General features: G+C 60.3%; 46 protein-coding genes and 6 pseudogenes (1 of these 52 cut by a window edge). 20 read left to right on the top strand and 32 right to left on the bottom strand.

The genetic code is table 11. The features are described 5' to 3' along the window. From gspD to gspM, 10 genes and pseudogenes are all read left to right on the top strand, one after another. A pseudogene (gene gspD, locus ACZZ0D_RS22070) lies at positions 1-1,191 on the top strand (type II secretion system secretin GspD) (it extends 698 nt beyond the left edge of the window). After that, positions 1,188-2,654, top strand: coding sequence for a type II secretion system ATPase GspE (gspE, locus tag ACZZ0D_RS22065; RefSeq protein WP_463554295.1), 1,467 nt, complete (start codon positions 1,188-1,190; stop codon positions 2,652-2,654). The pseudogene gspD and the gene gspE overlap by 4 nt, the downstream one beginning before the upstream one ends. A gap of 3 nt (positions 2,655-2,657) precedes the next feature. After that, the gene (gene gspF / locus ACZZ0D_RS22060) at positions 2,658-3,857 is read left to right on the top strand and encodes a type II secretion system inner membrane protein GspF (RefSeq protein ID WP_463554294.1); all 1,200 of its coding nucleotides are present in this window, start codon (positions 2,658-2,660) and stop codon (positions 3,855-3,857) included. Positions 3,858-3,860: 3 nt separating this feature from the next. After that, positions 3,861-4,319 carry a type II secretion system major pseudopilin GspG gene (gene gspG, locus ACZZ0D_RS22055; protein WP_463554293.1) on the top strand — a complete coding sequence of 153 codons (459 nt, stop codon included), beginning with the start codon at positions 3,861-3,863 and terminating at the stop codon, positions 4,317-4,319. After that, positions 4,319-4,786 carry a type II secretion system minor pseudopilin GspH gene (gspH, locus tag ACZZ0D_RS22050; RefSeq protein ID WP_463554292.1) on the top strand — a complete coding sequence of 156 codons (468 nt, stop codon included), beginning with the start codon at positions 4,319-4,321 and terminating at the stop codon, positions 4,784-4,786. The genes gspG and gspH overlap by 1 nt, the downstream gene beginning before the upstream one ends. Beyond that, positions 4,779-5,162: a type II secretion system minor pseudopilin GspI gene (gspI, locus tag ACZZ0D_RS22045; protein WP_463554291.1), complete on the top strand. Its 384-nt coding sequence runs from the start codon at positions 4,779-4,781 to the stop codon at positions 5,160-5,162. The genes gspH and gspI overlap by 8 nt, the downstream gene beginning before the upstream one ends. Beyond that, entirely contained in the window at positions 5,155-5,646 is a 492-nt protein-coding gene (locus tag ACZZ0D_RS22040) for a prepilin-type N-terminal cleavage/methylation domain-containing protein (protein ID WP_463554290.1), read from the top strand. Before gspI ends, ACZZ0D_RS22040 begins: the two co-directional genes overlap by 8 nt. Next, complete coding sequence (locus tag ACZZ0D_RS22035; protein ID WP_463554289.1) at positions 5,643-6,491, top strand: type II secretion system minor pseudopilin; 849 nt, start codon at positions 5,643-5,645, stop codon at positions 6,489-6,491. Before ACZZ0D_RS22040 ends, ACZZ0D_RS22035 begins: the two co-directional genes overlap by 4 nt. After that, positions 6,488-7,582 (top strand): type II secretion system protein GspL, encoded by a 1,095-nt coding sequence (gene gspL, locus ACZZ0D_RS22030; RefSeq protein ID WP_463554288.1) that lies wholly within the window; start codon positions 6,488-6,490, stop codon positions 7,580-7,582. The genes ACZZ0D_RS22035 and gspL overlap by 4 nt, the downstream gene beginning before the upstream one ends. Then, positions 7,579-8,025, top strand: coding sequence for a type II secretion system protein GspM (gspM, locus tag ACZZ0D_RS22025; protein ID WP_463554287.1), 447 nt, complete (start codon positions 7,579-7,581; stop codon positions 8,023-8,025). Before gspL ends, gspM begins: the two co-directional genes overlap by 4 nt. Here the strand turns inward: gspM and ACZZ0D_RS22020 are convergent. Continuing rightward, positions 8,018-9,292 (bottom strand): MFS transporter, encoded by a 1,275-nt coding sequence (locus tag ACZZ0D_RS22020; protein ID WP_463554286.1) that lies wholly within the window; start codon positions 9,290-9,292, stop codon positions 8,018-8,020. The two genes, gspM and ACZZ0D_RS22020, sit on opposite strands and share 8 nt — an antisense overlap. 118 nt (positions 9,293-9,410) lie before the next feature. Between ACZZ0D_RS22020 and ACZZ0D_RS22015 the strand changes: the two genes are divergently transcribed. After that, complete coding sequence (locus tag ACZZ0D_RS22015; RefSeq protein WP_463554285.1) at positions 9,411-10,313, top strand: LysR family transcriptional regulator; 903 nt, start codon at positions 9,411-9,413, stop codon at positions 10,311-10,313. A gap of 143 nt (positions 10,314-10,456) precedes the next feature. Here the strand turns inward: ACZZ0D_RS22015 and ACZZ0D_RS22010 are convergent, their stop codons facing one another. Next, positions 10,457-10,894, bottom strand: a complete 438-nt coding sequence (locus ACZZ0D_RS22010) for an excinuclease (RefSeq protein ID WP_463554284.1) — start codon at positions 10,892-10,894, stop codon at positions 10,457-10,459. A 219-nt stretch (positions 10,895-11,113) separates the two neighbouring features. On the opposite strand from ACZZ0D_RS22010, the gene ACZZ0D_RS22005 reads away from it, so the two are divergent. After that, a complete protein-coding gene (locus ACZZ0D_RS22005) occupies positions 11,114-11,497 on the top strand; it encodes a type II toxin-antitoxin system PemK/MazF family toxin (RefSeq protein WP_463554283.1) in 384 nt (127 codons plus the stop codon). A 687-nt stretch (positions 11,498-12,184) separates the two neighbouring features. Here the strand turns inward: ACZZ0D_RS22005 and ACZZ0D_RS22000 are convergent. From ACZZ0D_RS22000 to ACZZ0D_RS21900, 21 genes are all read right to left on the bottom strand, one after another. Continuing rightward, positions 12,185-12,988, bottom strand: a complete 804-nt coding sequence (locus ACZZ0D_RS22000; RefSeq protein WP_463554282.1) for a hypothetical protein — start codon at positions 12,986-12,988, stop codon at positions 12,185-12,187. A gap of 25 nt (positions 12,989-13,013) precedes the next feature. Next, positions 13,014-14,240, bottom strand: coding sequence for a beta-ketoacyl-ACP synthase (locus ACZZ0D_RS21995; protein ID WP_400650354.1), 1,227 nt, complete (start codon positions 14,238-14,240; stop codon positions 13,014-13,016). Then, entirely contained in the window at positions 14,240-14,968 is a 729-nt protein-coding gene (fabG, locus tag ACZZ0D_RS21990) for a 3-oxoacyl-ACP reductase FabG (protein ID WP_463554281.1), read from the bottom strand. Before fabG ends, ACZZ0D_RS21995 begins: the two co-directional genes overlap by 1 nt. Continuing rightward, positions 14,961-15,425, bottom strand: a complete 465-nt coding sequence (locus ACZZ0D_RS21985) for a hotdog family protein (RefSeq protein WP_463554280.1) — start codon at positions 15,423-15,425, stop codon at positions 14,961-14,963. The genes fabG and ACZZ0D_RS21985 overlap by 8 nt, the downstream gene beginning before the upstream one ends. Beyond that, positions 15,422-16,618: a beta-ketoacyl-[acyl-carrier-protein] synthase family protein gene (locus ACZZ0D_RS21980; protein WP_463554279.1), complete on the bottom strand. Its 1,197-nt coding sequence runs from the start codon at positions 16,616-16,618 to the stop codon at positions 15,422-15,424. The genes ACZZ0D_RS21985 and ACZZ0D_RS21980 overlap by 4 nt, the downstream gene beginning before the upstream one ends. Next, positions 16,615-17,211, bottom strand: coding sequence for a hypothetical protein (locus tag ACZZ0D_RS21975; RefSeq protein WP_463554278.1), 597 nt, complete (start codon positions 17,209-17,211; stop codon positions 16,615-16,617). Before ACZZ0D_RS21975 ends, ACZZ0D_RS21980 begins: the two co-directional genes overlap by 4 nt. Beyond that, positions 17,211-17,936, bottom strand: a complete 726-nt coding sequence (locus ACZZ0D_RS21970) for a class I SAM-dependent methyltransferase (protein ID WP_463554277.1) — start codon at positions 17,934-17,936, stop codon at positions 17,211-17,213. The genes ACZZ0D_RS21975 and ACZZ0D_RS21970 overlap by 1 nt, the downstream gene beginning before the upstream one ends. Beyond that, positions 17,933-19,180: an NAD(P)/FAD-dependent oxidoreductase gene (locus ACZZ0D_RS21965; protein WP_463554276.1), complete on the bottom strand. Its 1,248-nt coding sequence runs from the start codon at positions 19,178-19,180 to the stop codon at positions 17,933-17,935. The genes ACZZ0D_RS21970 and ACZZ0D_RS21965 overlap by 4 nt, the downstream gene beginning before the upstream one ends. After that, the gene (locus ACZZ0D_RS21960) at positions 19,167-20,330 is read right to left on the bottom strand and encodes a cation:proton antiporter (protein ID WP_463554275.1); all 1,164 of its coding nucleotides are present in this window, start codon (positions 20,328-20,330) and stop codon (positions 19,167-19,169) included. The genes ACZZ0D_RS21965 and ACZZ0D_RS21960 overlap by 14 nt, the downstream gene beginning before the upstream one ends. Then, positions 20,327-22,666, bottom strand: coding sequence for an MMPL family transporter (locus ACZZ0D_RS21955; RefSeq protein WP_463554274.1), 2,340 nt, complete (start codon positions 22,664-22,666; stop codon positions 20,327-20,329). The genes ACZZ0D_RS21960 and ACZZ0D_RS21955 overlap by 4 nt, the downstream gene beginning before the upstream one ends. After that, a complete protein-coding gene (locus tag ACZZ0D_RS21950; RefSeq protein ID WP_463554273.1) occupies positions 22,650-23,252 on the bottom strand; it encodes an outer membrane lipoprotein carrier protein LolA in 603 nt (200 codons plus the stop codon). The genes ACZZ0D_RS21955 and ACZZ0D_RS21950 overlap by 17 nt, the downstream gene beginning before the upstream one ends. Continuing rightward, complete coding sequence (locus tag ACZZ0D_RS21945) at positions 23,249-23,674, bottom strand: acyl-CoA thioesterase (protein ID WP_016983876.1); 426 nt, start codon at positions 23,672-23,674, stop codon at positions 23,249-23,251. Before ACZZ0D_RS21945 ends, ACZZ0D_RS21950 begins: the two co-directional genes overlap by 4 nt. After that, positions 23,667-25,211, bottom strand: a complete 1,545-nt coding sequence (locus tag ACZZ0D_RS21940; RefSeq protein WP_400650333.1) for an HAL/PAL/TAL family ammonia-lyase — start codon at positions 25,209-25,211, stop codon at positions 23,667-23,669. Before ACZZ0D_RS21940 ends, ACZZ0D_RS21945 begins: the two co-directional genes overlap by 8 nt. Beyond that, positions 25,192-26,139: an LpxL/LpxP family acyltransferase gene (locus ACZZ0D_RS21935; protein ID WP_282358393.1), complete on the bottom strand. Its 948-nt coding sequence runs from the start codon at positions 26,137-26,139 to the stop codon at positions 25,192-25,194. The genes ACZZ0D_RS21940 and ACZZ0D_RS21935 overlap by 20 nt, the downstream gene beginning before the upstream one ends. Next, positions 26,136-26,870, bottom strand: coding sequence for a glycosyltransferase family 2 protein (locus ACZZ0D_RS21930; protein WP_463554272.1), 735 nt, complete (start codon positions 26,868-26,870; stop codon positions 26,136-26,138). The genes ACZZ0D_RS21935 and ACZZ0D_RS21930 overlap by 4 nt, the downstream gene beginning before the upstream one ends. A 119-nt stretch (positions 26,871-26,989) precedes the next feature. After that, a complete protein-coding gene (locus ACZZ0D_RS21925; protein ID WP_463554271.1) occupies positions 26,990-28,669 on the bottom strand; it encodes an AMP-binding protein in 1,680 nt (559 codons plus the stop codon). Beyond that, a complete protein-coding gene (locus ACZZ0D_RS21920) occupies positions 28,666-29,211 on the bottom strand; it encodes a COG4648 family protein (protein ID WP_159811654.1) in 546 nt (181 codons plus the stop codon). Before ACZZ0D_RS21920 ends, ACZZ0D_RS21925 begins: the two co-directional genes overlap by 4 nt. After that, positions 29,208-29,462, bottom strand: a complete 255-nt coding sequence (locus tag ACZZ0D_RS21915) for an acyl carrier protein (RefSeq protein WP_053116686.1) — start codon at positions 29,460-29,462, stop codon at positions 29,208-29,210. Before ACZZ0D_RS21915 ends, ACZZ0D_RS21920 begins: the two co-directional genes overlap by 4 nt. 10 nt (positions 29,463-29,472) lie before the next feature. Further along, the gene (locus ACZZ0D_RS21910; protein ID WP_053116687.1) at positions 29,473-29,748 is read right to left on the bottom strand and encodes a phosphopantetheine-binding protein; all 276 of its coding nucleotides are present in this window, start codon (positions 29,746-29,748) and stop codon (positions 29,473-29,475) included. Then, the gene (locus ACZZ0D_RS21905) at positions 29,726-30,538 is read right to left on the bottom strand and encodes a lysophospholipid acyltransferase family protein (RefSeq protein WP_400752121.1); all 813 of its coding nucleotides are present in this window, start codon (positions 30,536-30,538) and stop codon (positions 29,726-29,728) included. The genes ACZZ0D_RS21910 and ACZZ0D_RS21905 overlap by 23 nt, the downstream gene beginning before the upstream one ends. Then, positions 30,514-31,239 carry a beta-ketoacyl synthase chain length factor gene (locus ACZZ0D_RS21900; protein ID WP_053116689.1) on the bottom strand — a complete coding sequence of 242 codons (726 nt, stop codon included), beginning with the start codon at positions 31,237-31,239 and terminating at the stop codon, positions 30,514-30,516. The genes ACZZ0D_RS21905 and ACZZ0D_RS21900 overlap by 25 nt, the downstream gene beginning before the upstream one ends. 356 nt (positions 31,240-31,595) lie before the next feature. Between ACZZ0D_RS21900 and ACZZ0D_RS21895 the strand changes: the two genes are divergently transcribed. Then, positions 31,596-32,366, top strand: a complete 771-nt coding sequence (locus ACZZ0D_RS21895; RefSeq protein ID WP_463554270.1) for a ParA family protein — start codon at positions 31,596-31,598, stop codon at positions 32,364-32,366. A gap of 129 nt (positions 32,367-32,495) precedes the next feature. Here ACZZ0D_RS21895 and trxC read toward each other — a convergent pair whose 3' ends face one another. Beyond that, positions 32,496-32,930 carry a thioredoxin TrxC gene (gene trxC, locus ACZZ0D_RS21890; RefSeq protein WP_053116691.1) on the bottom strand — a complete coding sequence of 145 codons (435 nt, stop codon included), beginning with the start codon at positions 32,928-32,930 and terminating at the stop codon, positions 32,496-32,498. 194 nt (positions 32,931-33,124) lie between these two features. Between trxC and ACZZ0D_RS21885 the strand changes: the two are divergent. Together ACZZ0D_RS21885 and ACZZ0D_RS21880 are read left to right on the top strand one after the other, a co-directional pair. Then, positions 33,125-33,422 (top strand): annotated as a pseudogene (locus tag ACZZ0D_RS21885) (type II toxin-antitoxin system HigB family toxin). Beyond that, a complete protein-coding gene (locus tag ACZZ0D_RS21880) occupies positions 33,419-33,820 on the top strand; it encodes a helix-turn-helix domain-containing protein (RefSeq protein ID WP_053116693.1) in 402 nt (133 codons plus the stop codon). Before ACZZ0D_RS21885 ends, ACZZ0D_RS21880 begins: the two are co-directional and overlap by 4 nt. 6 nt (positions 33,821-33,826) lie before the next feature. Here ACZZ0D_RS21880 and selO read toward each other — a convergent pair whose 3' ends face one another. The 5 genes and pseudogenes from selO to ACZZ0D_RS21855 form a co-directional block, all read right to left on the bottom strand. Beyond that, complete coding sequence (selO, locus tag ACZZ0D_RS21875) at positions 33,827-35,290, bottom strand: protein adenylyltransferase SelO (RefSeq protein WP_463554269.1); 1,464 nt, start codon at positions 35,288-35,290, stop codon at positions 33,827-33,829. A gap of 48 nt (positions 35,291-35,338) precedes the next feature. After that, a complete protein-coding gene (mscK, locus tag ACZZ0D_RS21870) occupies positions 35,339-38,692 on the bottom strand; it encodes a mechanosensitive channel MscK (protein WP_463554268.1) in 3,354 nt (1,117 codons plus the stop codon). 34 nt (positions 38,693-38,726) lie between these two features. Then, positions 38,727-40,469 carry a potassium/proton antiporter gene (locus tag ACZZ0D_RS21865; RefSeq protein WP_053116696.1) on the bottom strand — a complete coding sequence of 581 codons (1,743 nt, stop codon included), beginning with the start codon at positions 40,467-40,469 and terminating at the stop codon, positions 38,727-38,729. 275 nt (positions 40,470-40,744) lie between these two features. Next, a pseudogene (locus ACZZ0D_RS21860) lies at positions 40,745-41,344 on the bottom strand (methyl-accepting chemotaxis protein); the annotation flags it as partial. A 303-nt stretch (positions 41,345-41,647) separates the two neighbouring features. Beyond that, positions 41,648-42,304: pseudogene (locus ACZZ0D_RS21855) on the bottom strand (MCP four helix bundle domain-containing protein); the annotation flags it as partial. Positions 42,305-42,645: 341 nt separating this feature from the next. Here ACZZ0D_RS21855 and ACZZ0D_RS21850 point away from each other — a divergent pair. From ACZZ0D_RS21850 to ACZZ0D_RS21840, 3 genes are all read left to right on the top strand, one after another. Next, the gene (locus ACZZ0D_RS21850) at positions 42,646-42,876 is read left to right on the top strand and encodes a hypothetical protein (RefSeq protein ID WP_159811663.1); all 231 of its coding nucleotides are present in this window, start codon (positions 42,646-42,648) and stop codon (positions 42,874-42,876) included. Further along, positions 42,873-43,175, top strand: a complete 303-nt coding sequence (locus ACZZ0D_RS21845; protein WP_053116699.1) for a cell division protein ZapA — start codon at positions 42,873-42,875, stop codon at positions 43,173-43,175. Before ACZZ0D_RS21850 ends, ACZZ0D_RS21845 begins: the two co-directional genes overlap by 4 nt. A gap of 99 nt (positions 43,176-43,274) precedes the next feature. Then, a complete protein-coding gene (locus ACZZ0D_RS21840) occupies positions 43,275-45,212 on the top strand; it encodes a methyl-accepting chemotaxis protein (RefSeq protein WP_463554267.1) in 1,938 nt (645 codons plus the stop codon). Between the two features lie 65 nt (positions 45,213-45,277). Here ACZZ0D_RS21840 and ACZZ0D_RS21835 read toward each other — a convergent pair whose 3' ends face one another. The 3 genes from ACZZ0D_RS21835 to putA all read right to left on the bottom strand — a co-directional run bounded on the left by ACZZ0D_RS21835 (position 45,278) and on the right by putA (position 52,447). Then, positions 45,278-45,862 (bottom strand): hypothetical protein, encoded by a 585-nt coding sequence (locus tag ACZZ0D_RS21835; protein ID WP_463554266.1) that lies wholly within the window; start codon positions 45,860-45,862, stop codon positions 45,278-45,280. Between the two features lie 526 nt (positions 45,863-46,388). After that, positions 46,389-48,191, bottom strand: coding sequence for an acyl-CoA dehydrogenase (locus ACZZ0D_RS21830; protein ID WP_463554265.1), 1,803 nt, complete (start codon positions 48,189-48,191; stop codon positions 46,389-46,391). Positions 48,192-48,493: 302 nt separating this feature from the next. Continuing rightward, on the bottom strand, positions 48,494-52,447 hold the full coding sequence (gene putA, locus ACZZ0D_RS21825) for a trifunctional transcriptional regulator/proline dehydrogenase/L-glutamate gamma-semialdehyde dehydrogenase (RefSeq protein ID WP_463554264.1): 3,954 nt from the start codon (positions 52,445-52,447) through the stop codon (positions 48,494-48,496). Between the two features lie 460 nt (positions 52,448-52,907). Between putA and putP the strand changes: the two are divergent. After that, positions 52,908-54,391 (top strand): annotated as a pseudogene (gene putP, locus ACZZ0D_RS21820) (sodium/proline symporter PutP). 354 nt (positions 54,392-54,745) lie between these two features. Further along, a pseudogene (locus ACZZ0D_RS21815) lies at positions 54,746-56,752 on the top strand (type VI secretion system Vgr family protein); the annotation flags it as partial. Positions 56,753-56,778 lie beyond the last annotated feature (26 nt).

Below are 56,778 nucleotides of genomic sequence, written 5' to 3'. Positions count from 1 at the left end.
TCGCTTGATCGTCATCGGCCCGCTCGCCGTGCGCCAGCGTTTGACCGAGCTGATTCGCCAACTCGACGTGCCGGCCACCGCCAGTCTCGACACCGCGCGGGTCATCCGTTTGCGCCACAGCGATGCCAAGCAACTCGCGCAGGTGCTGGAAAGCATGGGACAGAATCGCAAACAACCCACAGCTGGCAGCGGCAAAGAAGCGTCCGCCGCGACGCCGTTCATGCTCAAGGCCGACGAAAGCCAGAATGCGCTGGTGCTGATCGCCGAACCGGCTCAGGTCAGAACCATCGAGAACATCGTCCGCGAGCTCGATCAGCCGCGTGCGCAAGTGCTGATCCACGCCGCCATTGTCGAAATCTCCGGCGACATCGCCGATGCCGTGGGCGTGCAGTGGGGCTTGAGTACGGGCGACGCGAAGGGCTTTATCAACTTCCCCGGCACCGACATTCCCATCGTCGGTGGCTTGAAGTTCGATGAGAAAAATCGGCGCCCGACGGCGCGATTCTGCAGTTGGGCGGCGACCGTTTCGGCGCGTTGATTTCGGCGCTGGCGAGCAATACGCGGAGCAATCTGCTGTCCACGCCGAGCCTGCTGACCCTGGACAATCAGCAAGCGGAAATCATCGTCGGGCAGAACGTGCCGTTCAAGACCGGCTCCTACTCGACCAACAGCAGCGGGGCGGATAACCCGTTCACCACGGTCGAACGCAAAGACGTCGGCATCAGCCTGAAGATCAAACCCTACATCAATGAAGGCTCGACCCTGCGTCTGGAAGTCGAGCAGGAAGTCTCGGACATCGCGCCTTCGGTGTCGGGCATCGATTCCTCGGATCTGATCACCAACAAGCGCGCGCTGAAAAGCACGATTCTCGCCGACGACGGCGAAATCATCGTGATTGGCGGGCTGATCCGCGACAGCGTGCGCACGCAGAAAAGCGGTGTGCCGTTGCTGCGCGACATTCCCTATCTCGGCGCGCTGTTTCGCTGGAGTCGCGACACCCAGACCAAAAGCAATCTGATGGTGTTTCTGCGCCCGACCATCGTGCGCAGCCGCGAAGATCTCTCCGGGATCAGTCAGCAGCGCTACAACACCTTGCGTGACCTCAGTCAGCCCAAGGCCGGGGAGAGCAACTCGCTGTTGCTGCCGGCCGAGGCGCGGCATTTGTTTGAGCCCGCGACGGTGGCGCCATGAGTGCTCCGCTGGAAATCCTGCCGTTCGGTTTCGCCCGGCGGTTTGGCGTGCTGCTGGACGCTGCGGGTTCCCGTCTGCTCATTCGTGCCGACACGTCGCTGACCGCGCTGGCCGAAGTGCGTCGCTTATGTGCTCGCGAACTGTCAATCGCGGTGCTTGAGCCAGAACCTTTTGCCGCGCGTCTGGCGGCCACTTATCGCGAAGGTCAGAGCGCCGCGCAACAGGTCGCGCAAGGGCTGGACGATGAACTGGATCTGCTCAGCCTCGCCGAGCAGGTGCCGCAAACCGCCGACCTGCTCGAGCAACAGGGCGATGCGCCGGTGATCCGCCTGATCAACGCACTGCTCAGCGAAGCGGTGCGCGCGCAGGCTTCGGACGTCCATCTGGAAACCTTCGAGCAATACCTGTCGGTGCGCATGCGCGTCGACGGCCAGTTGCGTGAGATGCTCAGGCCCAGACGCGAACTGGCGACGTTGCTGGTGTCGCGGATCAAAGTCATGGCGCGGCTCGACATCGCCGAAAAACGTGTGCCGCAGGACGGCCGGATTGCCTTGCGTCTGGCCGGGCACGAAGTCGATGTGCGCGTCTCGACACTGCCGTCGGCGCATGGCGAACGGGTGGTGCTGCGCTTGCTCGACAAGCAGGCCGGACGCCTCGAACTGCAACGTCTAGGCATGCCGGACGACACCCTCGCCAGCCTGCAAAACCTGCTCGCCAGACCTCACGGGATTTTACTGGTGACCGGGCCGACCGGTTCCGGCAAAACCACCAGTCTGTATGCGGCGTTGAGCAGCCTGAACGATCCGTCACGCAACATTCTCACGGTCGAGGATCCGATCGAATATCACCTGCCGGGGATCGGCCAGATGCCGGTCAATGCGAAAGTCGAGATGACCTTCGCGCGGGGCTTGCGCGCCATTCTGCGGCAGGATCCGGACGTGGTGATGGTCGGTGAAATCCGTGATCGCGAGACCGCGCAAATTGCTGTGCAGGCTTCGTTGACCGGGCATCTAGTGCTGTCGACGTTGCACACCAACAGCGCGGTCGGCGCGGTGACGCGGCTGGTCGACATGGGCGTGGACGCTTACTTGCTGGCCTCGTCGCTGGTCGGCGTGCTCGCGCAGCGTTTGTTGCGCACGTTGTGTGTGCATTGCAAGACGCCGTACTTCGCTGACGCCGAGACTCGCCTGCGTCTGAATTTGCAACCCACGCAGACCGTGGCGTTGTTTCGGCCGCAGGGCTGTGAGCATTGCCAACACGGTTATCGCGGACGCATCGGCATCTATGAATTGATCAGCATCAGCGAACCGGTGGCAGCGCTGATTCATCGAGGTGCCAGCGAGCGCGAACTGATCGACGCCACGCGCAAGGATTCGCGCAGTCTGTTTGAGGCGGGTCGGCAACGCGTGCTCGACGGCGTCACCAGCGTCGATGAGTGGCTGCGCGTGACGCAGGAGGACTGAGCGATGCCGACTTTCGATTACCGCGCTGACAACGCGCAAGGCCATCGCTGCCGAGGCCGGCTCGAAGCCGAAAATCCAAGGCACGCGCGGCAGCTGTTGCGAGAGCGAGGACTGTGGCCGTTTCAACTCAAGGAACTGCGCGGTGAACAGGGTGCGAGGCGTGCCGGTTGCTTGAGCGCTGCCGATCTGGCGTTGCTGACGTTGCAGCTGTCGACGCTGGTGCAGGCCGGTTTGCCGCTGGAAGAAGCGCTGGAAGTGGTCGCCCGACAAACCAGCAAACGGCGCGTTGCCGGATTGTTGTGGGCGGTGCGTGGCCGAGTCATGGAAGGCCATGCGCTGGCCGTCGCGTTAAGCCAGTTTCCTGCGGCATTTCCCGAATTGTTCCGCGCCACGGTGGCGGCGGGTGAGCGCTCGGGCCATCTCGGTCATGTGCTGGAGCAACTGGCCGCTTACACCCAGGCGCGGCAGGCGTCGCGACAAAAGATTCAGATGGCGCTGATCTATCCGTCGATTCTGATGTTCGCCAGCGTGGCCATCGTCGGTTTTCTGCTCGGCTACGTGGTGCCGGACGTGGTGAACATTTTCGTCGACAGCGGCCAGCCGTTGCCGTTACTGACCCGCGCATTGATCAGCCTCAGCGACGGTGTACGTCAGTTCGGTCTGGTGTTTCTTGGCGGCGCGCTGGCGCTGTTTAGTGGCTGGCGCTGGAGTTTGCGTCAACCGCTCTGGCGACTGCGCTGGCATGCGCTGGCATTGAATATTCCGCTGATCGGCACGCTTCTGCGCGCCATGGAGGCAGCGCGATTCGCCAGCACTCTGGCGATCCTCGGCAAGAGCGCCGTGCCCTTGGTCGATGCACTGGAAATCGCCGCCGCCGTCATCGGCAATCAGACCATCCGCGCACGCATGAGTGAGGTCGCCCGCTCGGTGCGCGAAGGCTCGACGCTGACCCGCAGCCTGGAACGCAGTGGCGATATCCCGCCGATGATGCTGCACATGATCGCCAGCGGTGAACGTGCCGGCGAGCTCGACGCCATGCTCGCCCGCGCCGCCGAACAACAGGAAGCCAGCCTCGCTGCGCGCATCGCCTTGATGGTGAGTTTGTTCGAGCCGGCGATGCTGCTGGTGATGGGCGCGGTGGTGTTGCTGATCGTCCTCGCCATCCTCCTTCCGATCCTCAGTCTCAACCAATTGGTGAATTGATCCATGGCTCTTTTGCACAGAAAAACAGTGACCGCGCAGCGCGGTTTCACCCTGATCGAAATCATGGTCGTGGTGGTGATCATCGGCATCCTCGGCGCGATTGTTGTGCCGCAATTCATGAGCCGGCCGGATCAGGCGAAAACCACCGCGGCGAAGATCGACATCCAGGCGATCGCCACGGCGCTGGAGATGTATCGCCTCGACAACGCGCGGTATCCGACCACGCAGCAGGGGCTGGAAGCGTTGGTGAAACGCCCGAGCGGCACCCCGGCGGCGCGCAACTGGAATCCTGCGGGATATCTGAAAAGTCTGGCGCGCGATCCGTGGGGCACGCCGTATCAATACCTCAACCCCGGCACCCGTGCGGTGGGCGGCGGTTACGACTTGTATTCGCTGGGCTCCGATGGCATCAGCGGCGGTGACGGCCACGCAGCGGATATCGGCAACTGGGCCATCGATTGATGCGCCAGCGCTGCCGGGGTTTCACCTTGCTGGAATTGATGGTGGTCATGGTGCTGATCGGCGTGCTGCTGGGTTTGGTCAGCCTGGTGGGCGGCAGCAATCCGGCGCAAGTGGCGCGGCAGGAGGCGAGCCGGATTGCACGGGTGATCGAGCAATTTCGCGAACGGGCGGTGCTGGAAGGACGAGAGTTTGGTGTGGGTTTTAGCCTGGAGGGCTATTGCATTCTGCAGCTTGGCGAGCGGGGTTGGTCGCCTTTAATGGCTTTGCAAACATGGCCGCCGGAGCTGCAGCCGCGACTTGCCGTGGAGGGCCTGCCGGTGCGTTTGGCGAGCAGCGCAGATAGGCCGCAATTGTTGATTCTGAGCAGCGATGAAATCAGTGCGTTTACTTTGTTTTTAGTCACTCACGAGCGGGTTTGGGCGGGTCTGTCTTCGGACGGTTTGAGTGAGGTCTCGCTTGATGAGTGACCGACTGCTGATCAAGCGCATGCGAGGTTTCACGCTGCTGGAAGTCATGGTTGCGCTGACGGTTTTCGCCGTACTCGCAGCAGCGATTCTTTCGGCAAGCCGTTACGTGGTGCAGCAGAGTGGTGCGGCTGAGCAACGGTTGTTTGCCGCGTGGCTGGCGGATAACCATTTGAACGAATTGCGCCTGCAAAACACGTGGGTCGCCGGACAACAGCAACAGATCGTGCACATGGATCGCCGCGAATGGCGGTTACGTCAGCATCTGCGCGAGGTCGATGTATCGGGGCTGTTCACGGTGGAACTGGAAATCAGTCTCGCCGACAGCGATCAACCGTTGTATCGCACGACTGCACGGTTGCAGGGCCGCCATGAATAGCCAGCGCGGATTCACCTTGCTGGAACTGGTGATCGCGATGGCGATTTTCGCCGTACTCGGTCTCGCCAGTTGGCGCCTGTTCGATAGCGTGGTGCGCGTGCAACAGGCGACGGCGAGTCATGAGCGCGCTTTCAGAAGTCTGCAACGCGCGGTGGCGGTGATCGAGCGCGATCTGCTGCACATCACCGAGCAGCCACTGGTCTTGAACGCCGGGCAACTGAGCGTGCAGCGCAGCAACTGGCGCAATCCACTGGATCAACCGCGCAGCGAACGTCAGGAGCTGACGTATCGCTTGCTCGGCGACGTGTTGTGGCGCGAGAGCCGTGCCGAGGGCTCGCTGACCGTGCAGCGGCAGAAGTTGCTGGAGGAAGTCGTCGATCTGCGCTGGCGGCTGCTTGATGATTCTGCGATGGAGTTTCAGCTCTCGACCCGACGCTATGAAGGCATTCGCCGGGTGCTGCTGTTGCCGGGAGCCTTGCCATGAAACACCGGCAACAGGGACTGGCGTTGATCAGTGTGATGCTGGTGTTGAGCCTCGCTTTGCTGATCACCAGCGGCCTATTGCGCAGTCATCGACTGGCCTTGCAGAGCAGCGCGCAACAGCTGCAAACCTTGCATTTGCGTCAGTGGGCGATGGAAGGGGAAATCTGGGCGCTACGGCGTTTGCACAAGGCTTTTGTGGAGCAGCAGAACCACGCCGAGATGCTCCGCGACTGGCCGCAAATCACTCCTGAACTGGGCAGCGAAGACGCGCAAGTCGAGGTGCAGATAGAAGACCTGTCGGCGCGTTTCAATCTCAATGCATTGCTGCATCAGGGGCAGATTGATGTGGTGACGCTTGAGCGCTGGGCGCGGTTGCTCGAATTGCTGGAGTTGCCCGCGTTGCGACCTGATCAGGTCGGGTATTTATCAGAGTTGAGCCAATTAAGACTGCTGCCGGGTTTCGATGCGGCAACGTTACTGCGTCTGGAACAGTGGGTAGCGCTGCTGCCCACGGATGCGACGCTGAATATCAATTCGGCACCGGCATTGTTGCTGCGGGTACTTGAGATCGAACCGGACATAGCTGACGCCCTCGTTCACCAGCGTTCGACAACCTCATGGCACAGCGTTCAAGGCTTCAGCGTCGATCCATTAATCGCTGATGCTGGAATCAATACCCATGGACTCGGCGTCGACAGTCGCTGGCATCGCATCAGCGTGCGCGTGGTGCAAGACCAGCACATGCTGACGCTGAGCACTGACGTCGAGTTCGTCGAAAAATCCGCCCAACTGAAAATCCTGCAACGCCGCTTACTTCCCTCCCGCGGCCTCGAGATAACGCAATGAAAAACTGGCTTTACCTGACCGCCGAAGGGTTTGCAGACCTGTCGACTGACTGGCCGTGTTGCCTGTGGTCGCACACCGGCGAACGTCAATCGATACCGCTGCATCAAGCCGCACAAGTACTGCGCGGACAAAAAATCGACCTGCTGCTGCCCATCGAATCCTGCAGTTGGCTGCGCAGCGAACCTTGGCCCGGGCGCCGTGCGCCCGCCGCGCAGGCGCTGGCATTTGCTGTGGAAGAGCAGCTCGGCGAAGCGCTCGATACTGTGCATCTGAGCATTGGCAAAGCGGACGCCGAGCGACGTTATCCGCTGATGGTCATCGCTCGTGAGCGCCTGGCCGCGGTGTTGTCGCTGCTCGGTGAAAGTGGTCTGCAAGTGCGCTCGGTGTTTGTCGATGCCGACTTGTTGCCCAGGGATCAGCCGATCGGCACCCGCTGGTTCGGACGCTGGTTGCTGGGCGGGGCGTTGCCGGCGCGGCTCGCAGTGACGGAGGAAGGTTTGGTCGCGCTGAACGGCGTGTTGCCCGAGGACATGGTTTGGGTCGATGAGCCGGATGAACAGGCATTGCTGGCAGAAGGTTTTCGACAAGCGATCAATCTGCGCCATGGCGAGTTTGCGCCACGGCATTCGCCGTTGCCGTGGCGTTCTCTGGCGGCGGTGCTGCTGACCTTTTTGTTGCTGGGCGTAGGCGCCAGCGAAACGCGGTTCCGTTTCCTTGACGGTGAAACCCGGCGTCTCGCCGAGCACAATGCACAGCGCTTCAAAACGCTGTATCCACAACACGGGCAAATCGTCGATCTGACCGCGCAGATGCGGGCGATTCAGAGTTTGCCAGCGCAGTCTCGCAACACTCAGGTTGCGGCGCTGGTCAGGTTGATCGAGCAGGTGATTGGCGCGAGTCAGGTTGAGGTCAAACGCATCGATTTTGCCGAGGTCGATGGCTGGAAAGTGCAACTGACGGCCAATAGTTTTGCCGAGCTTGAGCAGTTGCGTGAACGCGGGCGTCAGCAAGGTCTGGCGATCAAGATTGATGGCGCGAGCAAGATAGGCGATCGGGTGACGGCGACGCTGACGTGGGAGGCGGGCGTATGAAGTCTGATGGTTACGTTCAGCGTTGGCGGCGTTTGTCGCGCCGTGAGCGTGGGCTGATCCTGCTGCTGATGGCGGGGTTGCCGGGTGGTGCGGTGTTCTCGTGGTTGTGGCAACCGAGCGTGGAACGGCTGGAAGCGCTCGAGCGCCAACATCGTCAGCAACAGGCTTTTGCAATTCAATTGGATCGCGCCCAACCACCAAGCAGTTCGGCGTTCGACGCGACTCATCCGTTGTCGTTAAGGATCAGCGAAAGCCTCAACTCGACCGGGCTTGAGGTGCAGCAAATGGACAGCGACAACGAGCAGATTCGCCTGACCCTCAGTGGCCCGCCCGAGCCATTGTTGCTCTGGCTGGACAGGCTTGAACGTGACGGCGTGGTGCTGCAATCGCTGAGCCTGGAGCCGCGCGACAATCTACTGGAAGCGCGGCTACAGCTCAGATAGTCGTGCCGGTCAGGGGCGGCAGCTTCGCCAGTTTCAATGCCACCAGCAGCGCGATCAGCAACAGCGCGCCGATGAACAACCCGATGCCGTTCCAGCCGCCAAGGTGCCAGAACACGCCGCCCGCAGTACCTGCGATGCTCGAGCCGGCGTAGTAGCTGAACAGGTACAACGACGACGCCTGGCCTTTGGCTTTGAGCGCGCGGCGGCCGATCCAGCTGCTGGCCACCGAGTGCGCACCGAAGAAACCGAAAGTGAAAATCAGCATGCCGACAATCACCAGCGGCAACGGCGTGAACAGGGTCAACGCGAGGCCGACGAACATCAGCGCAATGGTCGCCCAGAGCACTTTGCGACGGCCAAGTTTGTCGGCCAGCGAACCGATTTTCGCCGAGCTGTAGATGCCCGACAGGTACACCACCGAGAGCAAACCCACAAAGACTTGATCAAGGTTGTACGGCGCCGCCAGCAAGCGATAACCGATGTAGTTGAACAGCGTGACAAACGCACCCATCAACACGAACGCTTCGAGAAACAGCAGCGGCAAACCGGCATCGCGAAAGTGCATGGTAAAGCCGTCGAGCAGGCTGCGCGGGTGCAGCGAACGTGAACGGAAATTGCGCGACTCCGGAAGAATCTTCCAGAACACCGCTGCGGCAATCATCGCCAGACCGCCGATCACCAGCATCGCCGTGTGCCAGCTGACAAAGTCGATCAACACGCCGGTGATCAAGCGCCCGCTCATCCCGCCAATCGCGTTGCCGCCGATGTACAAACCCATCGCCAGGCCGATGTGCTGCGGGTGAATCTCTTCACTCAGATAAGTCATCGCCACCGCCGCCAGGCCACTCAGCGACAGGCCGATCAGCGCACGCATGATCAGCACGCCTTCCCAACTCGGCATCATTGCACTGGCCATGGTGCAAATCGCTGCGGCGAAAAGCGCAGTCACCATCACCGGTTTGCGCCCGACCCGGTCAGAAATCGGCCCGGTGATCAGCAGGCCGATGGCGAGCATGCCGGTGGCGACCGAGAGGATCAGGCTGCTCTGCGCGGCGTTGATCGAATATTCGTGGGACAGCAGCGGCATCATCGGTTGCACGCAGTACAACAGCGCAAAGGTCGCGAAGCCGCCACTGAACAGCGCCAGCACCGTGCGCATGAACATCGGCGTGCCTTTTTCGATGTAGATCTCTTGCAGCTCGGCGACGACATCGTCGGCCGCAGCAGGCGGAACTTCATGGGCTAGGGGCGCGACAGCAGTTTTCACTTCAGACCTCGGAGGGCACAGCCAGGCAGGCAATGAAAAAATCATATAGCTGGCTAATGTTTCTATCCAATATATTGTTCGACCTGTTTGATAGCTTTTACGACCTAATGGGGTTTTCATGGAATTGCGTCATCTGCGCTACTTCATCGCCGTCGCCGAAGAACTGCACTTTGGCCGCGCCGCACAGGTGTTGGGCATCTCGCAGCCGCCGCTGAGTCAGCAAATTCAGGCGCTGGAACAGGAAGTCGGCGCTCGGCTGTTCGAACGTACCAATCGTCGGGTCGAACTGAGCGAGGCGGAGAGATTGTTTCTCGAAGAGGCGCGGCTGGTGCTGGCGCAGGTCGATAAGGCAGCGGATGTCGCCCGACGTGCACAACTCGGTGAACTGGGCGAATTGAAGATTGGCTTCACCTCGTCGGCACCGTTCAACTCGACCATTCCGCAGGCGATATTTTCCTTTCGGCAGCGTTTTCCGGCGGTGCACCTGAACCTGCGCGAGATGAGCAGCACGATGGTTGCCGATGCGTTGGTCGATGAGTCGATTGAAGTCGGGATCATGCGCCCGCTCGGATTGCCGGACTCGCTGAGCGTGGTCGAGTTGATGCGCGAACCGTTGGTCGCGGTGCTCAGCTCGAAACATCCGCTGGCGCAGGGCTCGGAGGAGGGTTTGTTTTTGGCCGCATTGGCGCATGAGCCATTCGTGTTCTTTCCGCGCAGTTACGGCAGTGGTTTGTATGCGCAGTTATTGAGCCTGGCGCGCGACGCGGGGTTCAGCCCGCACTTTGCGCAAGAGGCGGGGGAGGCGATGACCATCATCGGCCTGGTGGCGGCGGGGTTGGGCGTGTCGGTGATGCCGGCGTCGTACCAGCGCATGCGCATTGACGGCGTGGTCTATCGGCCGTTGCTCGATCCGGAAGCGGTGACGGCGGTGTGGCTGGTGCAGCGCAAGGATCAGAAGTCGCCGATGGCCAAGGCGTTTGTTGAACTGCTGACGCGTAAGGTTGAGCCATTGAATGTGTGATGGCTGCCGGCCTCTTCGCGAGCAAGCCCGCTCCCACATTTGGAATGTGTCATGCACAAAATGTGTGTTCAATGAAGAACCAGTGTGGGAGCGGGCTTGCTCGCGAAGGGGCCGCTAGCCGCACCAAAAACATCTCGGAATGTCTACGGCAACCGCACCAAATCCCCCTTCAACGCCACCCGCGTCACAAAAATCCCCGCCCGACACTCATAAGTATTCAAATCCTTGCGCACATGCTGGTCGTAATAACTGACGATATTGGTCACCGCATTCGCCCCGGCCCGCTTGGCATCGGCCTGCAGCTTGATCAGATTCGACTGCAACACCCACTCGCAGGAATCGTGATCACTCTTGTTGAAACCGTTGGTGCTCAAATCACTGACCACACCCCGGCGCAGCAACTGCTGAGTGCCCTGCGGCCCGTTGCCGACCAGATAAAACTTCACACTGCCATCCAGCCGCCCAGCGCGAATCGCGTCCGAAAGCACGGTTTCGAATGGCATGTACATGAGGTTGGTGGCATGGCTGGCGCTGGGCAGCAGGCCAAAAAGCGCGGCGGCGATCATGGCTTTCACTTGCATGGTCATCTCCTTGACGATGAAAGAGAACCGCGAGTGCTCGACCGACCGGGCCCGCCGTTCTGGCAGGCGCGATGTATCGGCCTGCGAGAACGAGTGTAGATGCTGTGGGTGCAGGCGTTCAGGCAATAGGTATTGAGTGCCTACATTTTCAGTTACGGAACAGCCTTAGTGAAAATTGTAAATATTGCGCAGAATCGTTTTTTTCAGTGAGTGCCATGGATGCCACTTCGATACCAGCCCAAGGAGGGCAGTGTGCTGATCTGCGATTTCAGAGGGTATGAAGTACCCGAAATGGTGAAGGTCAGACCTGTAGTCGTCATACGTAAAAACAGAACCAACAGTTTATTGGTGACTGTTGTGCCTCTGAGCACGACCGCGCCGGATTGCCTTTTGGATCACCATCTCGAACTGGCAAGTCATCTTCAAGGCGCGAGTCCGACCTGCTGGGCAAAGTGCGACATGGTGGCGACAGTCAGTCTCTCTCGCCTTGACCGGATCAAAACCAGAGATCGCAATGGAAAGCGCGTTTATCTCATTTCACATCTTGCGACAGATGAGTTTCAAGCCATCAAGGCCGCGGTTAGGCGGGCTCTAGGGCTGTGAAAACCGGGCAGATTGCAGGCGTAGGCCAAATGCCATCCGTTGCCCGATATTCCTTTTCAAGGAATACTGACAACGTTCCCGCAAGGGGCTTGTGAGACTCTGAGGATCCTGGATGACCAGCCATCGCAGAGCCAGACAGGTAACAGGCCATGACAAGCCAACCTGTTTGTGAAAGGGCGCCGAATGGCGCCCTTTGTCGTTTCTACCTATTGTTGATTTCTTACTTAAACGGTTCTTTGCTTCGCAGGAGCGTTTCTAGCCTCTTCTTTTCCGCAGGAGGAAGAGCTTTCACCTGTTCTGGAGTCAGCTTCAGAAGTTCTTGGTCATTAAAAGTTTGCATGATGATCACCACCTTATGGACGAGTTCGCTGCATCCGCATCGTCCACCTGATGGTTTAAATTGAAACCTGTAAGAACTAACAGTTTTTTAGACGCTTTTACGATATCCGTAATTCGCAATGACACGAAATTCCCAATGCACCCAGTGACCTGTGGCGAGGGGATTTATCCCCGTTCGGCGGCGCAGCCGTCGTAAAACCAGAGAACTCGGTACGTCTGATGCTCCGAGTTCTCAGGTTTTGGGGCCGCTACGCGACCCATCGGGGCGGTGCGACGTTTCGCTAAATCCCCTCGCCACAGGATTGCATTCATTCAGCCACCCAGCCATTCAGCCACTGAGCCACTCAGTCAGTCGACGTGAGCAAGGTCACCCCTCAACGCCACGCTCGACACCACCATCCCCGCTCGGCACTGAAACTTCTCGGTGTCTTTGTACAGATCCCGCTGATCCACGCTGGCGATGTTGATCACCGCATTGGCGTCGGCTTTTTTTGCGGCGTTCTGCAGGGTGGCCAGCGCCGATTGCAGGGCCCAGAAGCAGGCGTCTTCGTCGGATTTGTTTGAGCCGTTGGTTTTGCGGCTGCTGCTCACGGTGTCGAGTGTGCGCACTTGCTTGGGCAGGGTTTCGCCAGCGAGGTAGAACTTGACGCTGCCGTCGAGCAGGCCGGCGTCGGTGGCGCGTTTGACGCCTTCACGGAAGCTCAGGTAAGTCGGTTCGTCAGCGCCTTGTTTGATGATGCCGAGATTGTTGACCGCTTCGATGTCCGGGTTGATCGACAGCTCTTTGAGCACATTGTCGCGCAGCCGGTTGACCCAGCGGTTGTAGTTGCCGTGGATCTTGCCGTCTTTGGCGTCGAGGCCGTAGCTGCTGCGGTAGTCGATTTCGAACGAGGTCGGGGTGTACGGGATATCGACTTCGGCGTGATGGCGACCGCGCACGGTGATCGCCGCTTTGATCATGCCCGGGCGCACCGATTGCACGACCCACTGACGATCGTTCAGCGCGGTGACGATGGCGCGGCTCATCTGTTGCTGGGTGAAACCGAGGTTCGGCGAAAACTCTTCTTTAGCGTTGTACACCGGTTTGCTGGTGCAACCGCCGAGCACAAAGGCCAGGGCCAGCAGTGCGGCGATGCGGTGAAACTGAGTCATTCCCTTTACTCCAAACGTATTGCGGTCAGTGCCAGCGGCGGAAAATCAACGAGGTGTTGACGCCACCAAAAGCGAAATTGTTGTTCATCACGAACTCGTGGTGCATCTGGCGGAATTCACCGCGCAGGTAATCGAGCTTGCCGCAGTGCGGATCGACCTCGTCGAGGTTGAGCGTGTGCACGTACTGGTCGCGGTTGAGCATTTCGATGCTGAACCACGACTCCAGCGCCCCGCAGGCCCCCAGCGTGTGACCGAGGAAGCTTTTCTGCGAGCTGATCGGCATGCGTTCGCCGAACAAACTGCTGGTCGCTATTGTTTCGGCAATGTCGCCCTGTTCTGTAGCCGTGCCGTGACCATTTACATAACCGATGGCGTCCGGTGTCAGCCCGGCGTCTTCCAGCGCCAGCTCCATGGCGCGGCGCATGGTCACTTGCTCGGGGCGGGTGGTGTGCTGGCCGTCGGCGTTGCTGCCGAAACCGACGATCTCGGCGTGGATGTGCGCACCGCGTGCGAGGGCGTGTTCCAGCTCCTCGAGTACCAGCATGCCGCCGCCTTCACCGATCACCAGACCGTCACGGCCCTTGTCATACGGGCGCGGGCTGGTCTGCGGTGCATCGTTTTTCAGGCTGGTGGCGTAGAGCGCGTCGAAGACCATCGCTTCGGTCGGGCAAAGTTCTTCGGCACCGCCGGCAAGCATCAGCGGCAAACGGCCAAACTTGATCGCCTCGTAGGCATAACCGATGCCCTGGCTACCGCTGGTGCAGGCGCTGGACGTCGGGATCAGGCGCCCGGTGAGGCCGAAGAAGATGCTGATATTCGCGGCGGTGGTGTGCGGCATCATCCGCACGTAGGAGTTGGCGTTAAGGCCCTCGGCCACCGAGTTGAGCAGCATGTTGCCGAACGCTTTGATCTCGTCGGTGCTGCCGGTCGACGAGCCGCAAGCGACGCCCATTCGGCCGTCCTTGATGATTGCGTCGCCGAGCAGGCCGGCATCGGCCAAGGCTTTTTCCGCCGCGCCGACCGCCAGTCGCGAAACCCGGCCCATGCTGCGCAGCTGCTTGCGCGTCCAGTGCGCCGGCACAACGAAATCATCGATTGGCCCGGCCAGACGCGTGTTGAGTTCGCTGAAGCGATCCCACTCGTCCATCCGGCGAATGCCGCTGCGGTTGGCCGCGAAATTACCGGCGATGGTCTGCCAGTCGCTGCCCAGTGAAGTGATGCCGGCCATGCCGGTGACGACGACGCGCTTCATCAGCACAAGCCTCCGTTGACCGCCAGCACCTGGCGGGTGATGTACGAGGCTTCCGCCGACATCAGGAAATTCACCGCACTGGCCACCTCTTCCGGGGTGCCCATGCGTTGCGCGGGGATCATTTTCATCAGTTCTTCCACCGGCACGTTTTCGTCGAGCATCGCCGTGTCGATCAGGCCCGGCGCGACACAGTTAACGGTGATTTTGCGCTTGCCCAGCTCGATCGCCAACGCCTTTGCAGCGCCGATCACGCCAGCCTTGGAAGCGCTGTAGTTGACCTGGCCACGGTTGCCGATCAGCCCCGACACCGAGGTGATGCAGACAATGCGACCGGCGGCGCGGCGGCGGATCATCGGCATCATCACCGGGTGCAGAACGTTGTAGAAACCGTCGAGGTTGGTGCGCAACACCACGTCCCAATCGTCGTCGCTCAGCGCCGGAAACGCGCCGTCGCGGGTCAGCCCGGCATTCAACACCACACCGTAATAGGCACCGTGGGTTTCGACGTCGGCTTCGAGAGTGGCTTTGCAGGTTTCGCGGTCGGCGACGTCGAATTGCAGGATGCGCGCCTTACGCCCCAGCGCTTCGATTTCAGCCTGAACGCCTTGCGCCTCGGTCACGCCGCTGCGGCAATGCAAGACGATGTCGTGCCCGGCCTGCGCGAGGCGCAAGGCGATGGCGCGGCCGATGCCACGGCTGGAGCCGGTGACCAGTACGAATTCAGTCATCGTTCGACTCCTTTGTCTGTTGCAGATATTGAGTGGCTTCGGGCGGGCGGAACACGTTGAGCCGGGCGCTGGCATGAATGCCGTCGCCGTGGATATGGCATTCGAAGACGCCCATGCCGTTGTCATCTTCCAGCGAGCGCAGGCCATGAATGGTCAGCTCGGTGCCGGCAGAAAACGCCTCGACATTGCACTCGAATTTGCGTGTGCCGAGCAGAAAACCCAGCTCCACCGGATTACCTTTTTGTCGCGCGTGGCAACCGGCAAACGCGGCGACGCTTTGCGCCATCAGTTCGACGCCGACCCACGCCGGCAGGCTGCCGTCGTGCAGGTTGAACAGGCCTTCGGGCTTCACCGTGAGGCGGGTGTAAATCTGCTCATCGTCGAAGCGCTCGATGCTGTCGATCAGAATCATGTCGCCGGCATGGGGCAGCAGTTCGGCGAGCGGCCAGTCGGTCATGGGGCGTCTCCGAGAATCAGGCTGACGTTGTTGCCGCCGAAGGCAAACGAGTTGCTCATCAGGTAGCGGGGAGCAATGGACGTCAGGCGTTCGCGGGCGGTCACCCACTTCAGCGCTGGCAGCGCGGGATCGGCATGACCGTCCCAGACGTGCGGCGGCAACGCGTGATCAGGGTTGTCGGCGCTCAGGCTCAGCCAGCAAAACGCCGCTTCCAGCGCACCGGCCGCGCCGAGGGTGTGGCCGGTCATCGGTTTGGTCGACGAACAGGCGACGCCTTCGGGAAAAAGTGTGGCGACGGCCAGACTTTCCATGGCGTCGTTGTGTTGGGTGGCGGTGCCGTGCAGGTTCAGATAGCTGATTTGCGAGGTTTGCAAATGCGCGCGGCTCAGGGCTTTCTGCATCGCTTGCAGAGCGCCGCGACCGCTCGGCTCCGGCGCGGAAATATGGTGCGCGTCCGAGCTGGCGCCGGCGCCGAGCAGGGCGATCGACGGGCCGTCGTGAGCCTGTTTGCTCATGACGAACAACACCGCCGCCTCGCCGATATTGATGCCGTTGCGGTTGGCCGAGAACGGATTGCAGCGTTCGTCCGACACTGCTTCCAGCGACGAAAAACCGTTCAACGTCAGCTTGCACAAACTGTCGACGCCGCCGCACAACACCGCGTCGCACAAGCCCAGATCAAGCAGACGCTGGGCGCTCATCAAGGCGCGGGCGCTGGAGGTGCAAGCGGTGGAAATCACATAGGCCGGGCCGCTCAGTTGCAGCCAGTCGGCGAGGAAATTCGCTGGCGCGCCGAGTTCCTGCTGACGGTAATCGTATTCCGCCGGGAACTGCTGCTCGCGAATATAGTGCGCCAGGCCACGGCTGGCCTCGTCGATGCCCGAGGTGCTGGTGCCGAGCACCACGCCGATGCGGTCGCAGCCGTAGGTCTGGATCGCCTGATCAATGTCATCGCTAATCTGTAGCGCCGCTTCCAGCAACAACTGATTGTTGCGGCTGCTTTGATCGGCAAGTGCTGGCGGGATCGGCGCCAATTCACCGTGTACAGCGTCCACCGGCAATTCACGCTCCGCCACCCAGCCGGATTCGCGGCGCATGCCCGAGCAGTCGCCGGCGAACAGGTTGCGCGCGACTTCTGACTTGTCGCGGCCCAGCGCACAGATCACGCCGAGGGCATTCAGGTAAGCGGTCATGGCGTCGAGTCACCGAGCGGAGAAACGCGATAGTGCGGGCCTTGGGGCAGGTTCAATTCGAAGCTCAACGGTTGTGAATAACGGATGTCCCAGCGCGCGGGCAGGGAACGTTGCCCGGTCTGCTGTTGGGCAGAAGGGTAATTGCGCAACAGCTCGACGGACGGGGTCAAGGCGAACAATAGCGCGGCAAACAGCTCGCGGGCCTCCGGGTTCGGCGGCAGCAGACCATCGGCCTGCCAGCGACCGTCGATCAATTGCTGACGCGCCTGGGGAATACCCAGCGGATCCATCATCGACCAGCGAATACCGGGGCCTTCGCGCTGGATCACCAGCAGCCAGTCCTGGCGTTGCTCGGCTTGCTGGCGTTCGATGTGCAGTTGCAATGGCAGAGGCAGAGTCGGGTTGCCCGCCGGCAGCGGCGCCTGGCTGGCGCAACCGCTCAACAGAAATATTGCGCCGACCATCACCATCCGCAGCACTGCGATCACTGTGGGAGCGAGCCTGCTCGCGAAAGCGTCGGCACATCCAACATAGAGACTGGCTGACCCGCCGCCTTCGCGAGCAGGCTCGCTCCCACAGGTTATGTGTCGCATCAACGATCACCTTCAAGCGGTTTGCGCGCTACGACGTTGACCAGCGTTTCCTCTCGCTGCCCGAACGGTTTCGGTTTGCGCACCCCAAACCGCTCCAGCAAGCCAAAATCTTTCGACCGGCTCCACCACAAATACGGGTACGACACATTGCGCTCGGCAAACTCAAACCCTTGCCCGCGAATCATCTCCAAATACTGCGCCGCACTCTTCTGCACATGCATCGGATGGCGGAACAACCAGCGAATCACCCAGGTATCAATGTAAGCCTCGGTCGATTCGGCAAACAGCAGATAACCGCCCGGTTTCAGAACCCGGTAAAACTCGGCCAGCGCTTTTTCCTGTTCAACCAGATGATGGAACGTCTGATGGCAGAACAGCAGATCAACACTCGCGTCCGGCACATTCAACGTCGCGCAGTCGCTGCCGATCAGCTCAACATCGAGGCCCAGACGCGCCGCTTCTTCGCCGCTCAACTCCAGGCTGTGCGGATCGGCGTCAACACCGATCAAACGCTGCGGCGCGAAGGTCTGGCGCAGGTGGCCGAACGACTTGCCCTGACCGCAACCGGCGTCGAGCAGCACCGGATGCTCCGGCAGCGCTTCGCTGAACAGTCCGCGCAAATCGTTGATCGCCACGCGCAACACATGGTGCTGCCAGGTGTGGCTGCGCAGGAACCAGAAACCGAAGCGGGTTTCCTCGACGTAGCTGTCGCTCAAGTAATTCATGTGGCGTCCTTTGCACAGAGTTCGGAAATCATCTTCAAGCGGCGGCGGGCCTCGCTGACGAACGGGTTGCGTTCGTCCCAGGCGTAACCGGCGAGGATCGAGCTGATCATGCGGCGGATGTCGGCCTGGCTGTCTTCATAAAAAATCACGTCCTGAAAGGTGCCGGCGTACCAGCCCTCGACGTAGCAGCGGAACGTGTCGACGCCACGTTTCAGCGGTTCGGCGAACTCGCGTTGCCAGTCGACCGCTTCACCTTGCAACTGACGGTGCAGCACGGCGGCGGCCATGCTCGCCGAACGCATGGCGATGGTCACGCCAGAAGAGAACACCGGGTCGAGAAATTCGGCGGCGTTGCCGAGCAAGGCAAAACCCGGCCCGTGCAGGGTTTTCACGTTCGCCGCGTAGCCGCCGAGGGTGCGCGCCGGGGTGTCCCACACCGCGTTGTTCAGCACGCCGGCAAGGCTTGGGGTCTCAGCGATGAAGCTGCGCAGGCAGGCATCGAGATCGCTGTCACGGCCCGTGAAGTGTTCTTCGGCCGCGACCACGCCCACCGAGCAGCGGCCGTTGCTGAACGGGATCGTCCAGAACCAGACATCGCGATGTTCGGGATGGGTGGTGACGAGGATTTTTTCGCGGTCGAAGGCCGGGTTGTCGATGTGATCTTCGACGTGGGTGAACACCGCTTGGCGCACCGGAAAATTCGACGGTGCTTCCAGATCCAGCAGTCGCGACAGGACACGGCCGTAGCCGCTGGCATCTAGGACGAAATCCGCTTCGACGCGGTATTCACGGCCGTCCTCGCGACGCACGTCGAGTTGCGGTTTCGGCCGGTCGAAATCGACACTGACGATGGCATCGCCGTAACGGATTTCCACACCTTGCAGCGCGGCTTGGTCGGCCAGCAACTTGTCGAAGTCGGCGCGCTGCACCTGGAACGTGGTGGGCTTGCCGTCGGTAAATGTGTCGCCGAAATCGAAGGCGCTGTAGCGCTCGCCCCAGGCGAAAGCAGCACCGTTTTTGCGCTGGAATCCGGCGGCATTCACCGCGTCGAGCATGCCCGCTTCTTCGACAAAATCGAGGCAATGGCACAGCAGGCTTTCGCCGATGGAGAAGCGCGGAAATTGCTGGCGTTCGATCACCAGCACATCGTGGCCCTGGCGTTTGAGCAGGGCAGCAGCGATGGCGCCGGACGGGCCGGCGCCGATGATCACGACCTGACGGGATTCCATTTCAACGATTGGCACGTGAACTCCGGGGCAGGTGGTTTTTGATGTCCAGCGGTGCACGGTGCAGGCCGATCAGCGCCGGCAGCAGCGTCGCCATCAGGCCCATCAGCATCAGCGCGAAGTACAGCGCCGGGGTGATGAGCTGTTGTTGCAAGAGCAAATTGAGAAAGACGATCTCGCTCAGGCCGCGAATGTTCAGCAGTACACTTTCACGCCAGCGGCTGGCGCCTTCAAACGAGGCGCCGGCCCAGCCGAGGCCGAGCCAGTTGCCGAGCAGTTTACTGGCAATCGGCAACAGCAGCAGCGCCGCCCATTGCAGCGGGCCGAGGCTGGCGAGGGCGCTGTGCACGTCGATCTGCACGATGCCGAAGGTGAGGATCAGCGGGATCGCGATCCACGTCTGCAAACGGTTCATCCAGCGCGCCGGCAACGGCAGCACCAACGGGATTTTCAGCGCGGCCATGCACAGCAAATAACCGATGCCGAAAATCAGCGCGTTGAGTTTGTAATGCTCGGCCATCACCAGCAGCGCGAAGAAACCGAGGCTGTAGGTCAACGGTCGGCGCACGCCGAACAGGCGCAGCACCAACGGCACACCAGCGAGCCCCAGCGGCAGCAACAGACTGCTCAAGTGCAGGCTGCCTTGGGCGAGGCCGAACAGCGTCCAGCAAGTCAGATCGATGAGGATCGCGGTTTGCACCAGACGCCGAGTGGCGGCGGGCGGGTAATCGATGTGGCGCAAGTACAGGTACAGCACCGGAATCGCGGTAATTGCGAACACCAGGCCGATCGCCAGCGAGTTGAGCCACGGTTGCGCCGGCAACAACCAATAAGCCGCCGCCAGCCCGCAGACGAATGGCACGAGAAAACTCGGCAGGGCGATTTTCACGCTCTGCCGATCCAGTTTCAGATCGATCACATCACTGAGGATGTGTCCGAGCAACAAGGCAAAACTCAGGCTGTAGAGGTTTTTCAGCCACTCTGGCGCGATCAGTTCCGCACCGCTCAGTTGCCAGCCCGGTTCGATCCAGAAGTACATCAGCAGCGGCAGGCCGAAGCTCGCCAGCAGCAACTGGCTGACAATCGGGATCAGGCCGAAGTGCCGACCGACACGGGTCGCGACGGCGAACAGCGCCAAGGCCAGCAGCCAAAAGCCGACGACCATCACGCTGCCGACTCCGCGACCGTTGCCGTGTGGGCGTGACGCCCGGCCCACGGTGCGAGCATGAAGCTGAAGGCCAACCCAAGGCTGACCGACAAACCGAAATTGCTCACCGCCGGTGTGCTGGAAACCGCGAGCAAACCAAACGACAGCCATGTCGTCAGCGCCGCCAGCAAGGTGCCGAGCAGGCTCACCGCGGCGCCGCCAACCTGTTCACGCATAAGGATCGCGTAATCGACGCTGATCGCCGTCACCAGCAGCAGGCCGAACAGGCTGAACAGGGTCAGCGGCTGACCGAGCCAGCCAAGACTGGCCAGACTGCACAGCGCCGCGAGCAAGGGCAGGGCGACGATGCGCAGCGCACCGCCGAGGCCGAACGGCAGCATCAGCACCAGCACGATCAACGCGCAGGAGGCGAGTTTCAGCTCCGCGGCGCTGATCTGCGTGGCGGCGAAAACGTCGTTCAATTCACCGAGGCGATCGACCAGTTGCACCCCTGGCAGATCCAGTGCCTGCACGCGCAACAGTGCCGAATTGTTCAGGCCTTGCAGGCTGGTCATCGCCGCCACGCCGTCTTCGGTCGGGCCGAGCCAGAGCGTGCGATAAGGTTCGCCGAGCGGGCCGGCAAGGGCGGTGTCGATATCTTCCGCTGGCACGGTTTGCAGCTGTTGCAGCTCGCTTTGCAGCGCAGCGAGCGGCACGCCGAGTTCGAGCAGCGGCTGCCAGTATTGCGGCAGTTGGTTCAGCGCCTGGCGGACTTTTTCCTGCTCGCTCGGCGGGCTGACCAGTTGATCGAGGGCCAGATAGCCTTGCAGCTTGTCGAGGTTGACCAGTTGCTCCAGACGCTCGCTCAGCGCTGCCTGACGCTCGAGCAATTGCTGCTGATTGGCGGCGCGTACGAGGAAAAACTGGCTGGTCGGCTGGTAACCGGTGATGCGCGCGATGGTCTGCGCCTCATCGGTCAGACGCTGCGGCGCGCCAACCCATTGGCGAATGTCGTTCTTGCTTTGCAGCTGCACCAGACCGCCAACACAGAAGGCGATCAACAGCGCCAACAGCACTGGCGTGCGCACGCGTTCGAGGAGTTTTTCCCGCAGCGCGATCAAGCGCTCGGCGAGCGTCAGCGGCCACTGCGCCGGGCGTAACTCGAGGTTGTTGAGCAGCGCCGGCAGCAGGCACACCGCTGACAGATACGCACCGAGCAATCCGGCCGCAGAGAACACGGCTATTTGCGTCAGCGCCGGGAACGGCGTCCACGCTAGCGCCAGATAACCGATGGCGCTGGTGATCAGGCTCAAGGTCAGCCCGGACAGGGTCAGGCGCAAGGCCGGCCAACTGCGCCACGGCTTCAGGCTCCAGCTCTTCGACAGGTAGTGCAACGGATAATCCACCGCCACGCCGATCAGACTGGAGCCGAGCACCAGCGTCATCACATGCATATGACCGAACAGCGCCACGCACGCGACGGCACCGAAAAGCATGCCGACCAACACCGGCACAAATGCCAGCAGCACACGCCAGCGCCGAAACGCCAGCAGCAGCAACAGCAGAATGCCGACCGTTGCACCGCCGCCAACCCAGGTCATTTCGCGCGTCGCTTGCTGCTGACCGTTGGCCGCGTAAAGCAGACCGCTGGCCGCCAGCAATTGCACGTCATTTGTCGCCGCTTGTTCACGGCTGTGCTGCAGCAGATCCGCCACTTTCAGCGGCAGGTTCATGTCAAACGCATCGCCAGTGGTGCGCGCGCGCAGCAGCACCCAGCTCTTGCCGTCGGCATCGGCAATCAACGCGCCGCTGCCGATGTCGAGTTGCACCGAACCGTGTTGCGGCTGGCTGTTCTGGATACGCCCGGTCAGGCCCAGCCAATCGTCCGGACTCGGCACCAGGCTGAAACCGCTGAACGGATCGAACAGCGCCTGCACCCGCTGATGAATAAATACATCGGGATGTTCGGTGAGCAGTTGCTGATCGTCCGCCGAGAGCATCGCCAGGCGACCTTGCAGCAATTGCGTGCGCAGCGCCGGCAGATCCGCTTGCAGGTTCCACTGCACTTTCTCGAAAAGACCGCTGGCTTGCCATTGCTCGCCGAGCTTCTGCGCCATGTTGACCGCTTGCTGGCGATCGGCGTGGCCGACCAGCACCAGCATTTCGCGATTCAACGGTTCCTGCATGCGCTGTTCGGCGCGCAGTTCGAGGGCGTCCGGGTTAGTGCCGGGCACCAGTTCCATCAGGTTTGCCGACAGCGGCGCACCGTCGCGCCACTGCCAACCGGCCAGCGCAACAACCGCGAGCAGCAGCATCAGAAACAGCCAGGGCAGCCTGCGTTCACTCGGCAAAGTCATGTTGCTCCGTGTCGCTCAGCGGTTGGGCGGCGCTGCTGTCCTGCATGCGCAGCACGGTGCTGTCGCCCTGGGTTTCCAGCAGTTCGATGGTTTGCACCAAGGCGCCGCCGTCGATGTTGATTTGTTTGAACACTTGCTTGAGCAGCAGCGAACGCGGGGTCAGCGACAGTTTCCACTGCTGCGCGTAGCCGCTCAGGGCCAGTTCGAAATCCCGTTGCAGGCCGCTGCTGTCACCTTGCAGCACCGCGAGAAACAGCCGGTTCTGATCGGCGCCGGCGCTCTTGTTTGGCAGCATTTGCCAGCCATTGTCGTCGCGGCGGGCGATGCCGTTGGCGGTGATGCGATAGTCCTGCTGCAGCGGGGTTTTTAGTAGCCAGAGCAGACCGTGATTCTTCGCCAGCACAAAACTGCCCTTGCTGATCAGCGGTTGTGGCAGGGCGCGCAGGTGTTTTTCCTGAATAAACTGGCCGTGGATCACGTCCGGTTTCGCCAGTTGTTCGTTGAGTTGTTGCAGGTCGAAGGCGTTGGCCAGCGCTGACATGGTCAGCAGCGCCACTACGCTCAGGCTTTTCACAAAAACATTCATCGCAGCATCCTTTCCACGGCGTCGGTGAAGACTTTCGGTGAAGCCAGCTGCATTTCGCGGCTGCTGACTTCGACGGCGACCTGCACCGAGCTGGCGCGAGTCAGGCGTTCGCCGCTGTGCAGGTCGGTGATCAGGTAATTGATCTTCAGACGGTTTTCCCACTCGACCAGACTGGCGCGCACATTCAGGCGCTGACCAAACACCGCGCCGCGCACGTAGCGCAGTTGCAGGTCGATGATCGGCCAGGCGAATCCGGACTCGACCATGTGCGTGTAGTTGTGGCCGATTTTGTCCAGCAGCGCGCAGCGCGCGACTTCCAGATACTTGACGTAATGCCCGTGCCAAACCACGTGCATGGTGTCGACGTCAAAAAACGGCACGAGGATTTCGGTGTCGGCGTGAAGCACTCCGGCGCTACGCATGCAGCCTCCAGTGTTGAGCGGCGATGCGTTGCAGGCACAGGCGCAGTTCGCCTTCCAGTGCGCGGTCTTCAATGACCGGCGGGAAGTCTTTGGCCAACTCTTCGTGCATTGCCGCCAACGACGGTGGCAGCGGTCGTGCGTCTTCGGCCTGACCGCGCAGCCACACGCCTTGATTGGCGGCGAGCAGAGTGGCAGCTGCGACTTGTTCGGTCAGCTCCAGCACGCGAATCGCATCGCGGGCGGCGATGGTGCCCATGCTCACTTTGTCTTGGTTGTGGCACTCGGTGGAACGCGAGAACACGCTGGCCGGCATGGTGTTTTTCAGCGCTTCGGCGGTCCAGGCGCTGGTGCCGATCTGCACAGCCTTGAAGCCATGGTTGATCATCGCCCGATCTGCCGGGGCGCCGGACAGGTTGCTCGGCAAACCGTGGTTGTAACGTTCGTCGACCAACAAGGCGAGTTGCCGGTCGAGCAGATCGGCGACGTTGGCCACGAGGTTTTTCAGGCTGTCCATGGCGAACGCAATGTGACCGCCGTAGAAGTGCCCGCCGTGCAAAACGCGCTCGGCTTCGGCGTCGATGATCGGGTTGTCGTTGGCGCTGTTCAGTTCGATTTCAATGAACGAACGCAGCCAGTTCAGGCTGTCGGCCAACACACCGAGTACATGCGGGGCGCAGCGCAGCGAGTAGCGATCCTGCAAGCGATGCAGTGGCGCGGTCGGCGCGTCGATCGCCAGATCCTTGCGCAGCCACGCGGCAACCTGCATTTGCCCCGGATGCGGTTTGGCGGCGAACAGACGTTCGTCGAAATGCTCGGGATTGCCCTGCAACGCGACGACATTGAGCGCGGTGATGCGTGTGGCCAGTTGCAGCAGATAATCGGCGCGGGCGAACGCCAGACAGGCGAGGCCGGTCATCACGGCGGTGCCGTTCATCAGCGCCAAGGCTTCTTTCGGGCGCAGCACCAAAGGTGTCCAGCCGAGTTCGCGATGCACATCGGCAGCCTGACGGCGTTCGCCACGGAACATCACTTCACGCTCGCCGGAAAGTGTCGCGGCAACGTAGGACAGCGGCGTCAGATCGCCGCTGGCGCCGACCGAACCTTCTTCAGGAATCAGCGGCAGAATGTCGTATTCGAGAAACGCGTGCAGACGCTCGAGCAGTTCCACGCGCACCCCGGAAACGCCGTGACACAACGACTGCAAACGTGCCGCCAACACCGCGCGGGTTGCTTGCGCGTCGAGCAGTTTGCCGAGGCCGCAACCGTGAAAGGTGTAGAGGTGACGCGGCAACGCTTCTACGTGATGCAGCGGCACCGCGACCACGCAGGAATCGCCGTAACCGGTGGTCACGCCGTAGATCACGCCTTCCTTGTCCAGCAGCGAATCGAGGAATCGCGCGCCTTTGGCAATGCGCTCGCGATACTCGGCGTCGCTCTGCAACTGCACGGGCGCCTGACGATTGGCCAGGGCCAGCACGTCTTCGATGCGCAAAGGGCGTTCGCCGAAGGTTACCGGCTCATGGGTTGGCGTCGTCATCGGTCTTCCAGAAAGGGTAAAAGTTGAACCATTGGCGCGGTGCTTCGAGGCAATAGTGACTCAGGCGCTGGGCATAGCGGGTGGCCCACTGATGAATGACCTGCTCGCGCTCGCTGCGCTTCCAGGTTACCGCGTCGGCGAACGGTTCGAGGGTCAGGCGATAGTGACCGTCTGGTTGTTTGAGGCACATCAGCAGATTGACCGGGCATTTCAGCAGGCCGGCCAGCAGCCACGGACCTTGCGGAAACGGCGCCGGGTGACCGAGAAAATCCACGGTCACACTGCGTCCGCCGTGCAGCGGCACGCGGTCGCCGGCAATCGCCAGCCACTCGCCGCGCTCCAGGCGTTCGTGCAGTTGCAGCATGATCACCGGGTCGAGTTCGCTGACCTGAATCAGGCGCAGATTGGTCGCTCCGGCCTCGCCCAGCAAACGGTTGAATTGCTCGGCGTGCTTGGTGTGCACCAGCACGTTCATGGTGACCTTTTCGCCGATCTCCGCCAGCGCGCGGCAGACTTCGAGATTGCCCAGATGCGCGCCGACCAGCAGTTGCCCGCGTGTGCCGCGCAACTGATTACGCAGCAGCGCCGGGTCGATGATTTCGATCTGTTCAATGCTGAGCTTGCCGTTCCACACGTCGAGTTTGTCGAGCATGGAGTCGGCGAACGCCATGAACTGACTGAACACGCGCCAGTGGCTTGGGCGCAAGTCATCGCGTTGGCTCCAGTCGGCCAGACGTTGCTGGAATTGCCAGGCACTGCGCCGCGCGGTGCGACCGAACAGGAAAAAGTACAAAACGATGCCGTAGAGCAATGGGCTGAGCAGGCGTCGACCGAGGACTTTGGCGGCGAACGCGGTGAATTTCATCAGCAGGAAGCTGCCGCGCTCTTCGCGGTCGGCCCAGTGCTTCTTGTCGGTTTCGCCGGTCATGCGCGCCACCGTCGCCAGAGGATCACCGGGAAACGCAGCAACATGCCGAAGAACAGCCGTGTGTGCATGCTCGAAATCAGCGCGTTGTCGTGGAACAGGCGGAAGTGCGACACGCCGTCGAGCGGGTAATGCACGCTGGTTTGCAGCCAGCGCATCGGCTGATTCCGCCACGCCAGGCGGACGAGAATATCCGAGTCGAAATCCATGCGTTTGCCGACTTTTCTTGAGTCGATCACCGCCAGCGTCGGGGTCAGCGGATAGACGCGAAAGCCGCACATCGAGTCGCGGATTTGCAGCGACAGCGTATTGATCCACACCATGACGTGGGTCAGGTAGCGCGCGTACAACCGGCCCTTGGGCACGCTTTCGTCGAACAGCGGATAGCCGCAGATCATGGCGTTGGGATGTGCGCGGGATTCTTCAACGAAGCGGGCGACGTCGTGCAAGTCGTGCTGGCCGTCGGCGTCGACCTGCAAGGCATGGGTGAAACCCAGCAGCGCGGCTTCACGCAGACCGGTCATCACCGCACCTCCCTTGCCTTGGTTGGCGGTCAGGCGCACCAGATGCACGTTGTCGCGTTCGGCCAGAGTATCGAGGACTTTTGCGCAGGAGGGCTTGCTGGCGTCGTCGACCAGAATGCATGGCAGATCTTGCGCGAGCAGAGCATCGACCACGGTGCCTATCGCAGATTCGTGGTTATAAACCGGGATCACGGCGCAAGGGTTATGCATGCCGTTTCTCCACTGGAAAATTGCAGTGACTGCTTCGCGAGCAGGCTCGCTCCCACATGAGATCGCGGTTCCTGTAGGAGTGAGCCTGCTCGCGATTGAGTGCGCAGCACTCACCAAGGTCAATCATGCTCTACACCCAAAAGAATCCGCCCACTGGAGCACGTCGCCGTGTCATTGCGATAAGCGAAATACACCTTGCTGCGCTCCGGATCAAAACGCAGGTGCAGCTGAATTTCATCCCCCGGCCGCACCAGTTGCTGGAACTTCAGCACTTCCATCCCGGCAAACGGCCCGCTCAGATTCAGCAACTGCCGCCCAAGATTCAGCGCCCATTCCACCTGCACCACGCCCGGCAACACCGGTGCCTTGGGGAAGTGACCACTGAAATAAGCCAGATCCGCCGGCACGCTCAGTTGCAAACTCCATTCACCCTCAGTCTCGACCTGCGACAGCACTTCCGGCGCTTTCGGACGCGGCGCCATCAACAGTGCTTCAACCTCGGCCTGGGGCAGTTTGCCCTGGCTGTTCAACGGCAATTGCCGCACCAACCGCCAGCGCCGCGGCAGGGCCAGAGCTTCACAGTGTTGGCGCAAATGCTGGCGCAAAGTTTCGGTGAGACTGCGGCGGCCATGTTCACGCAACGCAAACAACCCCGAATCGCTGAGCACCAGCAGGGCCCCAAGGGACGCGCGGTTTTCCTGCACCACGCCAAGCCGCGCTTCGGCAACCCAGTCGTGAGCGACCAAGGCCTGTTCCAGCATCGGCAAAGAAATACGTTTTTCTTCGAGTTTGACGATGCGATCCAGCCGTCCCAACAACTCGAAACGACCATCGGCAGTAATGCGCGCCGCGTCGGCGGTGTGTTCAACATGGCCGCCTGGCAGATAAGGCGAAGCGATCAACAGCGCGCCCTCGCTGTCCTGACTCAATTGGACACCGGCGAACGGTTGCCACAGTTGTTCACCCTGACGCCAGGCAATGCCGCCGGTTTCCGAGCTGCCGAGGATTTCCGTCGGCCATTGCTGTAAGCGTTGTTGCAGACTTTGCGCAGCCTCAAACGGCAACGCTCCACCGGAGGAAAACACTCGGCGCACGGCACTGAGCGCTGGCCAATCAAGGTTGTCGCCCATGCGCTTGAGCAGCGCCGGGCTCGCGACCCAGGCGAAGGTCGGATGTTCGCGGCTGGCGCGCTGCATGTCTTCCGGGAAGGCCAGTTGCTTGCGCACAAACGGGCGCCCGGCGCACAGCGGCCACAGCACGCGAAACAGCAAACCATAGATGTGTTGAGTGGCGACGCTGCCGATGATGCAGGCTTCAGCAAGATCCGCGCCCCACAATTGCTCCAGCGCTTCAACTTCATTGGCCAGTTGTCGCAGGGTTTTGTCGATACGCTTGGGTTCGCCGCTGGAGCCGGAGGTACACAGGCTTAGCTGACATTGATCGAGATCCAGCGCCGCAGCGGGCAATGCCGGCTGCTGAAAGTCATTCAGGTGCGCGTCTTCGGCGAGATCGGTCAGCCACAGATCGACTTCACTCGACCAGCGCTGGCGAGTTTGCGGTTGCAGATCCGACGGCAACAACACGCTGACGCCGGCGCGCCACGCTCCGAGCAGGGCGATGGCAAGATCAGCGGCATCCTCCAGATGCACGGCGAGGCGCTTAACGCCCTGCGCTTGCAGGCCGGCGGCAACGCTCAGCGCTTGTTCGCACAGTTGCGCGTGATCGAGTGCCGGCGCAGCGCAAATCGCCCGCGCCGGCAGGGCCTTGAGCAACAACTGCTCAAGTTTTATCCAGTTCATGTACGACCTCTTACCCGTTGTCGTATCAGCCATTCAATGGCAAACATCAGGCCGATCAATCCGTAGGAGATCAGGCCGGTGTACAACATCCACCAATTCAGCGGCGCCCACAGGGTCAGGAGGGCGGCGCACAAACCGTTGCAAAAGAAAAACACGCTCCAGGCCACGGTGACCTTGCGTGTGTAGCGAATCGCGATGTCCGGCAGCTCTGGCTCACGCAACCGCGCCAGTCGCTCGACCATCGGCGGCCCGTATTTCAGGCTCAGGCTGAACAGCACCAGCATGAAACCGCTGATCAGCACCGGGTACCAGCGCAGTAACAGCGGACTGTCGAACAGCGCCAGCAACAGGCAGAACACGATCGCCACGCAAGCCATCCACAGGCTGCCGGGTTTGCGCTCGCCGGTCAGGGCGCGCGCGAGCCACAAGCCGCCCAGTAGCAGACCGAACTGCCACGGGGCGAAGTGCTCCATGCCGAAATACACCGCAAAGGGGTACAGCAGACCGGCCAGCAGCAGGCCCAGGCCGATCAATCGGCTCATGCGGCCGGTTGAACCAGACGGTAAACCGCCTCGACCACGTCACCGACGGTGCGCACGGTCTTGAACTCTTCGGCGGCGATTTTCTTGCCGGTCTGGCGTTTGATGTGATCGATCAGATCGACCGCATCAATGCTGTCGATTTCCAGATCCTGATACAGATTGGAATCCAGGCTCACGCGAGCCGGATCCAGTTCGAACAGCTCGACCAAGGCATCGCGCAGGGTGTTGAAAATGTCGTCACGAGTTTGCATGCGTCCGGTCTCAAGCTGCCTGTTTTGCCGTGACGAAGGCCGCAAGGCTCGCCACGTTGGTGAAATGGTTGCGGGTGTCTTTGGCGTCGGCGTCGATTTTGATGCCGTACTTTTTTTGGATCGCCAGACCCAATTCCAGCGCGTCGACGGAATCCAGGCCCAGGCCTTCACCGAACAGCGTTTGTTCGTCACCGATGTCGTCGGCGCTGATGTCTTCGAGGCCGAGGGCGTCGATGATCAGCAGTTTGATGTCACGCACCAGGCTAGGGGTGTTCAGTTCGCTCATCTTCGGCGAGCTCCTTGATAAAGTAAGAATGCAAATAATCGTTGAGCTTGCGCGAGGCTTGCGGGGCGGGCCCCTGCGCGGCGAAGGTCTGTGGATCTATATCGGCCCCGACCCGAAAACTGAAGTGCACACGACGGCGCGGGATGCGATACCACGGCTCGGCTTTGGTCAGGGTGGTCGGGTTGACCTTGATGATCACGGGTGTGAGGATTTTCGCACCGCGCAGGGCAATGGCTGCGGCGCCCCGATGAAAGGCTGGCGGCTGTCCCGGCTGAGTGCGGGTGCCTTCGGGGAAAATGATCAGGCTCTGGCCGTTTTGCAATGATTCTGCGGCGGCGTCGAGCATGTCCATGCTGCCGTCATTGCTGATGTATTCGGTGCGGCGCAGCGGGCCACGGGTGAAGGGGTTTTCCCAGAGGCTTTTCTTCACCACGCAATTGGCCTGGCGCACCAGGCCGATCAGAAACACCACGTCGATCAGCGACGGATGGTTGGCGATGATCATTTGCCCCGGTCGGCCGAGGCGTTCGGCGCCTTGAATGTCGTAGGTCAGCACGCCGGTGCGGGCCATGAACTGCACAAAAAACCAGAACAGCCGACTGACCATCTGCCGCGCGCGTTGGCGATGAACCAGTGCGTCGCCGGGCAGGCAGCCGAGAATCGGGAATACCACCAAGCGCAGGCACAGCCCGCCGAGCCCGAACAGGGCGAAGCTTGCGGCGGTGGCCAGCAACCGCCAGTAATAGGCGTCGCGGTTTTTCTCGGTCACGGGTTGCGTTGCCAGGTCCATACACGATTTTTCCAGGCATGTTGGCAAAGGGTTTGCTGGCCGAGCAGGGTACGCAACAGATTGAGCGCGTGGGGCCAGTCCGATTTGGACAGTGCTTGCGGGGTGCTGTTCAGGGTCAGCCGCCAGTCGGTACCGGGGGTTAGCAACAGACCCAGCGCGTAAGGGAACGGCACGTCATCAATCCACTGCGAATAGGCTTGCGGCGGTTGTTCCTCGGTGATCACCAGCAACACGGCCGGGGCGCCTTCATTCAGTAGCGCCGCCGCTTCGAGCATGCCGTGTTCGAGGCCGTCGCCCGCTGCGGCGAGGGCGGTCATTTCACTGGTTTCGCCACGCATGATCGACCACAGACCGATGATCGCGTTATGCACTGACAGGCTGAACTGGGTGGGGGACAGCGGCTGGTCGGTGGCCAGATCGCTGAGAATTTCGTACGTACGTGGGGTTTCGCCGTGGCGCGAGACAAATACCAACGGCAGGTTTTCCCGTCCGTCGGCGAGTGGCCAGCCAACGCTGAACGCCATCCGCGCCAGTCGACTGAGACGGCGCCGCTGCATGGCCGGTAAAAACGACACATCGGGCGCGGCATCACTGCTCTGGAGCACGACCGGTTGTCGGCTCCAGGCCTGCCAGGCGTCCACGCTGTCGAGCCCGGGAGCCCACGCGCGCCATTGGGCGATGTTGAAGTTGATCACGGACATTCATCCCGCCCCTGCGGGCTTTTGTTGACGCATTTAGCCACCAAAGCCGCAGCGGACTTGGCGTGGCGCTTGGCGCCGGGTGGCGCGCATTATCCCGGTGCGACGGGCGTGTAGCAAATGCTGGTTACATTTTGCGCAATGAAATGTACTGGCTGGTTCGCGGTAAAACTGTCATTTGGCCATTATCCAGATTGGCGAGGGCCTGTCTGTCGGGGATCTCGTCAATCGTCGGCAGTTTTTACTGAGACTGCAGACGGAAGTTTGCACCTGACTGTGTAGTCCATGTCCGATGAGGTAGCGAAGCGAGGCCGCGCGCATCTACACTCGGTCATTCTTTGATACACGGAGGTTTTGTCATGCGGCGCGTGGTGTTCAATCAGAAAGGTGGTGTAGGCAAATCCAGCATTGCCTGCAATCTGGCGGCGGTCAGTGCCAGCGAGGGTTATCGCACGTTGTTGGTGGATCTCGATGCCCAGGCCAACTCCACTCAGTATCTGACCGGGCTTACCGGCGACGACATCCCGATGGGCATTGCCGATTTCTTCAAGCAGACGCTGTCTTCCGGGCCGTTCTCGAAGAAAAACCAGGCGGATATCTACGAAACCCCGTTCGACAACTTGCACATCATCACCGCCACCGCCGAACTGGCCGATTTGCAGCCAAAACTTGAAGCCAAGCACAAGATCAACAAGCTGCGTAAGTTGCTTGATGAACTGTCCGAGGATTACGACCGGATTTATCTCGATACGCCGCCGGCGCTGAATTTTTACGCGGTATCAGCACTGATTGCCGCTGATCGTGTGCTGATTCCCTTCGATTGCGACAGCTTCTCGCGTCAGGCATTGTATGGACTGATCGCGGAAATCGAAGAGTTGAAAGAGGATCACAACGAAGGTCTGGAAGTTGAAGGCATCGTGGTCAACCAGTTCCAGGCCCGGGCCAGCCTGCCGCAGCAGATTCTCGATGAGTTGATTGCAGAGGGGCTGCCGGTGCTGCCGGTGTACCTGACCAGCTCGGTGCGCATGCGCGAATCCCATCAGGCCAACACGCCGCTGATCCACCTCGATCCGCGACACAAACTGACCCAGCAATTTGTCGAACTGCACAACCTGATCGAAGGGCACTGATCCCCAGAACCACACAAATCCCCTGTAGGAGTGAGCCTGCTCGCGATAGCGGTGTGTCAGTCATATAGATATTGGCTGGACGAACGCTATCGCGAGCAGGCTCACTCCTACAGTTGGATTTGTGGTGGGTCAGATGCCCTGGCTACGCAGCCACGCCAGCAACTGCGGCAACGGCAACGCGCCACTCTGTCGCGCCAGCTCTTTGCCGTTCTTGAACAGAATCAAACTCGGAATCGAGCGAATCCCCAACTGCGCCGACAACTGCTGATTAGCCTCGCTATCCAGCTTGGCCAACCGACACTTGCCCGCCAACTGCACCGCCGCCTGCTCGAACACCGGCGCAAACGACTTGCACGGCCCACACCACTCCGCCCAGACATCCACCAGTAGCGGCAGATCACCCTTGATCTGACTGGCGTAATCGCCTTGCTTGAGTTCGAACGGCTTGTTCAGCAGCACCTCGGATTTGCAGCGCCCGCACTTCGGGTGGTCGTTGAGGCGCTCGGCAGGGATGCGGTTGAGGCCGTTGCAGGCGGGGCAGGGGATGAGGAGTGGGCTGGTCATGAGTGAATTCCGCAAGTGAGCTGATAACACCTAGTTGGAGACGTTTGCTCATATTTTCAATCGTGCAGCCTCTCGCGTTGTGCCTAGGCTGAAAGCGACCAGGCGAGCCCGCTGGTCTGCTCAGCTGTATCGCAACTTGCGATATTTTTGGTTTGTGATTAACTCCCCATAGCAGAATGCGATAAGGATGTTGCATGCATGTGTTTAGTGAAAAACCCATTCGAGTGGCCAAGGAAAAATGGCCTCAGGCGGCAAGCGCGCTAGCGCAGTGGTTTCGTTTGGCAAGCAGAAGTTATTCAAAGGACTTCGCGGCAATGAAGTCGATATTTCCTGCGACCGACAAGGTCGGTGATCTCCATGTGTTCGACATTGGAGGCAACAAACTGAGGCTCATCGCCTTTGTCAGTTATCGATCTCAGAGGCTCTACATCAAGCATGTGTCTGGACCATCGAGAATACGATCGGGGCAAATGGAAAGAGGGAAAACCATGAGTAGTTTGATCAAGACGGTTGCTGAGCACTGGGAGTTTGTCTCTCCATTGCTTCGCAAACCGAAGAACGAAGAGGATTACGATGCGTTGGTGCTGGCAGTCGACGAGATCCTCGAAATAACCGGCGATGACGAGTCGCATCCACTCACGAGTCTGGTGGATATCATCACTGACTGGATTGCGGAATGGGATCGCACGCATCACCCCATGGCCGAGGCAAGTGGCGAAGAGGTCCTCGGCTACATGATGCGCGAACATGGACTGACCCAGAGCGACCTGCCGGGTGTCGGTACCCAATCTGTCGTTTCCGAAATTCTGAACGGCAAGCGCAAGTTGAACCTGCGGCAGGTCCGCTGGTTGGCGGACCACTTCAAGGTGCCTGTAGACGTCTTTATCTAGCTTGCCTCACGAAGAACAACTAACCTCCAAGTGCTTCCCCCACTCCGGAGGCCGCTCGGCATAACCTTCCATCCCCGGCTGTTCTTCAAACGGTTTGCTCAGCACCGCGTGCAGTCGGCGTACCTCTGAGTAATCCCCTTGCTCCGCCGCGTCGATAGCTTTTTGCGCCAAATAATTACGCAGGATGTACAGCGGGTTAACCGCATGCATCCGCGCGCGGCGCTGTTCTTGATCAGGAACGCCATCGCGGGCAACCCGGGCGATGTAGCGTTCGCCCCAGGCGTCGAAGCCTTTGATGTCGACAAAGTCGTCGCGCAACTGAGCAACTGCCTGCTGAGGTGAGTCTTCGCCGAGTCGGCGGAAGAACAGCGTGTAGTCGACGCCGCTGTTCTGCATCAATTGCAGGAGATCTTCGAGCAGTTTCTGGTCGTCGTCTTCGGCGCTGGTGAAGCCGAAGCGGCGGCGCATCAGGTCGAGGTAATGGGCCTGGAACAGTGGCAGGTACAAGCCGAGGGTTTCGCGCAGGGCTTCGACGCTGATGAATGGCGTCAGTGCCTGGGCCAGTGCGCTGAGGTTCCACTGGCCGACCGGCACCTGATTGCTGAACGAGTAGCGGCCCTGATCATCAGAGTGGTTGCAGATGAAGTTGGCGTCGAAGTCGTCGAGGAAGGCGAACGGGCCGAAGTCGAAGGTGATGCCGAGGATCGACATGTTGTCGGTGTTCATTACCCCGTGGCAGAAGCCGTAGGCTTGCCATCTGGCAATCAGTTCGGCGTTGCGCTCGACGATCTCGCGGAACATCGCCAGATACGGTTCCGGCTGCTCAAGGCATTCCGGGAAATGCATGGCCAGCACGTGCTCGCCGAGTGCTTTCTGCTGTTCGGGGCGTTTGGTGTAGTAGAAATATTCGAAGTGGCCGAAGCGGATATGGCTCGGCGCCAGACGCAGCACCATCGCCGCGCGTTCCTGTTTTTCGCGCCAGACCGGGGTGTCGGAGCCGATCACGCAGGCTGCGCGCGAGGATGGAATGTTCAGCCCGAACAGCGCTTCTGAGGCGAGGAACTCGCGGATCGACGAGCGCAGCACCGCGCGACCATCGCCCATACGCGAAAACGGCGTCTGACCAGCGCCCTTGAGGTGCAAGTCCCAATGCTCGCCCGCTGCATTGTAGACCTCGCCCAGCAGCAGTCCGCGACCATCGCCCAGTTGCGGCGTGTAGCCGCCGAATTGATGCCCGGAATAGACCATCGCGCGCGGCTCGGCATCGGCCCACAGCTTGTGGCCGCCAAACAGTTCGGCAAATTCCTGAGTTTCTGCGGTGGCTGGATCGAGATCCAGCAACGCCAGCGCCGCCGGGCTGGCAACGACCAGACGCGGATTGTCGATCGGCTCGGGCAGCACGTGGGCGGAAAACGCGTCACCGAGGCGGGCGAAGCGATTGTCGAAGGTCAGTTCGTCGAGGGCTTTCAAGGGCCTGCTCCAGCAGAATGTCCGAGCATTCTGCTGGGAATAGAACGGTTAGTCGAGTTTGGCCGGCGGCGGCTCTTGCAGCGGTTTCTGATCGTCGGCGACCGGCACGATGGTTTTCGTCTCCGGCTCGATCGGCACCATCTTGTATTCCTGACCGTGCAGATTCTTCAGGTACACCTCCATCTGCCGGAACGAGATGTTGATGTGCTGCTTCTTGAACTCGCGGTTGATGAAGCGGTTGACCTCATCGAGCACTGGGTTGCGGTCACCGAGGTCACGCACGTGCATGCGCAACTCATGGTCGAGGGTGCTTTCGCCGAAGTTGAGGAAGTACACATGCGGCTCGGGTTCTTTCAGCACACGCGGATTCTCGCGGGCAGCCTTGAGCAGCAATTCCTTGACCAGATCCAGATCGGAGCCGTAATCGACGCCGAGCTTCAGCGTGACGCGGGTGATGGTGTCGGTCAGCGACCAGTTGATCAACTGCCCGGTAATGAACGTCTTGTTCGGAACAATGATGTCCTTGCGGTCGAAGTCGGTGATGGTCGTGGCGCGGATGCGGATCTTGCTCACCGTGCCCGACAGGTTGCCGATGGTGATGGTGTCACCGATCCGCACCGGGCGTTCGAAGAGGATCATGATGCCGGAGATGAAGTTCGCAAAGATCTCCTGCATACCGAAACCGAGACCGACCGACAGCGCCGCCACCAGCCATTGCAACTTGTCCCAACTGACGCCGAGGGTCGACAGCGTCGAGACGAAACCGACACCGGCGATCACGTAGGACAGCAGCGTCGTGGTCGCATAAGCACTGCCCTGCGCCAGATTGAGCTTGGACAGCACGAACACTTCAAGCAGACCCGGCAAGTTGCGCGCGAGGGCGAAGGTAATGCCGATGATGATCAACGCGCCGAGCATGTCGCCGATGCTGATCGGCACCATGCTCATGTTGGCGCCGGTGCCGCTGGTGTATTCGTAGAGGGTGATGTTGTCGAGGTACGAGAACACCGAAATCAGATCCGACCAGACCCAATACAGCGCCGCGATAAAGCCGCCGAGCAAGGCCAGACGGATCAGGCGCAGGGATTGTTCGTTGACCTTTTCGATGTCCAGCGTCGGCTCTTCGATCACCGCTTCGCCGTCGCCAGCCTCTTTCGCCGCCTGCCGTTTGGCCAGTGCGCGCTGGTAGGCCAGACGCCGTGCAGCAACGCTCAGGCCGCGAACGAAAGTGGCTTCGATCACCAGCCAGAACATCAGCAGGTACAGGGTGTTGATCAAACGGTCGCTGAGTTTCAGCGCGGTGTAGTAGTAGCCGAAGCACACCGCGACGAACAAGGCGATCGGCAGCACCGTGAACATCACGCCGACGGCTTTGCGGAACAGCGAAGTGTTTTCGTGGGCCGGGCTGCTGATCAGCAGGCGGCTGAGCAACCACGCCATCAAGGCGTAGCAGGTCAGCACCACCGGCATGCCGAGCACGTCGTCGGCGAGTGCCGCCGGTTGCAGTTCGGCAACAGCGACAATCGTTACCAATGCCATGACCACCAGGCCGAGCCTGCGGATCCAGCCGCGCAGGAATTCAACTTGCGGTTTCTCCCAGCGGAAGTGCAGTTCAGCCACGCCGGCCGGCGCGAGAATCCGGTACGCGGTGTAAAACACCAGCCACGCCTGCGCCATTTGCAGCAGCGCCGCGCCCATGTTGGCGTTCTGTCCGCGTGCGTCGATCTGCAAGGCCAGACCACACAGGGCCAGCGCCAGTGCGACCGGCATCGCCAACAGTATGTTGATCAGAATCGCCTGCGGCGTGTGCCACTGGCTATCGCGTTTGAAGTGACCGATGTCCTGGTGAACTATGTTCAGGCGCCCGTAGAGGCTTTTGCGGCGCCACAACAAGGCACCGATCAACAATGCCAGTGGCAGGAACAGCAGTGGTCGCTGGGTCAGGCCATCAGTCAATTCGCTGAGGCTTGAAGCCCACGGCAGCGTGTCGACCTGACGCTTGAGGCGCTCCGGCACGCTGCGCATCCACTCCAGATCCAGCGGCTTGTTGCTCGGAATCCAGAACATCTGCTCATCAAGGGTCGCGCGCAGGCTTTGCGCGGTGCTCAGCAGTTGTTTCTGATTGAGCTGCAGGGTGATCGATTCGTTAAGCACCGCGCTCAGTTCGCGGTTCAGCCGCTCCAGCAGGTCGGCGCGGGTGTTGGCCAGATCCAGCAGGCTTTTGCGCAGTTGCGGGGTGACTTGTTCCGGCGGCTGCGTGGCGAGCAGATTGTCGACGTAGGTGGTCGGACTGCTGAGCAGTTCGCGCTGCTGGCTGACTTCAAACTGGTACAGACGAATGTCAGCGATCTGATCGGCCAGGTCACGATCGACCTTCAGGCGCGGCAGGGCTTGCTTCTGCTTATAGAGAATCTTCGACAGCAGCAGGCTGCCCTTGAGCACGTTGATCTGCTCGTCGAGGGCGGAATCGCTTTGGGTCAGGCTGTCGAGTTGCTGTTTGGTCTGCAGATTCTGCTGGGTGACTTCGTTGAGGCGGTCGGTGCTTTTCAGCAGGTAGTCGGAGAGCTTGAGGTTGGCCGTGCTTTCGCTGGCGAGCAGGCTGCTGCCGCCGGCCTTCTGCGCTTCGATCGATTGCTGGGTCACGGTTTCCTGCGACTGCGCCAGACGCTTCTGGTTGATCAGGGTCTGCAGCTCCTGAATCTCGCGGTCGAGGCGGTCGGATTTTTCCGAGAGCAAGTCATGCTGGGCGTTGCCCAGATCCTGCAACTGGCTGTTGCCGGCCAGCTCCTGACGGCGCAACGGGATCAGCGCGTTCAGCGCGGCGAGTTCGGCGTTCAACTGGTCGCGCTGCTCGGCGCTGACGGATTTGCCCGCGTCCTTGCCGGACTTGAGGATGTTGTTGATCTGCTGAATGCGCGTCTGGCTGGCGGAGATTTCCGCCTGAGCGCGCTCCGGGCGCGTCTGCGCGGTGATGATCAGGCTGTTGGCGTCGGCCAGGGCTTTTTGCAGATCACTTTGCTGAGTGGAGCGGTCGGTGAGGATCTGCTCCAGTTGCGTGATCGATTCGCGGGGGAAACGCTGCGCCACCGGCACCACGGTCGTGGCTTTGAGGCGCGTCAGTTCGCGGGCGTTTTCGATGGTCTGCTTGGGCGCGGTCGCCAGTTGCTGCTTGAGGTCGATCAGTTTCTGCTCGTAATCACGCTGATTGTTCAGCTGATTGAGCGTGTTCTGCAGGACGGTTTGCAGGGTCTTTTTGTCGGCATCCGGCAGTTTGCTGTCGGCAAGTTTGTCCAGGCTGGCCTGGACGGCATCGCTGGACGGTGGTTCGGCGGCATACAGCGGGCCGACAGTAAGACTCAGGCCCAGCAGGGCCGCGGCGAAAAAGGAGCGCAGGGTAGGCATAGAGACCGGTCAAGCAAGTGATAGTGGACGCAGTTTAGAGGAAGAGTCCGGGGCCCGGGCGACTTCCTTCGGGGAATCTGACGCCCACTTTGCCGATCTTGTTCCCGTCCATGACCGCAACCGTCCAGTGGGTGTTGTTCCACTCGACCTGGTCGCCAACGATCGGTGCGCCGCCGACTTTCTGCGCGATGAAGGCGCCCAGAGTCATGTCCGGATCGATGCCTTCGGCCGGTAGGCCATACAGCGCTGCAACCGCTTTAAGCTGGGCGTCTCCTTCGAGCACAAAGTCGCCGAAGAAACGCAAATCGAGGCCGCGTTGTGGCGCCTGGCTGAACAGTTTTCCGAGGGCCGGCAAGTTGTGTTCATGGCCGATAACACACAGCAAATCATCGACTTCCAGCACCGTACTACCCGACGGATGGAGCAGTTGCTGACCCCGAAACAGGGCAGCGATGCGGGTGCCTTCGGGCATTTTCAGCTCACGCAGGGGTGAACCGATGCACCATTTCTCCGCGCCGAGCTTATAAACGAACAGCTCCCACTCGCTGGTGACATGGACTTCCAGCGCCGCCCGGGAAATCGGCGCAGGCTCCGGCGGCACCGTCACCTTCAACAATTTGGCGACCCACGGCAGGCTCGTACCCTGCACCAACAGCGACACCAGCACGATAAAGAAGGCGAGGTTGAAGTACAGCTGCGCATTCGGCAGCCCGGCCATCAGCGGGAACACCGCCAGAATGATCGGTACCGCGCCGCGCAGGCCGACCCAGGAAATAAAGGCTTTTTCGCGGCCATGGAAGGCCTTGAACGGCAGCAGACCGACCATCACCGACAGCGGTCGCGCGAACAGAATCATCCACAGCGCCAGACCCAGAGCGGGCAGTGCGATCGGCAGCAAATCATGCGGCGTCACCAGCAGCCCCAGCACAAGGAACATGCCGATCTGCGCCAGCCAAGCCATGCCGTCGAGCATGTGCAAAATTCCGTGACGGCTGCGCACCGGGCGGTTGCCGATCACCAGACCGCACAGATACACCGCGAGGAAACCGCTGCCGTGCAAGGCGTTGGTCAGGGCGAACACCACCAGACCACCGGCAATCACCAGAATTGGATAGAGACCGGCCGCCAGGTTGATGCGGTTGACCAGTTGCAGCATCAGCCAGCCACCACCGAGACCGATCACGCCACCGATGCCGAACTCGCGGATCAGGTGGGTCAGCAGGCTCCAGTGCAGGCCGGTCTGGCCGCTGGCGAGCATGTCGATCAGGGTCACGGTGAGAAACACCGCCATCGGGTCGTTGCTGCCGGATTCGATTTCCAGGCTGGCCGTAACCCGTTCGTTCAGGCCTTTGCCGCCGAGCAGCGAGAACACGGCGGCGGCATCCGTCGAGCCGACGATGGCGCCGATGAGCAGGCCTTGGATCAGGTTCAGGTCGAACAGCCATGCGGCGGCCATGCCGGTCAGCCCGGTGGTGATCAACACCCCGACCGTCGCCAGCGATAACGCCGGCCACAACGCCACGCGGAAACTCGACACCCGTGTGCGCAAGCCGCCGTCGAGGAGGATCACCGCCAGTGCGAGGTTGCCGACCAGATAGGCCGTTGGGTAGTTATCGAAAATAATCCCGCCGCCATCAACCCCGGCGGCCATGCCGACTGCGAGGATAATGACCAGAATCGGGATGCCGAGACGGGAGGAGAGTGAGCTGACGAGAATGCTTGCACCTACCAGCAACGCGCCGATCAAGAACAGGCTGTTGATGGTCGTCGCATTCAAAGGCAGTACTCCAGAAGCGTAAAGACGGGCACAAACTGACCATGCAGTCTGCGTGCCAGCGATTCTAACCTGTTGAAATGTGATGCTGTCAAAAAAACCCTCACCCTAGCCCTCTCCCAGAGGGAGAGGGGACTGACCGAGGTGTCTGTTCGACGTACGCCGACTTGCAATATCGAGTCGAACTCAAAATCTGGAAGGCCCCCAATCTGCTCCCTTTCCCCCTCTCCCTCTGGGAGAGGGCTGGGGTGAGGGTGCTTTTGCTTTTGATCAGTGAGTCAGAGGCTAAACCGCCCAACCATGTTGTTCAGATCCAGCGCCAGCCGCGACAGCTCATTACTCGCCGCGCTCGTCTGATTGGCCCCGGTCGCTGATTGCACCGACAAATCCCGAATGTTCACCAGGTTACGATCCACCTCGCGCGCCACCTGCGCCTGCTCTTCCGCCGCGCTGGCGATCACCAGATTGCGCTCGTTAATTTCAACAATGGCAGTGTTGATCGTGTCCAGCGACATCCCCGCGCCGCGAGCAATGTTCAACGTCGACTCCGCGCGTTCGGTGCTGTTGCGCATCGAATCCACCGCGTGTTCGGTGCCGCTCTGAATGCTGCCGATCATCCGCTCGATTTCACTGGTCGACTGCTGCGTGCGATGCGCCAAGGCGCGCACTTCATCGGCCACCACCGCAAACCCACGACCGGCTTCACCAGCACGCGCCGCTTCAATCGCCGCGTTCAGCGCCAGCAGGTTGGTCTGATCCGCCAGACCACGAATCACATCCAGCACCTTGCCGATGTCTCGGGATTCATTGGCCAGATCACCGATCAACGACGCTGTGCTCTGCACATCGGCGCTCATGCGTTCGATGGCGCTGACGGTTTCCTGCACCAGATCACGGCCATCGCCGGCCGAGGTCGTGGCGTTCTTCGAGGCTTCCGAGGTGCTCACCGCGTTGCGCGCAACTTCTTCCACGGCGCTGGTCATTTCGTTGACCGCGGTGGCCGCTTGTTCGATTTCGTTGTTCTGCTGAACCAGGCCGCGTGCGCTTTCGTCGGTGACGCTGTTGAGTTCTTCCGCTGCCGACGCCAGTTGCGTGGCCGACCCGGAAATCCGCTGCAAAGTGTCGCGCAGCTTCGATTGCATCTTCGCCATCGCTGCCAGCAAGCGCCCGGCTTCGTCGCTGCCATCGACCTGAATCGGCTGCGTCAGGTTGCCTTCAGCGATGGTTTCCGCCGCTTCCAGTGCCTTGGCGATTGGCTTGGTAATGCTGGCGGTCAGCAACCAGGCGAACAACAACGTCAGCCCAGTCGCAATCACCAGCAGGGTGACCACCAGGTCGAACGCCGAAGAATATTGATCCGCCGCTTGCTGATTGGTGTCGACGGTTTGCCGGGTATTGATCTCCAGCAAACGGTTGAGCACGGTGTTGACCGCTTCGGAGTTGGTCAGCAAGTCGGTGTTGAGCAGGTTGCGCAGTTCATCCACCTGATTGTTGCGCGACAGGGTTCTCATCCGGTCTTCGATCTGGCGGTACTGGCTCAGCAACTGCACATATTGATCGTACGCCGCACGTTCGTCGGGGCTGCTGATAAACGGCTCGTAATCGCTCTGCGCCTTGCGGATCTGCTGGTTGCGCATGTCCAGCAAGTCCATGGTTTTCTGTTGCACGTCCGGTTCGCGATTGACCAGCAAACGGTACGACAACACGCGCAGGCGCAGGGTCAGTTGGGTGAATTCGTCGAGGCTCTTGATGCTCGGCACGCTGCTGTTGGTGATGTCTTCGGTGGCGCCGCGAATTTTGCTCATCTGATTGAGCGCGAATACGCCGAGGATCAACATCAATGCGCCAATCAGGGCGAAACCGGTGAACGCCCGTGGGGCGATGTTCATATTGCGAAGGGACATGGAGGGTACCGAGAAGGGCCGCATCCATGCGGGCTAAAACTGCTGAATGGATGACTTATCGGTCATACGACTAAAGTCTTGAGGGGCTGCGCGTATTTGTCGCCGAGGGCGCTCGGCGACGAAGTGCAGGAACAAGATCGGCAAATCACAGTCTGTAAAGCTCGCGGGAACGCTCGCCCGCCAGGAAAATCAAGGCCTTGCGCCGGTTTAACCCTGGCATCCGTGGTGACTTTTCTTTATCGTACGCGCCCTTTGAAAATGCCTGGAAGATCAAAATGTTGGAAGCATCCCTCAGCCAATTGGAACAGCTCGTCAGCGACCTGGTGCAGCAGAACCAGACCCTCGCGCAAACCAATCAGAACCTGTCCACCGAACTGGCTCAGGCCAAGGATGAAAACGAAAGCCTGCAACTGAGCCTGATGGAACAGGAAGAAAAGCACGGCACCACCGCCGCCCGCATTCAGGCGCTGGTTGATCGCGTCAACGCCGGTCCCGTCAGCGCATGAACCACGGCACAGCAGGGGTAAAAGTCATCTCCATTCTCGGGGAGGACTATTCGATCAAGGCACCGGCCGGGGAAGAACAGACCCTGCTGGACGCAGCATTGATGCTTAAAGCCGCTTTGGCCGACACCAAACGCAAATACCCGACGCTGATCGGTGACCGCTTGCTGGTGCTGGCCGCGATGAATCTGTGCTCGCAGCAGATCGACATGAAGAAGCAGCATCAGGAAGAACTCGACCGTTACCAAGAGCAAGTCAGCGCCACGGTCGACACCATCGCCAAGACCATCAATCAGGGTTGACGGCGTTGCGCACAACCAAAGAATAGATTGTCGATCGGGTTGTATACAATCGGCACGGCTGTTGCATTGCTTCCGCCACTTATTCTTTGGGGGTGCTCCATGCAGTTGTGGCGACGCAGTATCCAATGGCAACTGATCCTCAGCATGGGCACCGCTCTGCTGGTCAGTATCCTGATCGTGGTTGGCATTTATACCCTGGTGGTCAACCGTCTCGCCCAGAGCTATCTGGTCGAACAAGCCTTGCCGTCGAGCATCGAAGCGACGCGCAACGACATCGAACGCATCCTCGTTCAGCCCCTCACCGCTGCCAAAGACATCGCCAGCAACACCATGGTGCGTGACTGGTTGGCGTCTGGCGAAGACAGCAGCAAAACGGCGGGCTTCGCGCAGTATCTGGAAGGCATCCGCGCCGAACACAAGGCTTTTACGGCTTTGATCATCGGCACCGAATCCAATCATTACATCACCGAAAAAGGCCTGGATCGCACCCTCAGTCGAACCAAGCCGGCCGATGCCTGGTTCTATTCCTTCCTCGACAGCAACCAGTCGCGCACCCTCAATATCGACAACGATGGCGCCACTGGAGAATTGGCGCTGTTTATCGATTTGAAGGTCGAGCAGGCCGGCAAAGTGGTCGGTGTGGCCGGTCTCGGGCTGAGCATGAAAGAGCTGTCGGAGCTGATTCACAACTTCAGCTTCGGCGAGCGCGGCAAGGTCTATCTCGTGCGTTCCGACGGTTTGATTCAGGTGCATCCTGAAGCGCAGTTCAGTGGCAAACGCACGCTTACGGAGCAGATTGGTGCTGCGGCGGCGCAAGCGGTCATGGGTCAAAAAATTGCCACGAACAGTCGCTTCCAGCGTGATGGCGAAGACTATCTGGCCTTCAGCCTGCCGTTGCGCGATCTGGGCTGGACGCTGGTGGCCGAAGTGCCGCAATCGCAAATCTACGCCGAAGCGCGCAAAGCGATGTGGATGAGTGGCGGCATCGGTCTGGCTGTAGCGCTGGTGTGCCTGGCCTTGGTGGTGTGGCTGGCGCGCGGGCTGGTGCGACCGATTCGTCAGGTAACAGCGGCGTTGGTAGCAATCGGTAGCGGCGGGGGAGATTTGACCCATCGGTTAGATTCCAGCCGTGCTGATGAGCTGGGTGATCTGGCGCGCGGCTTCAACCGCTTCCTCGACAGTCAGCGCGGCATGATCGCGGAAGTGCTGACCACCAGCGAGCGTCTGCGCACGGCGGTGGGGCAGGTGGCGAAAGTGGTCGAAAACACTGCCGAGCGCTCCGGCCGGCAGCAGGAAATGACTGACATGGTTGCCACCGCGGTTCACGAAATGGGCCTGACGGTTCAGGAGATTGCGCAAAACGCCGGCAACGCGGCGCTCGCATCGCAGACTGCGCGGGATGAAGCGATGCAGGCGCGGGAAGATGTTGGCGGGTCGATCCGGCATATCGAAAGCATGTCGGACGAAATTGGCCTGGCGGCGGGCGCAGTGGGTGAACTGGCGCATCAAGTGGCATCGATTGACTCGGTGTTGGCGGTGATTCGCGGGGTGTCTGAGCAGACGAATTTGCTGGCGCTGAACGCGGCGATTGAAGCGGCGCGTGCCGGGGATATGGGGCGGGGGTTTGCCGTTGTTGCTGATGAAGTGCGCACGTTGGCGCGGCGGACTCAGGCGTCTACCGATGAGATTCAACAGATGATCGGCAGCCTCAAGCAGGGTGCGGAAAACGCTGTGTCGTCCATGCGTACCGGGCAAGCGGCGACGGGTACCGGGGTTGAGTCGAGTCAGCGTACGGGCGCTTCTTTGACCGCGATTACCGGGCAGGTCGAGCGCATCAGCGACATGAACCATCAGGTGGCGACGGCGACCGAGGAGCAGTCGGCGGTGACGGAGGAGATCAACCGTAACGTGCAGGGGATTTCTGATCTGGCGCGGGCGACGGCGGGGGAGGTTCGGGCGTGTCGTGAGGATTGTCAGATGCTGCAGAAACTGGCGGATGATTTGGCGCGGCAGATGGGTGGGTTCAGGTTGAGCTGAGTCCATCCGCTCCAGATGGTGAGGACGCGCTCTAAGGGCGCGTCGTCGCTTGTTTCAGTTTCGTTTCAGAAAAGCAGAATTTCTCGCGCAAAAAAGTCTATTCCACCAATTTTCGCGATAAAAAATACGTGTTTTTCGCTGACGGTCCACACCTTTTGGTCTGCGTGAAAAGTGTCGCCGGCGGCCAAAGCCCTGAACATATCGTCGCTGTTGAAATCCTTCGTACTTGCGTAGATTTTGGTCGGCGTGATTACCATCGCCTGGTAAAGGTTGTCACCTTTTTTGATATAGCGTTTTTCGGTAACCCGCGAAGCACCGGGATCCTTCACGGCGTCGTAGACCCTCGCGGACAGATAAAACTGATCCTCATTGAGGAAGACGTAAGGGTCTATAACCCTCGGGGCTGAATCGTCATTCTGGCCAGCACCGCCATACACCACTGCCCGCCACGAGCCGGAACCGACGTTTTCGTATTCCTTGTAAGCAACTTTGTTCACTGTTTCATATCGGTCATCAACTGAAATGACTTCGAACATGCGCTGCGCAGTCGTTTCGATTTCTGGCGTAGGAATATTGGGTGAGGCGAAAACGGTGATCAGCGATTTCTGGTCGGAAACACGGTGGTGGTTTTTGTTGATGACACTGGTCAACGTTGAGTCTGGATTGGTCCGAAACTGTACCGGTTCGTGAAGGGGACTGTGAGATAGAGGCCAGGGCGCAATATTCGCTCGTTACCAGTCCGGAAAGTTTGATGCTGTGGTTTGCCACTCGGCTATTCATAGCGTTTGCTCGTTTTGAGGGTAAGAAGTGGACGTTAAGGTCCGAACTTGCCGGGCAAACTGCAAACTACATGTCGGCGAAACCAGCCTATCGTGGTGGGCTTGTTTCCACACCTGTCAGAGATGACAGGTGTGGAAACGGCCTGAATGTGCTTTTGAAATGGATAAAATCGCTCGAATCGGAGCTGTGCGTTCTGCCCTCAGGCGGAATAGCCCCTCACCCTAGCCCTCTCCCGGAGGGAGAGGGGACTGACCGAGTGGTTTTGCGTCATGCGCCGACCTGAAAGACCGAGTCGAATATGGATTCGGCAAGGCAATTTCAGGTCGATGTACGTCTTAAATATCCCCCTTTCGGCCCCCTCTCCCTGCGGGAGAGGGCTGGGGTGAGGGTAAGTTTTTAAAACCACGCATCCTGCATCGCCAGGCACGTATCATCCCGCGCCTCCAGCAACGCCAATTCATGGTGGCAACCCGGCACTTCCCACGTCAGAAAATACCGCGCCGCCTGCAACTTGCCTTTATAGAAGTCAGCATCCGCCACATTGCCCTTGGCCAAGCCTTCCTCCGCACGAATCGCCTGTTCCAGCCAGCGCCAGCCAATTACCGCGTGCCCAAATACCTTCAGGTACAGCGCCGAGTTCGCCAGGCTGCTGTTGACCTTGCCCTGCGCCAGATCCGTCAGCAAACCAATGGTCACGGTTTGCAGGCGTGCCACCAGTTTTTCCAGTGGCTCACGCAGTGCTGTCAGCGAATCGTGCGCAGTCGAGCGTTCGGCCGTATTGGCAATCAGGCGAATCAGCTGCTTCAGCCCCGCGCCGCCGTTCTGCGCCAATTTACGCCCGAGCAAGTCCAGTGACTGGATACCGTGGGTGCCCTCGTGAATCGGGTTCAAGCGGTTATCGCGGTAATACTGCTCAACCGGATATTCGCGGGTGTAACCGTGACCGCCAAGAATCTGTATCGCCAGTTCGTTGGCTTTCAGGCAGAACTCCGATGGCCAGGATTTGACGATTGGCGTTAGCAAATCCAGCAATTCCTGCGCTTGTTTACGCTCTGTTTCGCTTTCAAGCGTCGTGGTGTCATCGAACAGGCGAGCGGCGTACAAGCCGAGGTCAAATGCCCCTTCGACATAGGATTTTTGCGTCAGCAGCATGCGTCTTACATCAGCATGCTGAATGATCGCCACGGGCGCGGTAGTCGGATCCTTGCTGTCCGGCACTCGACCTTGCGGACGTTCGCGGGCGTACTCCAGCGAGTACAGATAACCGGCGTAGCCGAGCATCACTGCGCCCATGCCGACGCCGATCCGCGCCTCGTTCATCATCTGGAACATGTAGCTCAAACCGCGATGCGGCTCGCCGACCAGATAGCCGACACACTCGCCGTTATCGCCGAAGTTCAGTGCGGTGGAGGTGGTGCCCCGCCAGCCCATCTTGTGGAACAGCCCGGCCAGCAGCACGTCGTTGCGTGGGCCGAGGCTGCCGTCATCGTTGACCAGAAACTTCGGCACGATGAACAGCGAGATACCTTTCACCCCCGGTGGCGCGTCCGGCAGCTTGGCCAGAACCATGTGCACGATGTTTTCCGAGAGCGGGTGATCGCCGCCGGAAATGAAGATTTTGTTACCCTTGAGGCGATAGGTGCCGTCAGACGCCGGCTCGGCGCGTGTACGAATATCCGACAGGGATGAGCCGGCATGCGGTTCGGTCAAAGCCATAGTGCCGAAGAAGCGGCCGTCGATCATCGGTTGCAGGAAGCGCTGCTTTTGCTCTTCGGTGCCGAAGCTTTCGATCAGGTTCGCCGCGCCCATGGTCAGGAACGGGTACGAGGTCGAAGCGGCGTTGGCTGATTGGAAATGCGCGAAGCAGGCTTGCGACAGCAATGTAGGAAGTTGCATGCCGCCGGCGTCGAAACTTCTCGCCGCGTTGAGGAATCCGGCCTCGAGGAACGCATCCACCGCCGGTTTCACTTCGGGAATCAGAATCGCCTGACCGTCTTCATAGCGCGGCTCGTTCTCGTCGCCCTTGCGATTGTGTGGGGCGAAATATTTTTCGGCGATGTTGCGCGCGGTGCCTATGGCAGCGTCGAAGGTCTCGCGGTTGTGTTCGGCAAAGCGCTCACGCCGGGTCAGGCCCTCGGCATCGAGGACTTCATACAGCTCGAAAGCCAGATTGCGGGAACTGAGCAGCGTCTCGGACATAGCGGCCTACCTGAAATTGGGGTTGGGCCGAGTCTAGGCTTGCTGATAAAGGCTGAACAGGATGATTGACGGGCGTGATACAGAAGCAAAAGATCGCAGCCTTCTGTAGGAGCTGCCGAAGGCTGCGATCTTTTGATCTTTTGATCTTTTGATCTTTTGATCTTTTGTAGGAGTGAGCCTGCTCGCGATAGCGGTGTGTCAGTCAAACAAATGTGTCTGATAGATAGCTATCGCGAGCAGGCTCACTCCTACAGGGGATTTCATTCCAGGCGACCATTGCGGTCGCCTGGAGTTACAGCGGTTTAGCCGATCGTCATCAAGCTGGCATTACCACCAGCCGCCGCAGTGTTAACGCTCAACGCGCGCTCGATCACCAGACGCTCCAGGGCAATGTTGGTCTCGCCCTGGGACAAGCCCTGAACCCCAACAATCGCGCCGGCACGCTTGGCAATCTGCTGGCAAACGCCGCGCAACTGGTCGGAATGGCCGTGATGCAGAACCGCATCAAACACCACTTCGTCTTTATTCCAGTCAGCTACCAGCTTGATCCGCGCCTGAATCTCCTTCGGCAGGCGTGCGAACAATGCCTTGCTGATGTCGGACTCCGGCCATACCGCCGAACCGCCTACCGCCAGCACCGCCGCCAGTTGCGTCAGCAGATCACCTTCAACCTCGGCCAGGCAAAGAACGTGCTCGCGCGGCAGAATGGCGTAGCTGTTTTTCTCGCCGGTCGGGCCGGCCAGCACACGGGTGATCCCGCTCTGCGATTGCGCCGCGTACTGCACGCACAGGGCGCTCAGGTCGGCGTACTTGTTGCTTTCAGCCCAGGCTTTCAGGGCGTTCAGCGGTTTACTCATGGCGTCGCGTAAACGCACGTCCGGGGCGATAACCGCATCACCGCGAGCGAAGGATTGTTCGATGGCATCGGTAGGACGTGTCGCCAGCAAACGGTACAGGTACAGCGGGCCGCCGGCTTTCGGGCCAGTCCCCGACAGGCCTTCGCCGCCGAATGGCTGCACGCCGACCACGGCACCGACGATGTTGCGGTTAACGTAGACGTTACCGGCGTTGACGTTGTCGATCACCTTGGCGATGGTCTCGTCGATCCGCGTGTGCACGCCCAGCGTCAGGCCATAACCGGAAGCGTTGATCTGGCCGATCAGTTGATCGATCTCTTTACGCTTGTAGCGCACCACGTGCAGCACCGGGCCGAAGATCTCGCGTTGCAGCTCGTCGAAGCTTTCCAGTTCGATCAGGGTCGGCATGACGAAGGTGCCGCGTTTGACCTCTTCGGTGTCGGCAATTGCCACCTGGTAAACATTGCGACCTTTATCGCGCATGCCCTGGATGTGCTTGTCGATGCCAGCCTTGGCTTCGGCGTCGATCACCGGGCCGATGTCCACGGACAGGCGCTCCGGGTTGCCGAGACGGCTTTCCGCCATGGCACCTTTGAGCATTTCGATGACGCGATCGGCGGAATCTTCCTGCAAGCACAGTACCCGCAGCGCCGAGCAACGCTGGCCAGCGCTGTCGAAAGCCGACGACACCACGTCGATCACGACTTGTTCGGTCAGTGCCGAGGAGTCGACGATCATTGCGTTCTGCCCGCCGGTTTCGGCGATCAGCGGAATCGGGCGGCCCTGGCTGTCGAGACGGCCAGCGATGTTGCGTTGCAGCAGACGTGCGACTTCGGTGGAACCGGTGAACATCACGCCTTTGACGCGCTCATCGCCAACCAGACCGGCGCCGACGGTTTCACCGCGACCCGGCAGCAATTGCAGCACGCCTTCCGGGATGCCAGCTTCGAGCAGCAAGCGCACGGCTTGCGCGGCGACCAACGGGGTTTGTTCAGCCGGTTTGGCCAATACCGGGTTACCGGCAGCCAATGCCGCAGCGACTTGGCCGCTGAAGATCGCCAGCGGGAAGTTCCACGGGCTGATGCACACAACCGGGCCCAATGGACGGTGGGCGTCGTTGCTGAAATCGTTGCGCGCTTGCACCGCGTAATAACGCAGGAAGTCGACCGCTTCACGGACTTCGGCGATGGCGTTGGCGAAGGTCTTGCCGGCTTCGCGAGCCAACAGGCCCATCAGCGGCTGGATCTCGCCTTCCATCAAGTCAGCGGCGCGCTCCAGAATCGCCGCACGTTCGGCCGGCGGAGTGGCCTGCCAGATCGGTGCTGCGTTCAGCGCGCATTGAATCGCGTTGTCGACGTCTTCGACGGTGGCTTCCTGAACGTGACCGACCACATCGCGGTGATCCGCCGGGTTCAGCACGGCTGCCGGGGTTTCAGTGCTGGAAGCGCAACCGAGCATCGGCGCAGCTTTCCAGTCGGTGTGGGCAGTGGCGAGCAGGGCGCAGGACAGCGAAGCCAGACGATGTTCGTTGGCCATGTCGATGCCGCTGGAGTTGGCGCGCTCGGCACCGTACAGATCGCGCGGCAGTGGAATGCGCGGGTGCGGCAGGCCGAAACCACCTTCCACGGTCGCCATCTGCTCGATCTGCGCCACTGGATCGGCCACCAGCTCCTGAATCGAAATCGACTGATCGGCAATACGGTTGACGAACGAAGTGTTCGCGCCGTTTTCCAGCAAGCGACGTACGAGGTAGGCGAGCAGGGTCTCGTGAGTACCGACCGGCGCGTACACGCGGCACGGACGGTTCAGCTTGCCTTCGGAAACTTTGCCTACAACTTGTTCGTAAAGCGGTTCGCCCATGCCGTGCAGGCACTGGAATTCGTACTGGCCGGGGTAATAGTTCTGACCGGCAATGTGGTAAATCGCCGACAGGGTATGGGCGTTGTGCGTGGCGAACTGCGGGTAGATGACTTCCGGCACCGACAGCAGTTTGCGCGCGCAAGCGATGTAGGAAACGTCGGTGTACACCTTGCGGGTGTAGACCGGATAGCCTTCCAGGCCTTCGACCTGGGCGCGTTTGATTTCGCTGTCCCAGTACGCGCCTTTCACTAGGCGGATCATCAGGCGATGACGGCTGCGGCGAGCCAGATCGATCACGTAGTCGATCACATACGGGCAACGCTTCTGATAAGCCTGGATGACGAAACCGATACCGTTCCAGCCAGTCAGTTGCGGCTCGAAGCACAGGCGCTCTAGCAGATCCAGCGACAGTTCGAGACGGTCGGCTTCTTCGGCGTCGATGTTCAGGCCGATGTCGTATTGCTTGGCCAGCAGGGTCAGCGACAGCAGGCGCGGGTACAACTCGTCCATCACACGCTCGTATTGCGCGCGGCTGTAACGCGGGTGCAATGCCGACAGCTTGATGGAGATGCCCGGGCCTTCATAAATCCCACGACCGTGGGACGCTTTGCCGATCGAGTGAATGGCTTGTTCGTACGACGCCAAGTACTTCTGCGCGTCGTGTTCGGTCAGCGCCGCTTCACCGAGCATGTCGTAGGAATAACGGAAGCCCTTGGCTTCGAACTTGCTCGCATTGGCCAGCGCTTCGGCGATGGTTTCGCCGGTGACGAACTGCTCGCCCATCAGGCGCATGGCCATGTCGACGCCCTTGCGGATCATCGGTTCGCCGCTTTTGCCGATGATGCGGCTCAGCGACGAGGTCAGGCCGGCTTCGTTGTGCGTCGAGACCAGTTTGCCGGTCAGCAGCAGACCCCAGGTGGCGGCGTTGACGAACAGCGACGGGCTGTTGCCCAAGTGCGGGTGCCAGTTGCCGGTGCTGATCTTGTCGCGGATCAGCGCATCACGAGTGCCCTTGTCCGGGATACGCAGCAGCGCTTCGGCCAGGCACATCAGTGCCACGCCTTCCTGGGACGACAAGGAAAATTCCTGCAGCAGACCCTGAACAATGCCTGCACGACCGCCGGCACTTTTCTGGTTACGCAGCTTTTCCGCGATGGAGGCGGCGAGTTTGTTGGTGGCTTCAGCCATGGCGACCGGCAGGCGAGCCTGTTCGATCAGCATCGGCACGACTTCCGGCTCAGGGCGACGGTAAGCGGCAGTGATCGAAGCGCGCAGAACGGACTGCGGCAGGATGCTTTCAGCGAATTCAAGGAAGCACTGGTGAGCGTGATCGTTATGGACTTCGCCCGCCTCATCGGCGTCCTTGGCGGTCAAACCGTTCAGCTCGGTCAGGGTTGCACCACCCTCGAGTTTCTCCAGGTAATTGAAAATTGCCTGCTTGATCAGCCAGTGCGGTGTGCGATCAATCGAGGTCGCGGCAGCCTTCAGGCGCTCGCGGGTCGGGTCATCGAGTTTGACCCCAAGGGTGGTGGTAGCCATATTTTTATCCTCATGGTTGCCACAGTTGCGTGGCATCAGCTGGCCGCAAGATTAGCCGTGCGCCGAAAGAGGTGCAACCGGGTGCAACCCTTTTTTTGCCGGAATAATAAGCAGCTCGTCAGGAATTATTTTCTGGTACGAAAGTACTGCTCCTGCTTGGTGCTTTTGCTTCTAGCAAATGGCCATGACTGCCACAAAAGGGAGCAAAAACGCGGTGATTGTCGATAAAACCGACTAGGTGCAACTTATTCTCACGAAACTGGTTGCACCTCTTTTGCTTTGTTGCATAGGATTCGCGCCCAAGGTGCAACCGGGAAAATAACCCGGTGTATCGGCTGATGGCTTTCCTGGGGAAACATCAGTCCTAAATGCGCGGGATCCCGAATCGTCTGCCAAACGTCGTCGTTTGCGCGCGGTTCATCACCGCCGCTACATAAAAACAAAGCCAGGGCGTAACTTAATGAGCGTTAGCAATCCAACCTTGATCACGTTCGTGATCTACATCGCAGCAATGGTGCTGATCGGCTTGATGGCCTATCGCTCCACCAACAACCTTTCTGACTATATTCTGGGCGGCCGCAGCTTGGGCAGCGTCGTCACCGCGCTATCCGCCGGTGCGTCCGACATGAGTGGCTGGTTGTTGATGGGCCTGCCAGGCGCCATCTACATGTCCGGTTTGTCCGAAAGCTGGATCGCCATCGGCCTGATCGTCGGTGCTTACCTGAACTGGCTGTTCGTTGCCGGCCGTCTGCGTGTGCAGACCGAGCACAACGGCGACGCCCTGACCCTGCCAGACTACTTCGCCAGCCGTTTCGAAGACAAAAGCGGTCTGCTGCGCATTATCTCGGCGATCGTGATTCTGGTGTTCTTCACCATCTATTGCGCTTCCGGCATCGTTGCCGGCGCCCGTCTGTTCGAAAGCACCTTCGGCATGTCTTATGAAACGGCGCTGTGGGCCGGTGCTGCGGCGACAATTGCCTACACCTTTATCGGTGGTTTCCTCGCGGTAAGCTGGACTGACACGGTTCAGGCGACCCTGATGATTTTCGCGCTGATCCTCACGCCGATCACCGTGCTGCTGGCCACCGGCGGCGTCGACACCACGTTCCTGGCCATCGAAGCGCAAGATCCAAGCAACTTCGACATGCTCAAAGGCACCACTTTCATCGGCATCATCTCGCTGATGGGCTGGGGTCTGGGCTACTTCGGTCAGCCGCACATCCTCGCGCGTTTCATGGCGGCGGACTCGGTGAAATCGATCGCCAAGGCGCGTCGCATTTCCATGACCTGGATGATCCTGTGCCTGGGCGGCACCGTGGCCGTCGGCTTCTTCGGTATCGCGTACTTCTCGGCGCATCCGGAACTGGCCGGCGCCGTGACCGAGAACCCTGAGCGGGTGTTCATTGAACTGGCGAAAATCCTCTTCAACCCATGGGTTGCCGGTGTCCTGCTGTCGGCCATTCTGGCTGCGGTGATGAGCACCCTGAGCTGCCAGTTGCTGGTGTGCTCGAGCGCCCTGACCGAAGACTTCTACAAAACCTTCCTGCGTAAATCGGCCTCGCAACTGGAGCTGGTCTGGGTCGGTCGCGCCATGGTGCTGTTGGTTGCACTGATCGCCATCGCACTGGCGGCCAACCCGGAAAACCGCGTACTGGGCCTGGTGTCCTACGCTTGGGCCGGTTTCGGTGCTGCGTTGGTCCGGTTGTGCTGATCTCGGTGATCTGGAAAGACATGACCCGCAACGGCGCACTGGCCGGTATCGTGGTTGGTGCCGTCACCGTGGTGGTTTGGAAGCATTTCGAACTGCTGGGTCTGTACGAAATCATCCCGGGCTTCATCTTCGCCAGCCTGGCGATCTACTTTGTCAGCAAGGCGGGCGAACCGACTCGCGGCATGGTTGAGCGTTTCGAGGCAGCGGAAAAAGATTTCAATCTGAACAAGTAATGCGCTGAGCTACGGCTCACATGAAAACGGCCCGTTTCCTACAGGAAGCGGGCCGTTTTTTTGTGCCTGTAATTTCTCGGACATTGTGGAGATCCAATGTGGGAGCGGGCTTGCTCGCGAAGGCGGTTTCTCATTCAGCAATGATTCAAGCTGACATACCGCTTTCGCGAGCAAGCCCGCTCCCACATTTGGTTCGTCGATGGGTTTGAGGGATTTGTCTGTAGTCGGTTGCGCCAATTTTCTGTGGGTTTTTCGACAACAGAAGTAGGGCAAATCTGATTTTTCCGTCCCCCACTCAACACCCCTTGCCCCTCATGCAGAATCGCCCGCCCTCACTCTGCAGAGACACATCGGATGTTCGCGCCTGCCAATCAACCGCGTTTCACGTTGACCCTCGAAGGCGCCCAAATTGACCTCAAAGTCCTTGAGTTCACGGGCAAGGAAGCCATCAGCCAACCCTTTCGTTTTGAGCTGGAACTGGTCAGTGAACGACCCGATCTGGATCTCGAAAGCCTGCTGCACTGTCAGGCGTTTCTGAGCTTTGACGCTGACGGTTCCGGCGTTCACGGTCAGATTTATCAGGTCGGGCAGGGCGATTCCGGGAAACGTCTGACGCGCTATCACCTCAGCCTGGTCCCGCGTCTGACGTACCTCGGGCACCGCATCAATCAGCGTATTTTTCAGCATCTCAGCGTTCCGCAAATCGTTGAGCAAATCCTCAAGGATCACTCGATCCTGCGCGATGCCTTCGAATTTCGCCTCGGCAGCGATTACCCGGTGCGTGAGTATTGCGTGCAGTACGGGGAGAGTGATCTGGCGTTCATCCAGCGTCTTTGTGCGGAAGTCGGCATCCATTACCACTTTCAGCACAGTATTGAAGAGCACTTGCTGGTGTTCGGCGACGACCAGACCGTGTTTCCGAAACTTGTCGAGCCGACCTTGTATCTGCCCGGCAGCGGCATGCTCGGTGCGGCGCCGGCGATCAAGCGCTTCAACGTTCGTGTGGAAACCCGTACCAGCGTGGTCACCCGGCGCGACTACAACTTCGTAAAACCGCGTCTGCAACTGGAAAGCCGTATCGACAGTGAGCAGCGCCCGGTGCTGGAGGACTATCACTTTCCCGGCCAATTCAAAGATCGTGAAACCGGCAAGCACCTCGCCCAGCGCGCACTTGAACGGCATGTCGCCGATTACCGCCAGGCCGAGGGCCTTAGCGACGAATCCTCCTTGGTGTGCGGACATTTCCTGCAACTGGCCGACCATCCGCGCCAAGACTGGAATGACCTGTGGTTGCTGACTGCCGTCGAGCACCATGGCCGACAGCCGCAAGTGTTGGAAGAAACGGCGACCAGCGATGGGGAAGGCTTCCAGGGTTACCGTAATACCTTTCTCGCCACCCCGTGGGACGTGTTCTTTCGTCCGGTGCTGGGCCCGGAAAAACCGCGCATGCCCGGTTATCAACCGGCCGTCGTCACGGGCCCGAAAGACATGGAAATCCATTGCGACGAGTACGGTCGGGTCAAGGTGCAACTGGCCTGGGATCGTGATGGTGAGTTGAACGAACATTCCAGTTGCTGGCTGCGCGTTGCCACTGGTTGGGCTCACGACGGTTATGGCAGCGTGCTGATTCCGCGAGTCGGCATGGAAGTGCTGGTCGGTTTCATCGACGCCGATGCCGACAAACCGCTGATCATGGGCTGCCTGCCAAACGCCGCGACGCCAGCACCGCTGGATCTGCCCGCCGACAAAACCCGCAGCATTTTCCGCAGCCAAAGCAGTCCCGGCGGTGGCGGCTACAACGAACTGCGCATCGAGGATCGCAAAGGCGCCGAGGAAATCTACCTGCGCGCCCAGCGCAATTGGACGCAGCACGTGCTGCACGATCAACAAGTGCAAGTGGATAACCAGCGCAGCATCGTCGTCACCGGCCTTGCTCGCCATGAGCTAAAGGCCAATGAGCAGCGCATCACCCACGGTCGGCGCCAGACCGAGGTGAAGCAGGACGATCACCTGACCGTGACCGGTGATCAGCATGTTCGCGTGAGCAGTCAGGCGCTTAACGCCAGTGCGCAAATCCATATCAGCGCTGGTCAGCAAGTGGTCATTGATGGCGGCGCGAGCGCAACGATTCAGGCCGGCGGGCAGTGGATCAACATCGGCCCCGGCGGGATTTTCAGCAGCGTACCGATTATCGTGGGCGGCGCGCCGATGGCGGCGATGAGTGCAGCACCGGTTGTGCCGGGACTGCCGGAGAAACTGGCCGCAGCGTCGGCGGCGATGCTCACGGCGGCGCAAATCATGAGCCTGAAAGGTGATGCGCCATTCTGCGAAGAGTGCGAGCGGTGTAAGGATGGCATCTGCCCGACACCGAGCGGGTTGACCCAATC

The organism is Pseudomonas sp. AC193 (assembly GCF_979258075.1).
The sequence above is the reverse complement of the archived record's forward strand: the minus strand, read 5'-3'. Positions and strand labels throughout refer to the sequence as shown.

What these genes read in the sequence shown, in the direction of transcription:
- gspE (WP_463554295.1), top strand. Translation starts at nt 1,188, where the DNA reads ATGAGTGCTCCGCTGGAAATCCTGCCGTTCGGTTTCGCCCGGCGGTTT.
- gspF (WP_463554294.1), top strand. Translation starts at nt 2,658, where the DNA reads ATGCCGACTTTCGATTACCGCGCTGACAACGCGCAAGGCCATCGCTGC.
- gspG (WP_463554293.1), top strand. Translation starts at nt 3,861, where the DNA reads ATGGCTCTTTTGCACAGAAAAACAGTGACCGCGCAGCGCGGTTTCACC.
- gspH (WP_463554292.1), top strand. Translation starts at nt 4,319, where the DNA reads ATGCGCCAGCGCTGCCGGGGTTTCACCTTGCTGGAATTGATGGTGGTC.
- gspI (WP_463554291.1), top strand. Translation starts at nt 4,779, where the DNA reads ATGAGTGACCGACTGCTGATCAAGCGCATGCGAGGTTTCACGCTGCTG.
- ACZZ0D_RS22040 (WP_463554290.1), top strand. Translation starts at nt 5,155, where the DNA reads ATGAATAGCCAGCGCGGATTCACCTTGCTGGAACTGGTGATCGCGATG.
- ACZZ0D_RS22035 (WP_463554289.1), top strand. Translation starts at nt 5,643, where the DNA reads ATGAAACACCGGCAACAGGGACTGGCGTTGATCAGTGTGATGCTGGTG.
- gspL (WP_463554288.1), top strand. Translation starts at nt 6,488, where the DNA reads ATGAAAAACTGGCTTTACCTGACCGCCGAAGGGTTTGCAGACCTGTCG.
- gspM (WP_463554287.1), top strand. Translation starts at nt 7,579, where the DNA reads ATGAAGTCTGATGGTTACGTTCAGCGTTGGCGGCGTTTGTCGCGCCGT.
- ACZZ0D_RS22015 (WP_463554285.1), top strand. Translation starts at nt 9,411, where the DNA reads ATGGAATTGCGTCATCTGCGCTACTTCATCGCCGTCGCCGAAGAACTG.
- ACZZ0D_RS22010 (WP_463554284.1), bottom strand. Translation starts at nt 10,894, where the DNA reads ATGCAAGTGAAAGCCATGATCGCCGCCGCGCTTTTTGGCCTGCTGCCC.
- ACZZ0D_RS22005 (WP_463554283.1), top strand. Translation starts at nt 11,114, where the DNA reads ATGCCACTTCGATACCAGCCCAAGGAGGGCAGTGTGCTGATCTGCGAT.
- ACZZ0D_RS22000 (WP_463554282.1), bottom strand. Translation starts at nt 12,988, where the DNA reads ATGACTCAGTTTCACCGCATCGCCGCACTGCTGGCCCTGGCCTTTGTG.
- ACZZ0D_RS21995 (WP_400650354.1), bottom strand. Translation starts at nt 14,240, where the DNA reads ATGAAGCGCGTCGTCGTCACCGGCATGGCCGGCATCACTTCACTGGGC.
- fabG (WP_463554281.1), bottom strand. Translation starts at nt 14,968, where the DNA reads ATGACTGAATTCGTACTGGTCACCGGCTCCAGCCGTGGCATCGGCCGC.
- ACZZ0D_RS21985 (WP_463554280.1), bottom strand. Translation starts at nt 15,425, where the DNA reads ATGACCGACTGGCCGCTCGCCGAACTGCTGCCCCATGCCGGCGACATG.
- ACZZ0D_RS21980 (WP_463554279.1), bottom strand. Translation starts at nt 16,618, where the DNA reads ATGACCGCTTACCTGAATGCCCTCGGCGTGATCTGTGCGCTGGGCCGC.
- ACZZ0D_RS21975 (WP_463554278.1), bottom strand. Translation starts at nt 17,211, where the DNA reads ATGCGACACATAACCTGTGGGAGCGAGCCTGCTCGCGAAGGCGGCGGG.
- ACZZ0D_RS21970 (WP_463554277.1), bottom strand. Translation starts at nt 17,936, where the DNA reads ATGAATTACTTGAGCGACAGCTACGTCGAGGAAACCCGCTTCGGTTTC.
- ACZZ0D_RS21955 (WP_463554274.1), bottom strand. Translation starts at nt 22,666, where the DNA reads ATGACTTTGCCGAGTGAACGCAGGCTGCCCTGGCTGTTTCTGATGCTG.
- ACZZ0D_RS21950 (WP_463554273.1), bottom strand. Translation starts at nt 23,252, where the DNA reads ATGAATGTTTTTGTGAAAAGCCTGAGCGTAGTGGCGCTGCTGACCATG.
- ACZZ0D_RS21945 (WP_016983876.1), bottom strand. Translation starts at nt 23,674, where the DNA reads ATGCGTAGCGCCGGAGTGCTTCACGCCGACACCGAAATCCTCGTGCCG.
- ACZZ0D_RS21940 (WP_400650333.1), bottom strand. Translation starts at nt 25,211, where the DNA reads ATGACGACGCCAACCCATGAGCCGGTAACCTTCGGCGAACGCCCTTTG.
- ACZZ0D_RS21935 (WP_282358393.1), bottom strand. Translation starts at nt 26,139, where the DNA reads ATGACCGGCGAAACCGACAAGAAGCACTGGGCCGACCGCGAAGAGCGC.
- ACZZ0D_RS21930 (WP_463554272.1), bottom strand. Translation starts at nt 26,870, where the DNA reads ATGCATAACCCTTGCGCCGTGATCCCGGTTTATAACCACGAATCTGCG.
- ACZZ0D_RS21925 (WP_463554271.1), bottom strand. Translation starts at nt 28,669, where the DNA reads ATGAACTGGATAAAACTTGAGCAGTTGTTGCTCAAGGCCCTGCCGGCG.
- ACZZ0D_RS21920 (WP_159811654.1), bottom strand. Translation starts at nt 29,211, where the DNA reads ATGAGCCGATTGATCGGCCTGGGCCTGCTGCTGGCCGGTCTGCTGTAC.
- ACZZ0D_RS21915 (WP_053116686.1), bottom strand. Translation starts at nt 29,462, where the DNA reads ATGCAAACTCGTGACGACATTTTCAACACCCTGCGCGATGCCTTGGTC.
- ACZZ0D_RS21910 (WP_053116687.1), bottom strand. Translation starts at nt 29,748, where the DNA reads ATGAGCGAACTGAACACCCCTAGCCTGGTGCGTGACATCAAACTGCTG.
- ACZZ0D_RS21905 (WP_400752121.1), bottom strand. Translation starts at nt 30,538, where the DNA reads ATGGACCTGGCAACGCAACCCGTGACCGAGAAAAACCGCGACGCCTAT.
- ACZZ0D_RS21900 (WP_053116689.1), bottom strand. Translation starts at nt 31,239, where the DNA reads ATGTCCGTGATCAACTTCAACATCGCCCAATGGCGCGCGTGGGCTCCC.
- ACZZ0D_RS21895 (WP_463554270.1), top strand. Translation starts at nt 31,596, where the DNA reads ATGCGGCGCGTGGTGTTCAATCAGAAAGGTGGTGTAGGCAAATCCAGC.
- trxC (WP_053116691.1), bottom strand. Translation starts at nt 32,930, where the DNA reads ATGACCAGCCCACTCCTCATCCCCTGCCCCGCCTGCAACGGCCTCAAC.
- ACZZ0D_RS21880 (WP_053116693.1), top strand. Translation starts at nt 33,419, where the DNA reads ATGAGTAGTTTGATCAAGACGGTTGCTGAGCACTGGGAGTTTGTCTCT.
- mscK (WP_463554268.1), bottom strand. Translation starts at nt 38,692, where the DNA reads ATGCCTACCCTGCGCTCCTTTTTCGCCGCGGCCCTGCTGGGCCTGAGT.
- ACZZ0D_RS21850 (WP_159811663.1), top strand. Translation starts at nt 42,646, where the DNA reads ATGTTGGAAGCATCCCTCAGCCAATTGGAACAGCTCGTCAGCGACCTG.
- ACZZ0D_RS21845 (WP_053116699.1), top strand. Translation starts at nt 42,873, where the DNA reads ATGAACCACGGCACAGCAGGGGTAAAAGTCATCTCCATTCTCGGGGAG.
- ACZZ0D_RS21840 (WP_463554267.1), top strand. Translation starts at nt 43,275, where the DNA reads ATGCAGTTGTGGCGACGCAGTATCCAATGGCAACTGATCCTCAGCATG.
- ACZZ0D_RS21830 (WP_463554265.1), bottom strand. Translation starts at nt 48,191, where the DNA reads ATGTCCGAGACGCTGCTCAGTTCCCGCAATCTGGCTTTCGAGCTGTAT.
- putA (WP_463554264.1), bottom strand. Translation starts at nt 52,447, where the DNA reads ATGGCTACCACCACCCTTGGGGTCAAACTCGATGACCCGACCCGCGAG.